General features: G+C 64.9%; 49 protein-coding genes and 1 pseudogene (2 of these 50 only partly in view). 27 read left to right on the forward strand and 23 right to left on the reverse strand.

Annotated features, from left to right (window positions below; genetic code table 11):
* Positions 1-831, forward strand: partial view of a 3-hydroxyisobutyrate dehydrogenase gene (gene mmsB, locus QCE58_RS25825; protein WP_250521637.1) — the 3' portion only. 63 nt of this gene lie to the left of the window's left edge; the window shows 831 of its 894 coding nt (coding positions 64-894); its start codon lies off the left edge, out of view; it ends in the stop codon at positions 829-831.
* A 268-nt stretch (positions 832-1,099) separates the two neighbouring features.
* Positions 1,100-1,456 (forward strand): hypothetical protein, encoded by a 357-nt coding sequence (locus tag QCE58_RS25830; RefSeq protein ID WP_033536128.1) that lies wholly within the window; start codon positions 1,100-1,102, stop codon positions 1,454-1,456.
* Between the two features lie 59 nt (positions 1,457-1,515).
* On the opposite strand, the gene QCE58_RS25835 is transcribed toward QCE58_RS25830, so the two are convergent.
* Together QCE58_RS25835 and QCE58_RS25840 are read right to left on the reverse strand one after the other, a co-directional pair.
* Entirely contained in the window at positions 1,516-2,952 is a 1,437-nt protein-coding gene (locus QCE58_RS25835; RefSeq protein ID WP_250521638.1) for a dihydrolipoyl dehydrogenase, read from the reverse strand.
* Between the two features lie 14 nt (positions 2,953-2,966).
* Positions 2,967-3,767 carry an SDR family oxidoreductase gene (locus tag QCE58_RS25840; RefSeq protein WP_175979254.1) on the reverse strand — a complete coding sequence of 267 codons (801 nt, stop codon included), beginning with the start codon at positions 3,765-3,767 and terminating at the stop codon, positions 2,967-2,969.
* Between the two features lie 148 nt (positions 3,768-3,915).
* Here QCE58_RS25840 and QCE58_RS25845 point away from each other — a divergent pair, with 148 nt between their 5' ends.
* A complete protein-coding gene (locus QCE58_RS25845) occupies positions 3,916-5,301 on the forward strand; it encodes a dienelactone hydrolase family protein (protein ID WP_250521639.1) in 1,386 nt (461 codons plus the stop codon).
* Here the strand turns inward: QCE58_RS25845 and glgA are convergent.
* Positions 5,277-6,740, reverse strand: a complete 1,464-nt coding sequence (gene glgA, locus QCE58_RS25850) for a glycogen synthase GlgA (protein ID WP_250435706.1) — start codon at positions 6,738-6,740, stop codon at positions 5,277-5,279. The two genes, QCE58_RS25845 and glgA, sit on opposite strands and share 25 nt — an antisense overlap.
* A gap of 43 nt (positions 6,741-6,783) precedes the next feature.
* Positions 6,784-8,058 (reverse strand): glucose-1-phosphate adenylyltransferase, encoded by a 1,275-nt coding sequence (gene glgC, locus QCE58_RS25855; protein WP_008353483.1) that lies wholly within the window; start codon positions 8,056-8,058, stop codon positions 6,784-6,786.
* A 447-nt stretch (positions 8,059-8,505) separates the two neighbouring features.
* Here glgC and pdxY point away from each other — a divergent pair, with 447 nt between their 5' ends.
* Entirely contained in the window at positions 8,506-9,387 is an 882-nt protein-coding gene (gene pdxY / locus QCE58_RS25860) for a pyridoxal kinase PdxY (RefSeq protein ID WP_033536161.1), read from the forward strand.
* Here the strand turns inward: pdxY and QCE58_RS25865 are convergent.
* A pseudogene (locus tag QCE58_RS25865) lies at positions 9,384-10,993 on the reverse strand (IclR family transcriptional regulator). The gene pdxY and the pseudogene QCE58_RS25865 overlap by 4 nt on opposite strands.
* A gap of 122 nt (positions 10,994-11,115) precedes the next feature.
* Between QCE58_RS25865 and QCE58_RS25870 the strand changes: the two are divergent.
* Both QCE58_RS25870 and QCE58_RS25875 read left to right on the forward strand, forming a co-directional pair.
* Positions 11,116-12,075: an MBL fold metallo-hydrolase gene (locus QCE58_RS25870; protein WP_250521640.1), complete on the forward strand. Its 960-nt coding sequence runs from the start codon at positions 11,116-11,118 to the stop codon at positions 12,073-12,075.
* Positions 12,076-12,177: 102 nt separating this feature from the next.
* A complete protein-coding gene (locus QCE58_RS25875; RefSeq protein WP_250502934.1) occupies positions 12,178-13,500 on the forward strand; it encodes an MFS transporter in 1,323 nt (440 codons plus the stop codon).
* A gap of 3 nt (positions 13,501-13,503) precedes the next feature.
* Here QCE58_RS25875 and QCE58_RS25880 read toward each other — a convergent pair whose 3' ends face one another.
* Both QCE58_RS25880 and QCE58_RS25885 read right to left on the reverse strand, forming a co-directional pair.
* A complete protein-coding gene (locus QCE58_RS25880) occupies positions 13,504-13,980 on the reverse strand; it encodes a hypothetical protein (RefSeq protein WP_175979286.1) in 477 nt (158 codons plus the stop codon).
* A 200-nt stretch (positions 13,981-14,180) separates the two neighbouring features.
* Positions 14,181-15,026 (reverse strand): alpha/beta fold hydrolase, encoded by an 846-nt coding sequence (locus QCE58_RS25885; protein WP_250521641.1) that lies wholly within the window; start codon positions 15,024-15,026, stop codon positions 14,181-14,183.
* Positions 15,027-15,408: 382 nt separating this feature from the next.
* Between QCE58_RS25885 and QCE58_RS25890 the strand changes: the two genes are divergently transcribed.
* Entirely contained in the window at positions 15,409-16,758 is a 1,350-nt protein-coding gene (locus QCE58_RS25890; protein WP_250521642.1) for a hypothetical protein, read from the forward strand.
* On the opposite strand, the gene QCE58_RS25895 is transcribed toward QCE58_RS25890, so the two are convergent.
* The 4 genes from QCE58_RS25895 to QCE58_RS25910 form a co-directional block, all read right to left on the reverse strand.
* Positions 16,725-17,189, reverse strand: a complete 465-nt coding sequence (locus tag QCE58_RS25895) for a hypothetical protein (protein WP_250440563.1) — start codon at positions 17,187-17,189, stop codon at positions 16,725-16,727. The genes QCE58_RS25890 and QCE58_RS25895 overlap by 34 nt on opposite strands.
* A gap of 257 nt (positions 17,190-17,446) precedes the next feature.
* The gene (locus tag QCE58_RS25900) at positions 17,447-18,274 is read right to left on the reverse strand and encodes a shikimate dehydrogenase (protein ID WP_008353472.1); all 828 of its coding nucleotides are present in this window, start codon (positions 18,272-18,274) and stop codon (positions 17,447-17,449) included.
* A 173-nt stretch (positions 18,275-18,447) separates the two neighbouring features.
* The gene (locus QCE58_RS25905; RefSeq protein ID WP_250521643.1) at positions 18,448-20,142 is read right to left on the reverse strand and encodes a SulP family inorganic anion transporter; all 1,695 of its coding nucleotides are present in this window, start codon (positions 20,140-20,142) and stop codon (positions 18,448-18,450) included.
* A 67-nt stretch (positions 20,143-20,209) separates the two neighbouring features.
* Entirely contained in the window at positions 20,210-21,097 is an 888-nt protein-coding gene (locus QCE58_RS25910) for an NAD(P)-dependent oxidoreductase (protein ID WP_250521644.1), read from the reverse strand.
* Positions 21,098-21,191: 94 nt separating this feature from the next.
* Here QCE58_RS25910 and QCE58_RS25915 point away from each other — a divergent pair, with 94 nt between their 5' ends.
* The 6 genes from QCE58_RS25915 to QCE58_RS25940 all read left to right on the forward strand — a co-directional run bounded on the left by QCE58_RS25915 (position 21,192) and on the right by QCE58_RS25940 (position 27,303).
* Positions 21,192-22,970, forward strand: a complete 1,779-nt coding sequence (locus tag QCE58_RS25915; protein ID WP_250521645.1) for an FAD-dependent oxidoreductase — start codon at positions 21,192-21,194, stop codon at positions 22,968-22,970.
* Complete coding sequence (locus tag QCE58_RS25920) at positions 22,967-24,706, forward strand: FAD-dependent oxidoreductase (RefSeq protein ID WP_309780488.1); 1,740 nt, start codon at positions 22,967-22,969, stop codon at positions 24,704-24,706. Before QCE58_RS25915 ends, QCE58_RS25920 begins: the two co-directional genes overlap by 4 nt.
* Positions 24,703-25,314 (forward strand): NIPSNAP family protein, encoded by a 612-nt coding sequence (locus tag QCE58_RS25925; RefSeq protein ID WP_250521647.1) that lies wholly within the window; start codon positions 24,703-24,705, stop codon positions 25,312-25,314. Before QCE58_RS25920 ends, QCE58_RS25925 begins: the two co-directional genes overlap by 4 nt.
* 13 nt (positions 25,315-25,327) lie before the next feature.
* Positions 25,328-26,149, forward strand: coding sequence for a sugar phosphate isomerase/epimerase (locus QCE58_RS25930; protein ID WP_250456726.1), 822 nt, complete (start codon positions 25,328-25,330; stop codon positions 26,147-26,149).
* A 58-nt stretch (positions 26,150-26,207) separates the two neighbouring features.
* Positions 26,208-27,029 (forward strand): IclR family transcriptional regulator, encoded by an 822-nt coding sequence (locus QCE58_RS25935; RefSeq protein ID WP_175979296.1) that lies wholly within the window; start codon positions 26,208-26,210, stop codon positions 27,027-27,029.
* A gap of 142 nt (positions 27,030-27,171) precedes the next feature.
* Positions 27,172-27,303: a hypothetical protein gene (locus QCE58_RS25940; RefSeq protein WP_284502551.1), complete on the forward strand. Its 132-nt coding sequence runs from the start codon at positions 27,172-27,174 to the stop codon at positions 27,301-27,303.
* 5 nt (positions 27,304-27,308) lie between these two features.
* Here the strand turns inward: QCE58_RS25940 and QCE58_RS25945 are convergent, their stop codons facing one another.
* Positions 27,309-27,944 (reverse strand): helix-turn-helix domain-containing protein, encoded by a 636-nt coding sequence (locus QCE58_RS25945; protein WP_008353462.1) that lies wholly within the window; start codon positions 27,942-27,944, stop codon positions 27,309-27,311.
* A 198-nt stretch (positions 27,945-28,142) separates the two neighbouring features.
* On the opposite strand from QCE58_RS25945, the gene QCE58_RS25950 reads away from it, so the two are divergent.
* The 8 genes from QCE58_RS25950 to QCE58_RS25985 all read left to right on the forward strand — a co-directional run bounded on the left by QCE58_RS25950 (position 28,143) and on the right by QCE58_RS25985 (position 36,502).
* Complete coding sequence (locus QCE58_RS25950; RefSeq protein ID WP_250440569.1) at positions 28,143-29,642, forward strand: aldehyde dehydrogenase family protein; 1,500 nt, start codon at positions 28,143-28,145, stop codon at positions 29,640-29,642.
* Positions 29,643-29,649: 7 nt separating this feature from the next.
* The gene (locus tag QCE58_RS25955; protein ID WP_250521648.1) at positions 29,650-30,822 is read left to right on the forward strand and encodes an FAD-binding oxidoreductase; all 1,173 of its coding nucleotides are present in this window, start codon (positions 29,650-29,652) and stop codon (positions 30,820-30,822) included.
* 263 nt (positions 30,823-31,085) lie between these two features.
* Positions 31,086-31,277, forward strand: a complete 192-nt coding sequence (locus QCE58_RS25960) for a hypothetical protein (protein WP_175979298.1) — start codon at positions 31,086-31,088, stop codon at positions 31,275-31,277.
* Between the two features lie 296 nt (positions 31,278-31,573).
* Complete coding sequence (locus tag QCE58_RS25965) at positions 31,574-31,960, forward strand: PaaI family thioesterase (protein ID WP_008353455.1); 387 nt, start codon at positions 31,574-31,576, stop codon at positions 31,958-31,960.
* On the forward strand, positions 31,960-32,877 hold the full coding sequence (locus QCE58_RS25970) for a LysR family transcriptional regulator (protein ID WP_008353454.1): 918 nt from the start codon (positions 31,960-31,962) through the stop codon (positions 32,875-32,877). Before QCE58_RS25965 ends, QCE58_RS25970 begins: the two co-directional genes overlap by 1 nt.
* A 125-nt stretch (positions 32,878-33,002) precedes the next feature.
* Positions 33,003-34,196, forward strand: coding sequence for a CaiB/BaiF CoA-transferase family protein (locus tag QCE58_RS25975; RefSeq protein WP_250440571.1), 1,194 nt, complete (start codon positions 33,003-33,005; stop codon positions 34,194-34,196).
* Entirely contained in the window at positions 34,193-35,131 is a 939-nt protein-coding gene (locus tag QCE58_RS25980) for a hydroxymethylglutaryl-CoA lyase (RefSeq protein ID WP_250440572.1), read from the forward strand. The genes QCE58_RS25975 and QCE58_RS25980 overlap by 4 nt, the downstream gene beginning before the upstream one ends.
* A 33-nt stretch (positions 35,132-35,164) precedes the next feature.
* A complete protein-coding gene (locus tag QCE58_RS25985) occupies positions 35,165-36,502 on the forward strand; it encodes an MFS transporter (RefSeq protein WP_250502947.1) in 1,338 nt (445 codons plus the stop codon).
* A 129-nt stretch (positions 36,503-36,631) separates the two neighbouring features.
* On the opposite strand, the gene QCE58_RS25990 is transcribed toward QCE58_RS25985, so the two are convergent.
* Positions 36,632-39,031, reverse strand: coding sequence for a phosphoketolase (locus tag QCE58_RS25990; RefSeq protein WP_250521649.1), 2,400 nt, complete (start codon positions 39,029-39,031; stop codon positions 36,632-36,634).
* 175 nt (positions 39,032-39,206) lie between these two features.
* The gene (locus tag QCE58_RS25995; protein WP_250521650.1) at positions 39,207-40,505 is read right to left on the reverse strand and encodes a hypothetical protein; all 1,299 of its coding nucleotides are present in this window, start codon (positions 40,503-40,505) and stop codon (positions 39,207-39,209) included.
* Positions 40,506-40,639: 134 nt separating this feature from the next.
* Between QCE58_RS25995 and QCE58_RS26000 the strand changes: the two genes are divergently transcribed.
* Positions 40,640-45,007: a DEAD/DEAH box helicase gene (locus tag QCE58_RS26000; protein ID WP_250521651.1), complete on the forward strand. Its 4,368-nt coding sequence runs from the start codon at positions 40,640-40,642 to the stop codon at positions 45,005-45,007.
* A 36-nt stretch (positions 45,008-45,043) separates the two neighbouring features.
* Here the strand turns inward: QCE58_RS26000 and QCE58_RS26005 are convergent, their stop codons facing one another.
* Entirely contained in the window at positions 45,044-45,265 is a 222-nt protein-coding gene (locus QCE58_RS26005; protein WP_250521652.1) for a hypothetical protein, read from the reverse strand.
* A gap of 441 nt (positions 45,266-45,706) precedes the next feature.
* Between QCE58_RS26005 and QCE58_RS26010 the strand changes: the two genes are divergently transcribed.
* The gene (locus QCE58_RS26010) at positions 45,707-47,851 is read left to right on the forward strand and encodes a serine/threonine-protein kinase (protein ID WP_033536133.1); all 2,145 of its coding nucleotides are present in this window, start codon (positions 45,707-45,709) and stop codon (positions 47,849-47,851) included.
* 7 nt (positions 47,852-47,858) lie between these two features.
* Here QCE58_RS26010 and QCE58_RS26015 read toward each other — a convergent pair whose 3' ends face one another.
* Both QCE58_RS26015 and phaP read right to left on the reverse strand, forming a co-directional pair.
* Positions 47,859-48,671, reverse strand: coding sequence for a methyltransferase domain-containing protein (locus QCE58_RS26015; protein ID WP_309780489.1), 813 nt, complete (start codon positions 48,669-48,671; stop codon positions 47,859-47,861).
* Positions 48,672-48,742: 71 nt separating this feature from the next.
* Positions 48,743-49,165, reverse strand: a complete 423-nt coding sequence (gene phaP / locus QCE58_RS26020; protein WP_008353443.1) for a phasin family protein — start codon at positions 49,163-49,165, stop codon at positions 48,743-48,745.
* A gap of 297 nt (positions 49,166-49,462) precedes the next feature.
* On the opposite strand from phaP, the gene QCE58_RS26025 reads away from it, so the two are divergent.
* Positions 49,463-49,654 carry a DUF2964 family protein gene (locus QCE58_RS26025; protein WP_033536164.1) on the forward strand — a complete coding sequence of 64 codons (192 nt, stop codon included), beginning with the start codon at positions 49,463-49,465 and terminating at the stop codon, positions 49,652-49,654.
* An 18-nt stretch (positions 49,655-49,672) separates the two neighbouring features.
* On the opposite strand, the gene QCE58_RS26030 is transcribed toward QCE58_RS26025, so the two are convergent.
* A complete protein-coding gene (locus tag QCE58_RS26030) occupies positions 49,673-50,047 on the reverse strand; it encodes a DUF3564 family protein (protein WP_033536165.1) in 375 nt (124 codons plus the stop codon).
* Positions 50,048-50,623: 576 nt separating this feature from the next.
* Here QCE58_RS26030 and QCE58_RS26035 point away from each other — a divergent pair.
* Positions 50,624-51,613, forward strand: a complete 990-nt coding sequence (locus tag QCE58_RS26035; RefSeq protein WP_250521653.1) for a zinc-dependent alcohol dehydrogenase family protein — start codon at positions 50,624-50,626, stop codon at positions 51,611-51,613.
* 1 nt (position 51,614) lies between these two features.
* On the opposite strand, the gene QCE58_RS26040 is transcribed toward QCE58_RS26035, so the two are convergent.
* Together QCE58_RS26040 and QCE58_RS26045 are read right to left on the reverse strand one after the other, a co-directional pair.
* Complete coding sequence (locus QCE58_RS26040) at positions 51,615-52,319, reverse strand: Crp/Fnr family transcriptional regulator (RefSeq protein ID WP_008353439.1); 705 nt, start codon at positions 52,317-52,319, stop codon at positions 51,615-51,617.
* Positions 52,320-52,394: 75 nt separating this feature from the next.
* Complete coding sequence (locus QCE58_RS26045) at positions 52,395-53,048, reverse strand: glutathione S-transferase family protein (protein ID WP_008353437.1); 654 nt, start codon at positions 53,046-53,048, stop codon at positions 52,395-52,397.
* Positions 53,049-53,222: 174 nt separating this feature from the next.
* Between QCE58_RS26045 and QCE58_RS26050 the strand changes: the two genes are divergently transcribed.
* On the forward strand, positions 53,223-54,596 hold the full coding sequence (locus QCE58_RS26050) for a polyhydroxyalkanoate depolymerase (RefSeq protein WP_175979308.1): 1,374 nt from the start codon (positions 53,223-53,225) through the stop codon (positions 54,594-54,596).
* Positions 54,597-54,598: 2 nt separating this feature from the next.
* Here QCE58_RS26050 and QCE58_RS26055 read toward each other — a convergent pair whose 3' ends face one another.
* Genes QCE58_RS26055 through QCE58_RS26065 form a run of 3 tightly spaced genes read right to left on the reverse strand, consistent with a single transcriptional unit; the run spans position 54,599 to position 56,958 of the window.
* Positions 54,599-55,933, reverse strand: coding sequence for an ATP-binding protein (locus QCE58_RS26055; RefSeq protein ID WP_008353433.1), 1,335 nt, complete (start codon positions 55,931-55,933; stop codon positions 54,599-54,601).
* Positions 55,930-56,643 carry a response regulator gene (locus QCE58_RS26060; protein ID WP_008353432.1) on the reverse strand — a complete coding sequence of 238 codons (714 nt, stop codon included), beginning with the start codon at positions 56,641-56,643 and terminating at the stop codon, positions 55,930-55,932. Before QCE58_RS26060 ends, QCE58_RS26055 begins: the two co-directional genes overlap by 4 nt.
* Positions 56,644-56,655: 12 nt before the next feature.
* Positions 56,656-56,958: an EF-hand domain-containing protein gene (locus QCE58_RS26065; RefSeq protein ID WP_250521654.1), complete on the reverse strand. Its 303-nt coding sequence runs from the start codon at positions 56,956-56,958 to the stop codon at positions 56,656-56,658.
* Between the two features lie 259 nt (positions 56,959-57,217).
* Between QCE58_RS26065 and QCE58_RS26070 the strand changes: the two genes are divergently transcribed.
* On the forward strand, positions 57,218-57,466 hold the 5' portion of the coding sequence (locus QCE58_RS26070) for a hypothetical protein (protein WP_250440580.1). The gene runs 102 nt beyond the window's last position; the window shows 249 of its 351 coding nt (coding positions 1-249); it begins with the start codon at positions 57,218-57,220; its stop codon lies off the right edge, out of view.

The raw sequence follows: 57,466 nt of genomic DNA on the forward strand, positions 1-57,466 counted from the left end.
GCCGGCCACGCGGTGACGGCGTTCGATCTCGTCTCCGCCGCGCTCGATGCGGCGAAGGCGGCGGGCGCGACGCTCGCCGCATCGCCGCGCGCGGCGGCGGAAGGCGCGGAAGTCGTCATCACGATGCTGCCCGCGGCGCAGCATGTGAAGACGGTCTATCTGGGCGATGACGGCGTGCTCGCGGGCGTTGGGAAAGGCGTGCCGCTCGTCGACAGCAGCACGATCGATCCGGCGACCGCGAAGCTCATCGGCGAGGCGGCGGCGAAGCAGGGCAACCCGTTCGCCGATGCCCCCGTTTCCGGCGGCGTCGTCGGCGCGCAGGCGGGCACGCTGACGTTCATGGTCGGCGCGGATGAAACGCTCTTCGAAACATTGCGTCCCGTCTTATCCGGCATGGGCAAGAACATGGTGCGATGCGGCGAAACCGGCACGGGCCAGGTCGCGAAGATCTGCAATAACTTGCTGCTAGGGATTTCCATGATCGGCGTCGCCGAAGCGATGAAACTCGGCGAAACGCTCGGCATCGATCCGACGAAACTCGCGAGTATCGTCAATACATCGACTGGGCGTTGCTGGAGCTCGGATACGTGTAATCCCTATCCGGGCATCATCGAAACCGCGCCGGCGTCGCGTGGTTATTCGGGCGGATTTGGCGCTGATTTAATGCTCAAGGATCTCGGACTTGCCGTCGATGCAGCGCGCGCCGCGAAGCAGCCCGTATTCATGGGTGCGCTGGCACAACAGTTGTATCAGTCGATGAGCCAGCAAGGATTCGGCGGGCTCGACTTTTCGGGCATTATCAAGTTGTACGCGAAGAACTCTGGCGCTTAATACGGCTCGAACACTTTAGGAAATCGGCACGTATGCGCGTGCCGACTTTAGGGCCGGGAAATAACTGCTTTATTCAGTTGCACTGCACAACGAAGCGCGTAAAGCCTTATTGGATACGATCATCGGGAATACGATGATTCGCTTTCCAAAAAATTGTCCTATTCTGAAAGCACGACGCCCGTCTGCCGTTCGATCAGAACGCTCCGGTTTGCGCCACGGTGCAGGTAGAACGCCCGTCGTTTTCGGGCAATCAGATGAGGAGTACGCGATGCAAGTAACACGTCACTTAAATATGGAACTGCGGCACGCCACGGTGCCGACTTATGTAGCCAGCTATTTCTTCCCGTTGCTGCTATTGGCATACGAAGCTTGGCGAGTGGGGTCTTGGGTGGCGGTGAACGGCTTTAACTTCCTGAACTTCAACTCGATGGGTTACGAGTTCGCGTTGATGATTGCCGTGTTTTGCATGCAGGTCATCGTCGAAATCGCGTTCCTCGCGGGCGCCGTGCTGACGAAGCACAAGGACGTCGGACATAGACTGGCGAATTTGTCCTTGGGGCTTTTCTGTTCGCTCGTCGTGCTCGGGTTCGATCTCGCACTGCAATATGGTTTGAGCGGAAGCTGATCCTTTCTTTCCGACGATAAACGCCGGTTGCTTGCAACCGGCGTTTTGTTTTTTGTGGATCAGCAACCCGCGGCGCTTGGTAATGCCGGCGGTGTTTCCGATCTTTCCTCGTAGCATTTTCTATCTGCATCTTTTAGCGCGGTGCGCAAGCCTTCTTCCACGACCGGATGATAGAAAGGCAGTTTGAGCGCTTCATCGAGCGTCAATTCCAGTTGCAGCGCCCACGCCAGCAGATGCCCGAGATGCTCCATCGCCGGGCCGCAGCCTTGCGCGCCGCGCAGCTTGCCGGTTTTCGCGTCGGCATAGACGTGCAGCAGGCCGCGATTCTGACGCATGACGCGGCTTCGTCCCTGATTCTCGAACGATGCCTCTCCTGTGACCGTCATCGGCTTGTCGAGATCGTCATACGATGCGCCGACGATCGCCACCTGCGGCTCGCAGAACACGATCGAGAACGGCACCTTGCGCTCGATCCGCTGCACGTCCGGAAAGCGCGCGGCGTTGTCGCCGGCGAGCTTGCCTTCGTCGGCGGCGTCGTGGAGCCACGGGCGTGCGCCGTCGCAATCGCCCGCGATGAAAATCGCGCTGTCGCCGCATTGCATCGTTGTTTCGTCGAAAAGCGGCGCGCCTTTTTCGTTCAGTTCGATGCCCGCGTTTTCCAGCGCGAGCGGCTTCAGATTCGGCGCGCGTCCGGTCGCGGCGAGCACGAGATCGAAGCGTTCGACGCGCGCCACGCCGTCCGGCGACGTGAAGCGCAGCGTCGGCTGGCCGCCCTCTAGCGACATGCCGTCGATTTTCGCGTCGGGATCGAAATAGAACTCGTCGGCGAGCGCGGCGATAAGCGCATCGCGCACCGGTTTGTCCGTAATCGCTCCCGCGCTGCCGCCTTTGCCGAACATGAAAATTTCGATGCCGAGCCGCGCGAGCGCTTGCCCCAACTCGAGCGCGATCGGTCCCGCGCCGAACACGGCGATGCGCTTCGGCAACGTGCGCAGTTCGAAGAGATCGTCGCTCGTGATGAGTTTGTCGCCGAACACCTTCAGCTCGTCGGGCACGCTCGGCGCGGCGCCCGTCGCGATGACGACGCTTTTGGCCTCGACGCACGTGTCGTCGCCGATCCGCAATCGCGCCGGCGCTTCGAAGCGCGCCTTGCCGCGCAGCAGCATGCCATCCGGCAGCGCTTTGATTTCGTCGAGTACGCCCTTGACGAAGTGATCGCGTTCGCGCCGCACGTAATCGAGCACACGCGCGCGATCGGCTTCGAGCGCGTGCGTGCCTTCGATGCCGCGCGCGGCGAGCGAATGCGCGTCGTGCAAGCCGTTGGCCGCCGCGAGCAGCAGCTTCGACGGCATGCAGCCGACGCGCGCGCAGGTCGTGCCCGGTTCGCCGCCCTCGATCAGCACCGCGTTCGCGCCCGCGAGCCGCGCCGCGCGAAACGCGGCCATGCCGGCCGTGCCCGCGCCGATCACGGCGACGTCCACCTTGATTGGGTTCATTCCGTTGTCCGCCATCAGCCGTTATCCGCGAATCCCGGATAGAGCGTCATGCCGCCATCGACGAAAAGCGTCGTGCCGACGACGTAATCGCTATCGTCAGACGCAAGCCACACCGCCGCGCGCCCGATATCCTCGACCTCGCCGACGCGCCCGTACGGAATCAGCGTCAGCAACTTGTCGAGCTTGTCCTGCGTATCCCAAGCGTCCTTGTTGATCGGGGTGCGGATTGCGCCGGGCGCGATGCCGTTCACGCGAATGCGCTGCGGCGCGACTTCCTGCGCGATCGTTTTCATCATCATCTGAATGCCGCCCTTGGACGCAGCGTAGTTCACGTGTCCCGCCCACGGAATGACCTCGTGCACGGAACTCATGCAGATGATCTTCCCGAGCGCCTTCGACACGTCGCGCATGCCGCGCCGCTCGAATTCGCGCACGGCGCGCTGCGCGGTGAGGAACTGGCCGGTGAGATTCGTTTCGATGACCGTCTTCCAGTCGTCGAGCGTGAGCGCGGTGAACTTCGCGTCCTTCTGCAAGCCCGAATTCGCGACGACGATATCGACCGTGCCGTAGCGCTTCACGACGGCATCGAACATCGCGTCGATCTGGGTTTCGTCGGAGACGTCCGCGCCGACCGCGAACGCTTCGCCGCCTTTCGCCGTGATCGCGGCGGCGAGCTTTTCGGCGGGTTCCGCGTGCGAGTGATAGTTGATGGCGACGTGCGCGCCCGCATCGGCGAGCGCGGTCGCGACGCCCGTGCCGATGCCCGAACTCGCGCCCGTCACGAGCGCAATCTGGCCTGCGAGGGGTTTATGCATATGCGCTCCTGCATTTGTATTAATTTGTGCCTTACGCAAATTGCGCGCCCGCCGGCGCAAGGTCGCGAACAGGAAACGCCGATAATGCGGCCTTTAGGCTACGCGCGCGGGAACCATGTTTCGACTGCAGCTATTTTTCGTCTTTCTGATGGCATTCCATCTATCGGACAGTCATGCAACCAGCGCCTACGACGCGTTGCGTGCGCCGGTTCCCGCATTGCCCGGCGAACGCGTCGTGCAAGTGCCGGTCGGCGAGCGCGGCGATACCGCGCAATTGCAGGTGACGATCGCGATGCCGGAGGGCGCGGGACCGTTTCCGCTCGCCGTCATCAATCATGGCGGTTACGGCAAGAAAACGAAGGCGACGATGCCACGCTTTCATCTCACCTATCTGGCGAACTACTTCATGTCGCGCGGCTATGCGGTTGCGCTGCCGATGATGCGCGGCTACGCGGGATCGACGGGCGAACTGCGCGCGCACGGGTGCGATCTGGCGGGGCTCGCGAACAAGGCGGCGGACGATATCGGCAAGGTCATCGCGTACATGCGTCAGCAGCCTTACGTCGACGGTTCGCGCGTCGTTGTCGCAGGAGAGAGCGCGGGCGGTTGGTACAGCCTCGCGTTCGGGGCGCGAAACGCGCCGGAAGTGAAGGGCGTCGTGAACTTCTACGGCGGCGTGCGCGTCGACGTATGCGCGTCGGACGACGCTGCGCTCATCCGCGACAGCGCGGCGCTCGGCGCGCGTGCGCACGTTCCGTCGCTGTGGCTGTACGGCGAGAACGATTCGTTTTTTCCGGCCGGCACCTGGCGGGAAATGTTCGCGCGCTACACGTCGGCGGGCGCGAACGCCGAACTGGCGAACTACGGCGCCTTCATGACCGATTCCCACAAGCTGCTGGGTTCATGGGAAGGCTTGCGCGTGTGGACGCCGAAACTCGATGCGTTCCTGAAGAAAATCGGCATGCCGTTCGCGTCGATTTACCCGGAGAACATGCCGATGGCGACGCCGCCCTCGAGCGGATACGCCGCCGTCGACGACATCGCCGCCGTGCCGTATCTCGGCAGCGAGGGCATGCGCGCGCTGTATCGGAAGTTCCTCTCGAAGCCGTTTCCGCGCGCGTTTGCAATCGGACCGAACGGCGGCGCGGCGGCGCACGGCGGCTTCGATCCGTTGACGCAGGCCCTGCGCGACTGTGCGGCGCTCACGGCCGATTGCCGTCTCTATGCGTACGACGACCAGGTGGTCTGGACGCGCTCGGGCCCGCCCGCGACCGGTTTCGCCGCGCTTGCCGATGCGAGCGCCGTGCCGTTCATCGACGCCGCCGGTCGCAAGGGCTACGACGCGTTTCTGAAGTTGCCGCGTCCGCGCGCTTTCGTGATCGCGCCGGATGGCGCGTGGTCGATCGCGGCACTCGGGCCGGACCCGATCGCATCGGCGATCGCGCATTGCAGTCGCAAGCATCGCGGCTGCGCGCCCTACGCGGTGGATGGCGACGTCGTCTGGACGGCTCAGCCGCCCGTCAAATCCCGATAAACCTCCGCGTACTTGAGCGCGGCGTCTTCCCAGCCGAAGCTCTGGCCCATCGCGCGCTTGACGACGGCCTTCCACTCCGTGCGACGCGCCTTGAGCGCGAACGCGCGCCGGATCGCGCCGACGATGCCCGCGCGATCGAAAGTATCGAAGACGAAGCCGGTCGCGAGATCCTCGGCGAGATTTTCGAGCGATGAATCGACGACGGTATCCGCGAGCCCGCCCACGCGATGCACGAGCGGCAGCGAGCCGTACGCGAGCGCGTAGAGCTGCGTGAGCCCGCACGGCTCGAAGCGCGACGGCACCATCACGACGTCGCTGCCCGCGATGATCGAATGCGAAAGCGTCTCGTCGAAGCCGAGTTCGACCGCGACCGCGCCCGGATGCGCCGCCGCCGCGTTCTTCATGCCGGTTTCGAGCGCCGGGTCGCCGGTGCCGAGCACGACGAGCTGGCCGCCGCGCTGGACGATATCGGGCACGGCCGAAAGCAGCAGGTCGAGTCCTTTCTGCTCCGTCAGACGGCTGACGACGCCGAAGAGCAGGGCGTCGTCGTCCTTCGCGAGACCCATGCGCTCCTGCAGCGCCGTCTTGCATTTCGACTTGCCGCCGATCTTCGCCTGCGTGTATTTCGACGCGATGGATTCATCGGCGGTCGGGCTCCAGATCGAATAATCGACGCCGTTCAGAATCCCGGTGATGTCGTGCGTGCGCGTCTGCAGGAGACCGTGCAGTCCGGCGCCTTGCGCCTGCGTCTGGATTTCGCGCGCGTAGGTCGGGCTGACGGTAGTGATGCGATCGGCGAAATAAAGCCCCGCCTTGAGAAACGAGACGTGGCCGTAGAATTCGACGCCTTCCACCGCGTAGAAATCGCCGGGCAATTGCAGCGCGCCGAATTCCGAAGCCGGAAACGTGCCTTGATACGCCAGGTTGTGCACCGTCATCACAGTGCCGACCCGCGCCGCGCCGCCGCGCTCGAACGCGCGTAGATACGCCGGCGCAAGTCCCGCATGCCAGTCGTGAGCGTGGACGATATGCGGCTTCCATGCCGGGTCCACGCCCGTCGCGATGCGCGCCGCCGCCCAGCCGAGCAGCGCGAAGCGGCGATCGTTATCGGCATAGGGGCGATTCGTCGCATCCATATACGGATTGCCCGGACGATCGTAGAACTGATCCGCGCGCACCACATACACGACGATGCCGTGCGGCTGCAACACGCCGCGCTCGAGGCGGATATTGCCCGCGCCGAACGCGCTGCCGAGATCGGCCACGGGCTGAAGATCGTCGAGACCCGCGAGCACGGCGGGAAAGCCCGGCAGCACGACGCGCGCGTTCGTGCCCAGTTGCGATTGCGCGGGCGGCAACGCGCCGACCACATCGGCGAGGCCGCCGGTTTTCAACAGCGGAAACATTTCTGCTGCGGCATGCAGCACGCATACGGTCATCGGCACTCCCGTCGATTGGTTTTTATTGGCCGGCGCGCGGCGTCTAACGCTGTCCGAGCCGCGCCAGCGCGTCGCGTGTAATGAGCGTGACGCCGGACTCCGTGCGGAAGAAACGCGCGGCATCGTCGTCCGGATCCTCGCCGACCACGAGACCTTCGGGCACCGTGCAGCCGCGGTCGATCACGACCTTCTGCAAACGGCAACTCGGCCCGATGGTCACTTGCGGCAACAAGACTGCCTCATTGATGTTACAGAACGAGTGGACCCGCACCGCCGACGAAAACACCGACTTCGACACCTGCGATCCCGAGATCACGCAGCCGCCGCACACGAGCAGATTGGTGATCGCGCCTTGCTGCCCGTTCAGGTCGCGTACGAACTTGCCGGGCGGCAACTGCTCCTGATTCGTCCAGATCGGCCATTTGCGGTCGTACAAATCGAGCTCCGGAATCGTCGATGCGAGATCGAGATTCGCGGACCAGTACGCGTCGACGGTGCCGACATCGCGCCAGTACGCGGGCGCTTCCGGATCGCTGCTCGACGTCACGCACGACATGCTGAACGGATGCGCGATCGCCTTGCCGGTCGTCACGACGCGCGGAATGATGTCCTTGCCGAAATCGTGATCCGTGTTCGACGTCTCGATGTTTTCCTGCAGCAGGTCATACAAATACTTCGCGCTGAACACGTAGATGCCCATGCTCGCGAGCGCGATGTCGGGCTTGCCGGGCATCGCGGGCGGATCGGCGGGCTTTTCCAGGAAATCGGTGACGCGGCGGTTTTCATCGACGTGCATCACGCCGAACGCGACCGCATCCATGCGCGGCACCTCGATGCAGCCGACCGTGCAGTCCGCGCCGCTTTCCACATGGTCGAGCACCATGCGCGTGTAATCCATCTTGTAGATGTGATCGCCCGCCAGCACGATGACGAACTCCGGCCCGATCGAGCGGACGATATCGAGGTTCTGATAGACCGCGTCGGCGGTGCCGCGATACCAGCTCGAATCCACGCGCTGCTGCGCCGGCCAGATATCGATGAACTCGTTGAACTCGCCGCGCAGGAAACCCCAGCCGCGCTGCAGATGGCGGATGAGCGAATGCGCCTTGTATTGCGTGACGACCGCGATGCGGCGGATGCCGGAATTGAGGCAGTTGGACAGCGCGAAGTCGATGATGCGGTACTTGCCGCCGAAGTGGACGGCCGGCTTCACGCGCTTGTCGGTGAGCGGACCGAGCCGGGTGCCGCGCCCGCCGGCGAGGACGATTGCGAGGGTCGACTTCTGCAAATCGGTGCGATTCTTAGCCAGCATCTCCATGTCAGCCTCCTGATTTGACCTGCGACTATTGATGTTCGATGTCTTGCCGTGTGTGCGTCCTCGTATGCTTTTGTTGGTATCTGTCGATGGAGCATTATCCGGCGCGCATTCGAATTCGTGTGCTGAAGTCGCCCGTTTTTTTCGCCGTCCGCATCGAGCAATGCGTGTGCCGAACACGCACGAGCGTGCTGCGGTGTTGCAGACGCGCGACCTTTGGACTTCCTGTCGATCGCATCGCTCGACAAAACGCGTCCGCGCAATTTATAACGGGCACGCCATGCCGCAGTGCGTCGAGGCACGGCACAATATGAAGGTTGCACTGCCCGCGCACGGCGTCCGCGGGCGTGCTTTCCGAAACCATCGTCGCGTTGCGCTGCACGGCGCTGGCGCGCGACGAGCGTTTCGACGTTTCATCCGACCGGACACGATCAATCGGGAAAGCAGAACATGAACAACGTCCTGAGCATTCAATCGCATGTGGTGTTCGGCCATGCGGGCAACAGCGCGGCGGTTTTTCCCATGCGGCGACTCGGCGTGAACGTCTGGCCGCTCAACACCGTGCAGTTTTCCAATCACACGCAGTACGGCCGCTGGACAGGCAGCGCCTTCGATGCGGACGAATTGCAGAACGTCATCGAAGGCATCGGCGCGATCGGTGTGCTCGGGCGCTGCAACGCGGTGCTCTCCGGTTATCTCGGCGCGCCGGAGCAGGGCCGCGCGGTCGTCGAAATCGTGAAGATGGTGAAGGCGGTGAATCCGCGCGCGCTTTATTTTTGCGATCCGGTCATGGGTCAGACGGGCGGCTGCACGGTCGCGGCCGGCATCGAGGATTTCCTCGTCACGACGATGCCCGGAATCGCCGATGCGATCATGCCCAATCACGTCGAGCTGGAAAAGCTCGTCGGGCGTCCGATCGAGACGGTCGAGGAAGCCGTCGACGCATGCCGCGAAGTGATCGCGCGCGGGCCGCGCATCGTGCTGGTGAAGCATCTGCTCGATCGCAACAGCCGCGCCGACACCTTCAATATGCTCGCCGTCACGCCCGGCGAAGCGTGGTTCGCGCAGCGCCCGCTGTATCCGTTCGCGCGCCAGCCGGTGGGCGTCGGCGATCTGACGAGCGCGGTCTTCGTCGCGCGCACCTTGCAGGGCGACTCGCTGCGCACCGCGCTCGAGCACACGCTCGCGGCGGTCAATGCCGTCGTCAAGGCAACGTACGATGCCGGGCGTTACGAACTGGAGATCGTCGCATCGCAGGACGAGATCGCGAAGCCGACCGACCGTTTCCCCGCGATCCGCGTGACCGGCACGGAGATGGTCAAGGGCGGCTAGCTCGCGTCCATCAGACCGAAACGCCACGAAAGGCGCCGCGTCGCGGAAAGCAGCGCGCGGGCGAGCGGGCCGTCCGCGGCGCTGTCGAAGCCCCCCGACGAACCGATCAACGCGATCACGAGGCACACGCTGCCGGTGTGATCGAACACGGGCGCGGCCAGCGTATGGATGCCGGGCACCGGCGCGCCGAGCGCCGTATCGAGGCCGCGTTCGCGGATGTCGTCGAGCCGTGCGCGGTACGCGGCGTCGCTTCCCGCAGCCGCTTGCGCGCCCGCGAGGCGGATGGCGTCCTGCGTCATCAGGCTCGCGAGCATGTCGGCGGGAAGGTGCGCGGCGTACACCCGCCCGATCGCGGTGTTGACGAGCGACATCACCGTGCCGACGCGCAAGCTCACATGCTGCGGCCGCGCCGATTCCTCCAGCCGGATCACGGTGGGGCCGAGCGGTCCGAGCGCGGCGGCGGCGACCGTCATCGACGTGCTCGCGGCGAGCGCGACGATCTCGGCTTCGGCATCGCGGATCGGCGAAAGGCGCTGCAGCGCGATCAGCCCGAGCTCGCGGCTCAGCGGGCCGGCGTGGAATAACCCGGCGTCGTCGCGCGCGAGCAGGCCGACCTTCACCAGACTCACCAGATGCGCGAACGCCTTCGCGGGCGGCATGCCGGCCGCGGCCGCGAGGTCGCGCAGCGTGAGCGGCTCGCCGGCGGCGACCAGCGCGCGCAGCAGATCGCCGGTCGCGTCGAGCGCGTTGATGCCGCGCTGCGGCTTCGTGTCCTCGTCGAAGATCGTCATGAAAGCAGTCCGGAAATGTCGCGCGCGGCATCCTTCAGCGCGTGCGCGAGCGGGCCGTCCCACGCGACGTCGGCGAGGCCGGTCGGTCCGATCGCCGTCAGTGCGAGCTGCATCCGATGCGCGCCGTCGAACACCGGCACGCTCATGCTGCTCACGCCGGGACTCGGCGCATCGACGCTGCGTTCGATGCCGCGCGCGCGAATCGCTTCGATGCACGCGGCCATCTCCGGCGCATCGGCTTCGGCCTGATGCGCGAGCATCGCGGCGACGCGGGTGTCGTCGTCGAACGCGCGGAACACGCGGCCCGTGGACGTCGCCGAGAGCGACATCACCGTGCCCACGTGCAGATTCACATGCAGCGGATAGCCGCCGCGCTCGTAGCGCACGATCGTCGGCCCTTGCGGCCCGGCGACGCTCACCGCGACGCTCATGCCGGTCGCGAGCGCCAGCGCCGACACGCGCGGCGCGGCGGCCCGATACGCCGGCTGATGCTCGAGATTCAACAGGCCGAGCCTGAGCGAGAGCGGCCCCGGCTCGTAATTCCCGGTGAGCGCGTCGCGCTTGACGAGACCGAGCCGCGTCAAGCTCACGAGGTACGTGTGGGCCTGCGCGGTCGACAGTTCGGCCGCTTCGGCCAGCGCGCTCAACGCAAGCGGCTCGCGACGCGCGGCGAGCGCATCGAGCAGACGCGCGCCGACTTCGACGCTCTGGATGCCGCGCTGTTTCTTTTCTTCGCCGATTTCGGAACGAGCCAAAAGCACTCCGCGATCTATAAAGGATGAACGAACCGCAGATGTTAGCCGAGCAGGAATCATCCGATGAAGCGATTCGGTACTTACCCGTAATTTGCAAATAGCAAGTATGCTTGCTGTTGACAAACAACGGCATCACGCCGATCATCCACCCATCCCCACGAGAATGGAAGCGAGACACGACCATGGCAAAAGCATTCGCATCGCAGGCCGATCTGGAAGAGAAGAAGATCACGTTCACGCAACTCTCCGAGAACGCGTACGCGTACACGGCGGAAGGCGATCCCAACTCGGGCGTGATCATCGGCGACGACGGCGTGCTCATCGTCGATACGACCGCCACGCCCGCGATGGCGCAGGATCTCATCGCGAAAATCCGCAGCGTCACCGACAAGCCGATCAAGTACGTCGTGCTGTCGCACTATCACGCGGTGCGCGTGCTCGGCGCGTCGGCGTACTTCGCGGAAGGCGCGCAGCAGGTCATCGCGAGCCGCGGCACGTATGAAATGATCGTCGAGCGCGGCGAGCAGGACATGAAATCGGAGATCGAGCGCTTTCCGCGCCTTTTCGCCGGTGTCGAGACGGTGCCGGGCCTGACGTGGCCGACGCTCGTCTTCGAGAAGGAAATCACGCTGTATCTCGGCAAGCTCGAAGTGAAGATCGCGCATCTCGGCGCGGGTCACACGAAGGGCGATACGGTCGTCTGGCTGCCGTCGCAGAAAGTGCTGTTTTCGGGCGATCTCGTCGAGTACGACGCCGCCTGCTATTGCGGCGATGCCCAACTCGAAGAATGGCCCGCGACGCTCGAAGCGCTGCGCGCGCTGAAGGCCGACAAACTCGTGCCGGGACGCGGTCCGGCGCTGCTCTCGCCGGCGGAAGTCGACAAGGGCCTCGATTACACGAAGGACTTCGTCACGACGCTCTTGCAGGCGGGCCGCGAGGCCGTCGCCGAGAAGCTCGACCTGAAGGGATCGATGGCGCTGACGCGCAAGGCGATGGATCCGAAATTCGGTCACGTCTTCATCTACGAGCACTGCCTGCCGTTCGACGTCTCGCGCGCTTACGACGAAGCGAGCGGCATCAAGCATCCGCGTATCTGGACGGCCCAGCGCGACCAGGAAATGTGGGCCGCATTGCAGGACTGACCGCCGTTTCTTGCGGCGCGCACTGACGCGCCGCTTCTCCCTCTCTCAAGGCAAAAGGCGCGCGCAAGACGCCGGCCTCATTACGCCCATCTGGAGCGAGACATGTCGAAGTCGATCAGCACGGCGGCGCTTGAGCCCAGCGCCGTCGCGGATGCGCACGCCCAATCGGACGACGCGCTGTTCCGCAAAATCGCGTGGCGCATCATTCCGTTTCTGTTCCTGTGCTACGTCGTGTCGTTTCTGGACCGCATCAACATCGGCTTCGCGCAATTGCAGATGAAGCACGATCTCGGCTTCTCCGATGCAATGTACGGCCTCGGCGCCGCCGTGTTTTATGTCGGCTACGTGCTTTTCGAAGTGCCGAGCAATCTGCTGCTCGCGAAGTTCGGCGCGCGCCGCACGTTCACGCGGATCATGCTGCTGTGGGGCGCGGCGTCGGTCGGAATGATGTTCGTATCGACGCCCGGCCATTTCTATCTGCTGCGCTTTCTGCTCGGCGTGTTCGAAGCGGGTTTCTTTCCGGGCATCGTGCTTTATCTGACGTACTGGTTTCCGGCGAAACGGCGGGCGGGCGTGATGTCGGTGTTCTTCGCGGGCGTGGCCGTCGCGGGCGTGTTCGGCGGACTCGTGTCCGGCTGGATCATGCGCGACATGGCCGGCGTGATGGGCCTGCACGGCTGGCAGTGGATGTTCGCGATCGAGGGCGCGCCCGCGGTGCTGCTCGGTCTTATCGCGTTGCGCCTGCTGGTGGACACGCCGCGCGATGCGCAATGGCTCACGCAAACGGAGCAGGATCGGCTCACGGCACTGTGCGCGACCGGTCATCACGAGAAGCACGATAACAGCGGCATGCTCGATGCGCTGCGCAATCCGCGCGTCTATCTCTTCGCGTTCATCTATTTCTCGCTGACGTGCGCGTCGCTGACGCTGAGCTTCTGGATGCCGCTGATGATCCGCGACTTCGGCATCACCGATGTCATGTCGGTCAGCCTCTACACCGTCGTGCCGAACGCGATCGGCGCGGTGGGTCTGATTCTGATCGCGCGCCATTCGGATCGCGTCGCCGAGCGGCGCAAGCACTTCGCGTGCTGCACGATCGGCGGCGGCATCGCGCTCGCGGCCCTCACGCTGCATTTTCCGAGCTTCCCGCTGATGCTCGCGATTCTCTCGCTCGCCGCGACGCTGATTTTCGCCGCGCTGCCGATCTTCTGGGCCGTGCCCGCCAGCCATCTGCCGGGCAAGAGCGCGGCGGCGGGCATCGCTTTCATCAGCAGTATCGGCATCACGAGCGGGATCGTGAGTCCGTGGGTGATCGGCCAGATCCGCACCTCGACGGGCAGCATGGATCTCGCCGTGCATCTGCTTTCGTTGCTGCTCTTCGCGAGCGGCGCCGCGCTGTTTTTCGGGCTGCGGCGCGGCAAGTGAGCGTCAGGCCGCAGCCGCGGCCATCGCCTTGAAGTTTTCCGGCGTCGCGAAGGCGAGATATTCGGCCTGCATGTCGGGTGTGAGGAATTCGAGCATCGTCGAGTTCTCGATCCAGAATTCGATGACGTGGAAGAAGTTGTCGCCGCGCGTGCAGCGCACCGCACGCCAGCCTTCGCGTTCGCCGATCGCGATGACTTCCTCTGCGTTCAGCTTCGTCGCGATGGCCATGTGGAACGCGCTGTACTGCGGGCGCTTCACCGTGTCCGCGCCATAGCTGACGCTTTCCTCGTGACCGCCGCCCGGCGTGATGACCTGATCGCTCGGATAGACCTCGATGATGCTGCCGCGATCGTCGCCGGCGACCGCCATCCACGCGCCGGGAAAGGGCGAGAAGGGCGCGGCGAAGCCATCCCACAGTTCGGCGAGCACTTGCGCGACGTGTTTCGGATCGTGGGCGGGAATGGAGGCGTGGAAGATCATTGCGATGGACTCCGGTGGACGTGGGGCGGATTGCGCGGCGATTGCAGAGCCGCGCGGTGGAATGTCGGTTCGCAGTGCTATGGTGTGCCGGGATTCTTCCAGAGTCTATTGTGATGAGTGTTTTCAAACGCGTCAGGACTCAGCGCTTATCCGACAAACGCCGAGCCTGTTATTAAGCCGCCGCAACAGAGCGGCAATCGCTACGCCGACGCAAACGCGCCGATATCCGCCGTCAGCCGCGCCGCGTCGCTCAGAAAGATGCCGTGCGGCGCGCCTTCATAGACGACGAGCCGCGCGTTCGGAATCAGGCGCGCCGTGCGCTGCGAAGTCAGTTCGAGCGGATTCGATTCGTCGCGATCGCCTTGCACGATGAGCGTCGGGACGTCGATGTCGCGCAACTCGTTGCGGAAATCGCCGCGATTGACGGTTTCGTTGCACGCGAAAAGCGCCTGATGCGACGTGCGCAATGCCATTTCCCGAATCCAGTCGATCATGGCGTGCGACGCGCCCGGCCCGGCGAAGGGGCGCGCGTTGTCGGCCAGCCATTGCGGATAGTCCGTCGTCAAGTCGTGCAGGAAGGCATCGTTGTAGGCGCGGTCGATGCCGTCGGGATTGTCCGGTGTCTTCGCGAGCATCGGCAAGGTCGAAGCGATCAACGCGAGGCGCGCAACGCGCGTGCTGCCGTGACGCGTCAGATAGCGCACGGCTTCGGCGCCGCCCATCGAATACCCGACGAGCGTCACGTCCGACAGATCGAGCGCATCGATGAGTGCGGCGAGATCGTCCGCAAGCGTGTCGTAGTCGTAGCCGCCGCCCGGATCGCTCGATCGTCCGTGGCCGCGCCGGTCGTAGGTGACGCAGCGAAAGCCCTGTCGCGCGAGCGACAGCATTTGATAGGCCCACATGTCGCCTGGCAGCGAATAGCTCGGAACGAAGACGATGGTCCTGCCGTTGCCCGGCGTGCCTTGCGGATGCCAGTCGCGATAGAACAATTCGACGCCGTCTGCGGTCGCGATAAAACCTGGGCGTGAGTGCTTTGCAGGCATTTCCGTCTCCTCGTCGATGAACAGTGTGAGTGCATCGTCGCAGGAGAAAGTGAGCCGGACAATTACGCCAGAGGTAATAGGCCGCGTGCAAAAAAACGCCGCCCGGGGAGGCGGCGAGAGCGTCCGCTTGTGGGCTCGTTAGTCGAGTGCGGACGCTTGAGGAGACAGGGCGAATGAACTCAGTATGGCAAAGCGCCGCGCCGCACACAATCGCCGATTCGAATCACTGCATTTCAGCATGACCTGAAGATAGTTCGATATGCAGATTAAACGATCCGGCATTGCTATTTTCGGATTTATCTCGTGCTTTTCGGTATTCCTATGAACCTCGATTCATATAAACTCAGCACGCGTTTCAAACACCGTTCTATTGCAGTCATTCATGTATTCCGATTCATTCGCACCTCCGCCCTCTCTGTCCGATGCGGCCCACGCGCTGGCCGTCGCGCTCGACATTCGCCGCTCGGGCGACTGGCTCGCGCTCGAACGTTTCTGCGTCGAAGCACTGGAACGATTCCCGAGAGACTACGAGCTTCGCTGGCAACTGAGTCATTGCTATTGGCTGCGTCACGACAGCGTATCGGCGGAAGCGATCATGCGCGAGGCCGCGCGGCATCATCCGGACAATGGTCACGTGACCGGCGCAATCGCCATGTACCTCAACGAGCAGTCGCGCTACGGCGAAGCGGAAGCGATGTACCGTCTGGCGCTCTCGCAGACGCCCGATGCGGCCTGGCTCGCCGTCGATCTCGCCGACCTCGAATTGCGGCGCGGCGCGTGGCGCAGCGGCTGGATGCGCTTCGATCGCCGCACATCGGAACAGGGCGACAACGGCGTCGTCGCGCGCATGGAGCGGCTCGCGCCGGGCTGGCGCGGGCAGCCGCTCGACGGCAAGCGCGTCGTGGTTTACAGCGAACTCGGCCTGGGCGACGACATTCAATTCGTGCGGTACTTTCCGCAATTCGCGGAGGGCGTGCGAAGAAACGGCGGCGCGGCGCTATTGGCGGTGCGTTCGGCGCTGTATCCGCTGGTGCGGCGGTTCGTGCCGGACTGCGTGCAGATCGAAGCGCACGACTTCGGCACGGTCGATTACACCGTCGGCATGATGAGCCTGCCTGTCTGGATCGGTCTGTTGCCGCATCACGTCGATGGCCGCGCGTATCTTCACGCCGCGCCTGAGCGCATCGACGCGTGGCGGCGCGAACTCGCATCGGACGGCACCCATGCGTTGCGCGTCGGTCTCGTGTGGGCGGGCAGCCCGACGCATCGTCGCGACGCCCAGCGCAGCATTCCCGTCGAAGCGCTCGCGCCGCTCTGGAGCCTGCCGAACGTCACGTTCCATCCCGTTGCGCCGGGCCGCGAAGACGATATTGCCGCAATGCGTTCGGCGGGCGCGCGTATCGCCGGCGTGCCCGAGTATCGCGAGCAGTTTCACGATTCCGCCGCGTTCGTCAGCGCGCTGGATGTGCTCGTGACCATCGACAGTTCGCCGCTGCATCTCGCCGGCGCGCTCGGCAAGCCGGTGCTGGCGATGATCGATCGCGCGTCGCATTGGTGTTGGGGTGAAGACGAGACGCAGCCGTGGTACGACTCGGTGCGGCTCATTCGTCAGCGCGAACCGGGCGATTGGGCCCCGGTTATCAGGCGCGTCGCCGCGGCGGTGTCGGGGCGGCTCATCGGACGAGCGGCGCCGGAAGATCAGCAGGCGTCCGCGCCCGTCAGTCTCGGGTAGCCGGGCTGGCTCGAGTCGATCGTCGTCACGCAGGCACCCTCGTTGAGATCGAGCGGGCTGTCGATGTCGCGCTTCGAGCCGTCCTTCATCTGCACGCTGTAGCGGTAGATTTTCGCGGTCTGTTCCGGGGCCTTCTGGAACAGGTTCGTCAGGTCGAAGCTCAGGCCTGCGCCGCCGCCCACGCCGTTCCATCCATTGCCGCCGATGCCGCCGCCGCCCACGCCGACGGTCGGTCCGGAAGAAGAAGCCGTGTTCGTCGACACAGTCGTCAAATACTGTTTGCCGACAATGCGTCCGGTCGCGAGCGTGCCGTCAGCCGGCAGCGGCGCCGATGCGCCCGGTCCCGATGCGCACGCCGCGAGCACGGCACATGCGATGGCCGCGAAGCCAGCTCGCGCAACGCGTTGAATTGTTTTTTGATCCGAGTTCATTCCAGCCTCTTGCTTCCATTGCCCTCGATGCGAGCGCACGAGTCTTGTGGAATCGGCCGCTAGCGCCGGCGTGGCGGGAACGTGGCGCAGAAATACGCCGCCTTCGAAAGGGCGGCGTTCGTCGACGATTCGTTCCGGAGCTTGCAAGCCGGCGCGCTTCGCGAGGGACGCGAATGCGCGGCGGGAATGTTGACTGATCGTGTTTCGCGATTGAACCAGATTGCTCCGATTCCTCGCACGGCAAACGGTCCCGCGATTCACCCCTTCAATAGATACGCGACGATCGCATCGCACACGCGCCCGAACATCTGCGTGCCGGTGACGGTCGTGCAGCCTCGCGCGCGGGCGGCCTCGATGAAAGGCGTGACCGGCGGCTTGGTCACGACATCGCCGACGAAGGTCGTCGGTGGCAGGCGGGAGACGTCGATCGGCAGCGGGTCGCCCGGACGCATGCCCGCCGGCGACGCATTCACGATGAGATCGTAGGTTTCGGCAGCCGAATCGTCGGCGACGCTCACCGCGCCGCGCCCCAGCGCAGCGAGGCGCGAGGCGAGGGCGCCGGTGCGCGCGGCGTCGAAATCGCGGATCGCGAGCGAGGCCACGCCCGCATCGACGAGCGCGTGGCCGATCGCCGAACCCGCGCCGCCCGCACCGATCAGCAGCGCGCGTTTGCCCTTCGGGTCGCAGCCCGCATCTCTCAACGCCGCCACCATGCCGATGCCGTCCGACGCGCCGCCGTGCCAGGTGCCGTCGGCATTGCGCTTCAGCATGTTGACCGCGCCGAGGAACGCGCCTTCATCGGTCAGCGAACGGCAGTATTCGGTCGCGCTGAACTTGTGCGGGACGGTGACGATCACGCCGTCGCAATTGCGCAGCGGCGCGATGCCCGCGAAAAACGCGCCGAGATCTTCGGGCGCGACGTGCGCCGGAATCACGATTGCATCGCGTCCCGCCGCACGCAGCGCCGCTGTTACGCCGGAAGGCGAGCGTACCTGCGCGATCGGATCGCCGACGATGAAATAGACGCGCGTCGCGCCGCTCAAGCCCGCATCGAGCGATGCGGAAAAAGAAGTGTCCTGCGCCATGCCTCGATTGCCTCCTGATCCGTGATCCGAAAATAGTGTGACCGCACTCGCTGAATGCTAGTTGAAAATGGAATGCTATTCAACAAAATTGCTACTTGAAGGAGGCAACTAACGGTCTTCCCGAGTGGCGACCACCAAAAACCGCCGGCAGACAGACGGCTGCCAACGCGCATTCAGAGAACGTTCGGCTCGTGCGCGCCCGGACTTGCGCCAGCCGCTGCCAGCGCTTCGTGAAGTGTGTCGTACACGTTCGATGCGCCGAGCGCGGGCGTCAGTCCGTGCCGGTCCATGTCGCTGCGCAGGAAGCGGTTCACGCGTCCGAATATCACGACGACGCCGCGTGCGCGCAGCGTTTCGACCAGTTCGCAGATGGTGCGGGCCGCCGAATAATCGAGGTCCGTGATCGCGCCGGCATCGACGACAAAATGGCGCAACTCGTCCGGCGCCGTATCGACGAGATTCGTCACTTCCGACGCGAAGAAGTGATCGTTCGCATAGAACAGATCTGCGCCGAAGCGATAGACGATCAGGTGCGGCGCGGTCATCGCGGCGGGCTTCGTCGGCTCGTACTGCCACGGTTTGCCGGGCGCGACGGGCGTGAGCACCATCGTGTGCGGATGATAGCTGTGGCGCACGTGCCGCAGCAGCGATAACGCCACCGCGAGCAGAATGCCGTGCTCGACGCCCACCATGACCACCGCAGCCGCCGTGATGAGCGCGAGCGCGAACTCGCCGGGGCTTTCCGCGCGAATGTCCTTCAGGCTTTGCACGTTGATGAGCCCCATCGCGATCGTGAACACGATGCCCGCCAGCACGCAATGCGGCAGATAGCGCAGATAGCCGCTCAAGAAGAGCAGCACGACGGCGACGACTGCCGCGAACACGAGCTGTCCGAACTGGCTGCGCGTGCCGGCGCGGTCGGCCATCGCGGTCTGTGTCGGACTGCCGTTGACGACGAACGTGCCGCTCACGGCCGCCGCCGCGTTCGCCGCGGCCAGACCGAGGATGTCGCTGTTGGTATCGACGTCCTCGCGATACTGCTGCGCGAAGACCCGCGCCGCGGCGGCGCTCTGCGCGATGATCATCACGAAGCACGACAGCGCGACCGGCACGAGGTCGAGCGATTGCTGCCAGGTGATGTCGGGAAAACGGATCGCGGGCAGGCCGCCATCGACCGGACCGAGCACCGAGATGCCGTGCGCGGCGAAATCGAACGCCTTGCTCGCGGCGATGCTGCCGATTACCGCGATGAGCGGCATCGGCAGGCGCGGCGCGAAACGCTTGCAGCCGAGAATCGCGACGACCACGGCCAGCGCGAGCACGAGCGTCGGTCCGTGCGCGTGCACGAGATGACCGAGCACGTAAGCAAGCTGGGCGAGACTGCGCGAGGACGGATACGGCACCGTCATGCCGAAGAGATCGCCGAGCATCGCGATCGACACCTGTACGCCGACGCCCGCGAGAAAACCGGTGAGCACCGTGCGCGACAGGAAATCGGCGAGAAAGCCGAGTTTGAAAAGCCGCGCGACGAGGAGCAGCGCGGCCGTCTGCAACGCGACCATGCCCGCCAGCGCGACGTATTGCGGGCTGCTCATCGCGGCCATCGACGAAACCTTGCTCGCGAAGATCGTCGCGGTCGCCGAATCGGCCGCGACGACCAGATGCCGCGACGCCCCGAACAGCGCAAACGCGATGAGCGGCAGGAACGCGGTGTAGAGGCCCGTCACCGCGGGCATGCCGGCGATGCGCGCATAGCCGAGCACTTGCGGAATGTCCATCGATGCGAGCGAGATGCCCGCGAGCGCGTCGCGCCACGCGGCGGCGCGGCTGATCGGCAGGATGCCTTTGAGCAGTGTCGTTTTTTGCATGCTGGCACCGTGTTCCTGAAGAGGCGATCGTGCCCCAAGGAACAGGCGGTGCCAAGACCCGCTTCGTCTATCGATAGAACGCCACGGTTTGCCGCAATCCGTCGATCAGTGGCGTTTTCGGAAGGCCGGGCAGCAATCGGGCGAGCGCGGGATCGTCGGGAAAGGATGTCGCGATGGGCAACGGCGCGCCTTCTGCGTCGATGCGCGCGCCGGGCGCGATGCGCTCGAGCGTCGAGATCACGCTTTGCATCGGCGTGATGTCGCCTGCGAGCGTGAACGCGTGCGCGCCGTCGAACGCGGTCACGAGCGCGAGTTCGTAGGCGGCGGCGACGTCATCGGCGTAGACGAGGCCGGTCGCGCCCGTGAAGGGAATCGTGTACGGCTCGCCGCGCGCGGCCGCACGGCACGCGAGACTCGGACCCGCGCTCGAACCGGTCTCGCGTCCGGCGCCGTACACGACGAGCGGCCGGAATCCGATGCTCGCGATTCCATGATCGTCCCAGTACGCCCGCGCCGAGCCTTCGCACGCGAGTTTGAACGCGCCGTAGTGCGTCAGCGGAAAGGGCGTCGCGCCATCGTCGGGGCCGAAGACGCCCGCGCTGCTCGCGTAAAGCACCGAGCGCAAATTGCACGCGATGGCCGCATCGAACACGTTCAGCGTGCCGATCAGATCGATGCGCGCGCCGCGCACAGGATCGGCGGCGCACGCGGGCGTAAGCACGCCCGCGAGATGTACGACGGCATCGCAGCCGTCGAGCGCGTTCGCCACATCGCGCGCCTCGCCGATATCCCCGATCCGCCATTGCACGTCACCGGCGCGTTCGGGCGCGAGCGCGTGCAGAAGGCGCGCGTCCTCGCGGACATCGAATGCGCGCACATCCATGCCGCGCGCGAGCAGCCGCCGCATGACCCACGCTGCCAGAAAGCCGCTTCCGCCTGTAACCAGCACTCGCATACCGTTTCTCCATCGTCTCAAAAAGAACTTGGCTTACGTCGCGTTTCTGGAATAGTATTCCAATATCAAAGAGAGTTCTACAGGAAGCGCGCACATGGCGGAGACACTGGACAAACTGGAACAGAACGAGACCTTCGATGTAATCGTGGTCGGCGCGGGCGGCGCGGGCATGTCGGCGGCGCTGGTCGCGGCGATCGACGGCGCGCGGGTGCTGCTCGTCGAGAGCACCGAATACGTCGGCGGAACGACCGCGTACTCGGCGGGCACGACGTGGATTCCCGCGTCGAAGCACGCGGCGAGCGTCAATCGCGACGATTCGTCCGCGAATGCCGAAGGCTTTCTGAATCGCGCGGTCGGCGAGCGCAGCAGCGCCGCGATGCGCCGCGCGTTCCTCGACGCCGGCCCGAAGGCCGTCGCGCACATCGAAGCGAACTCCGATGTCAAATATCGCGCGCGGCCGTTCCATCCGGACTATCTGTCGGAAATCGAAGGCTCGACGTTGCGAGGCCGCGCGCTGGAGCCGCTGCCGTTCGACGGCCGCAAGCTCGGCCGCGCGTTCTCGCTGATCCGTCCGCCGATTCCCGAATTCACCGTGCTCGGCGGCATGATGGTCGACCGCGACGACGTCGGGCATCTTTTGAACATGACGAAGTCGTTGGCATCGTTCAGGCACGCGGCGAAACTGCTCGCGCGTCATGCACGCGACCGCATGAGCTCGCCGCGCGGCACGCGTCTCGTGATGGGCAACGCGCTGATCGGGCGTCTGCTTTACTCGCTGCTTCAGCGCGGCGTGACCGTGCTGACGAGCACGAAGGTGGAGGCTTTGCACGCGGGCGCGAATGGCATCGAAGCCGTGACGCTGAGCCAGATCAACGAGCGTCGGCGCGTCAACGTGAAGGGCGGCGTGATTCTCGCGAGCGGCGGATTCAATCGTCATCCGATGCGGCGCGCCGAGATGCTGCCGGGCGCCGATGCGGCGTGGTGTCCCGGCGCGCCCGGCCACAGCGGCAACGCGCAGGATCTCGCGCTCGCGGCGGGCGCGCGCTTCGGCGTTGGCGGGCTGTCGAACGCGTTCTGGGCGCCGGTCTCCGTGCGCAAGCGCGCCGACGGTACGACCGCCGTGTTTCCGCACTTCATCATGGATCGCGGCAAGCCCGGCATGATGACCGTCGACAAGTCCGGCAGGCGGTATCTCAACGAAAACACGTCGTATCACCTGTTCGGGATTGCGATGCAGACGGCGAACAAGACGACGCCCGCCGTGCCCGCCTATCTCGTCACGGACTCCGAAGGATTGCGCAAGTACGGCCTTGGCATGGTGCGTCCGGGCGGCAAGGGACTCGCGCCGCTTCTCGCCGATGGCTATCTCGTCGAAGGCAAGACGCTCGACGAACTGGCGGACAAGCTCGATATCGACAAGGCCGGTCTCGCCGATAGCGTCGCGCGCATGAATCGCTACGCGCAAACCGGCGTCGACGCGGATTTCCAGCGCGGCACGACCGATTATCAGAACGCCAACGGCGACGCCAACTGGACCGGCCCGAACAAGTGCCTCGGTCCGATCGGCCAGGCGCCGTTCTATGCGGTGCGGCTCTATCCGGGCGATATCGGCGCGGCGACCGGCCTCGTTATCGATACCGACGCGCGCGTGCTCGACCGCGACGACCAGCCGATCGTCGGCCTCTATGCCTGCGGCAACGATGCGCAATCGGTGATGGGCGGCGTGTATCCCGGCCCCGGCATCACGCTCGGACCCGGTCTCGCGTTCGGCTATCTCGCGGCGCGCCACGCGACGTCGCGCGCGAAGCAACCGAAGCAGGACGAAGCGCTCGATCTTCCGGTCGATCTTTCAATGCACGCGCACGCCAAATGAAGCTCGAACCGATTCTCGAATGCGACGTCCTCGTGCTCGGCTCCGGCGCGGGCGGCTTGTCGACCGCGGTCACGGCGGCCACGCGCGGCCAGTCCGTGCTCGTCTGCGAGAAGGAAGACGTGTTCGGCGGCACGACCGCGTGGTCGGGCGGCTGGATGTGGATTCCGCGCAATCCGCTCGCGATGCGCGCGGGCATCGTCGAGGATGAAAGCGCGCCGCGCACGTATCTGAAGAGCGAACTCGGCGCGCATTTCGATGCCGCGAAAGCCGATGCGCTCATCGAGCACGGTCCGCGCATGATCGAATTCTTCGAGCGCAATACGTCGATGCGTTTCATCGACGGCAACCGCATCCCCGATTTCCACACGACGCAAGGCGCGGCGACGGGCGGCCGCTCGGTCTGCGCGATGCCGTTCGACGGACGCGAGCTCGGCCCGCTCATCGACAAGCTGCGTCCGCCGCTCGCCGAAGTAACGATCAAGGGCATGGCGATCGCGTCGGGACAAGACCTCGCGCACTTCCTGAACGCGACGCGCAGCGCGAAGTCGGCGTGGCACGTCGCGAAGCGTTTCGCCACGTTTGCGTGGCACATGCTGCGTTATCGGCGCTCGATGCATCTGGTGAACGGCAATGCGCTCGTCGCGCGGCTGCTCAAGTCGGCGGCGGATCGCGGCGTCGATCTGCGCACGCGGGCGAAGGCGGTATCGCTGACGCGCGAGGCGAATCGCGTGACGGGCGCGCGCGTCGAGATCGATGGCGTCATGCACGACGTGCGCGCGCGGCGCGGCGTCGTGCTCGCGTGCGGCGGTTATCCGCACGACGCGAAGCGGCAGACCGAAACGTTTCCCGTGATGCCGCACTGGTCCGCCGCGCCCAAGAGCAATACCGGCGATGGCATTCGCCTGGGCGAAGCGGCGGGCGCGCATTTCGACGCGTCGCTCGAAGCGCCCGCCGCGTGGGCGCCGGTGTCGCTCGTGCCGAAATCCACGGGACGCGAAGTCGCGTTTCCGCATCTGATCGAGCGCGCGAAGCCGGGTCTGATCGCCGTCACGCGCGCGGGCAGGCGCTTCACGAACGAGGCGTCGTCGTATTACGACTTCATCTCCGCGCTCATCGGCACGACGTCGCCGGGCGAAGAGACGTGCGCGTGGCTCGTCTGCGATCACCGGTTTCAGCGCCGATACGGCCTCGGTTTCGCGAAGCCGTTTCCGTTTCCGCTGCGGCCTTACGAACGCTCGGGATATCTCAAGTCCGCGCCGACGCTCGAAGCGCTGGCGCAGCAATGCGGCATCGATGTGCGCGGCCTCGCCGATACGGTCGCCACGTACAACGGCTACGCGAAAGACGGCTTCGATCCGCAGTTCCACAAAGGCTCGACGCCGTATAACCGCGTTCAGGGCGATGCATCGCACAAGCCGAATCCGTGTCTCGCGCCGATCGTCGATGGGCCTTTTCACGCGGTGAAGATCGTGCCGGGCAGCCTCGGCACGTTCGCGGGTTTATCGACGGATGCGCGCTCGCGTGTTCTCGACGACATGCGCGCGCCGATTCCCGGCCTCTACGCGGTCGGCAACGACGCCGCGAGCATGATGGGCGGCCACTATCCCGCAGGCGGCATCACGCTCGGCCCAGCGATGACCTTCGGCTATCTCGCGGGCCTCGAACTGGCCGAACCGGCGCGCGAGGACAGCATCACGAATCTCTCCAACTTCAATCAGGCAAGGACTCTGCAATGACTCTGTACGACACGGTCACGTTGACGGTGAAGATCGGCGCGAACGCGCAGGTCTTCGAAAACATCAAGGCAAGCGGCGATGCGCCCGGCTCGAAGCTGCTCGGCTGCTGGTATTCGGATATCGGCGCGCTCGGCAAGGTCATGGTGCTGCGCGGATTCGAATCCGAAGCGGCGCTGATCGGGGAACGCCGGCGCTTGCTGCTCGAAGGCAATCCGTTCGGCTGCGGCGAGTTCATCACCGATGTCGAAATGAACAGCTACGCGCTTTTTCCCTTCCTGCCGCCGATCGAGCCGGCCGTGCACGGCGGCATCTACGAGATGCGCGTCTACGGCACGAAGCTCGCCAGCCTGCAACACACGATCGACGCATGGCAGAACGCCGTGCCCGAGCGCACGAAACGCTCGCCGCTCATCGGCGCGATGTACGCGCTCGACGGCACCGTGCCGCGCTTTCTCAACATCTGGCCGTACAAGAGCGTGGACGAGCGCTCGCGGATTCGCGCGGAAGCCGTGAAGGACGGCATCTGGCCGCCGAAGGGCGGACCGGCGCATCTGACGACGATGGAATCGACCATCTACGTGCCCGCGCCGTTCTCGCCGCTGCGCTAACCGGAGATTGTCGATGTCACGACGCAAGCTATCTCTGTCCGCGCTGACGATCCTCGAACTGACGCCGCCGCAGATGGTCGAGTGCGCCGCGCAGGCGGGCTACGACTTCGTCGGCCTGCGCCTCGTGCCCGCGACCGATACGGAAGTGCGCCACGAGATCGTCGGCGCGACGCCGCTGAAACGCGAGACGCTCGCGGCTTTGCGCGATACCGGCATCGGCGTGCTGGATGCCGAAATCCTGCGCCTCAAGCCCGACACGAACGTCGCCGATTACGAACCGATGCTCGCAACCGCCGCCGAGCTGGGCGCGCGCTACGTGCTCGTCGCGGGCAACGATCCCGACGAGGTCCGCACGGCCGAGCGGCTCGCCGCGCTGTGCGATCTCGCGAAGCCGTATGGCCTGTCGCCGTCGCTCGAACCGATGCCCTGGACCGACGCGAAAGACATCGTGCAGGGCGCGCGCATTGTGAAAGCGGCGCAGCGCGCGAATACGGGCCTCATCGTCGATCCGATCCATTTCGACCGCACGGGATCGTCGACGCGAACGCTGCGCGAATTGCCGCGCGAATGGTTCGGTTACGTGCAGTTCTGCGACGCGCCCGCCGAGCGCCCGAGCGATCTCGAAACGTTGCTGTATCAGGCGCGCGCCGAGCGGATGATTCCGGGCGAGGGCGGCCTCGATCTCGCGGGCATTTTGCGCGCGTTGCCCGACGATCTTCCGCTCTCGCTCGAAGTGCCGATGAACGAATGGGCGAAATCGGCGAGCGCGCTCACGCGTGCGAAACGTCTGCGCGAGGCGACGATTGCATGGCTGGAGGAAACATACGCCGGTTGAATTCCGAGGTGGAATCGTGTTCTCATTCCGAATCATCGGAACTTCGAGAGACTGAAAGATGGCGGGAAATCTGGAGCGGGCGTTGTCGATCATCGAATTGTTGGCGAAAAACGGCGGGCGGATGCAACTCGCCGCCATCGCCGACACGCTCAATATTCCTCGCAGCGGCACGCATCGCCTGCTCGCGATGCTGATCGACGAAGGGTACGTGCGCCAGGACGAGGATCATGGCGAATACATGCTCGCGCTCAAGCTCGTGTCGCTCGCACTCATCTATCTGTCGACGGGCGGCGTACTCGACGTGTCGCAGCCCGTGCTCGACCGGCTCGCGGCGCAATCCGGCGAACTGGCGCGGCTGGGCGTCGTCGAGGACGATCACATTACGTTCGTCGGCAAGGCACAGGGCGCGAAGTCGGGGCTGCGCTACGACCCGGACATGGGCAGCCAGCCGCCCTTGCATTGCACGGCGAGCGGACAGGCGTGGCTGTCGTCGCTTTCCGATGAGGAGGCGCTCGAACTCGTGTCGAAGCAGGGCGGGCTCGGCAAGCCCGGCTCGGGCGGACCGAAGGCGCCGAAGACGATCCAGCAGTTTCTCGCCGATCTGCAGGCGGCGCGCAAACGCGGCTACGGCATCGCGAGCGAGACGTACGAGGCCGGCATGACGTCGATGGCCGCGCCGATTCATCATCCGGTGACGGGCGTCGTCGTGGGCGTCGTGAGTCTCGCCGGGCCGACGAGCCGTTTGCCGGAGGCGCGTCTGAAGGAGCTCGCGCCCGCGCTGCTGGAAGCGGCGTCGGACATGGGCGCGGCGACGTTGAGTTCGCCCTACTTCAAGCGGTCGGCGGCGAAGGTGGAGGGGAAGGCTGTCAGTGCAGGCTGATGCTGGATTAGCCCGAATGGACGAGGTGACGCGGGGAAAACGCCTGCATTATCATCGTTTTCATCATGAAACGAGAATTTGAAATGCCTACTCCACTCGATCCGATCGTGTCCGAATTTGCCACTGTCTGGCGGCGGTGGAAATGCGTCTCGTCGTGTCGATGCTGACGGCGAACTTCACCGCGCAACTCGCGACGAATCCCGCCGATATCCACGAGGTCTGCACCTTCACCGTCGGCCCGAACGAAATGCCGATGCGTCTTTTCCTGCGATGAACGCGTCAGCCAGCGTCCACGGCATCGCGCGCGGATGAGGGCGCCGGCACGCCGCCTGTGGCCATCCACAGCACTTCGGCGTCTTCGTCGCTCGTCGAAATCGCCGCGTGGCCGGTGCGGCTGTCGAAGTAGATGCTGTCGCCGGCATGCAGATGCGTCGGCGCGTAGAGTTCGGAATAGAGGCACACGCTGCCGCTGATCACGTAAAGAAACTCCTCGCCTTCGTGACGGCCCCAGTCGTCGAACGCATCGAGCGTGTGCGCCGAAATGCGGATGCGAAACGGCAACATCGCCTTGTGCGCGAGTTCGGTGGCGAGCAATTCCATCTGATAGCCGCGATACGCGTGGCGCTGTCCTTCGTTGCGGCGCGTGAGCGCGCGCCGGCCGCTCGCATTCGGCGCGGGCGCGGTGCCGAAGAGTTCGGCGAGATCGATCTGCAGGCCGCGCACGATTTTCTGAAGCACGTCGAAGGTCGGCGACATCAGCCCGTTCTCGATTTTCGACAGCGCCGAGCGCGACACGCCGCACATGCGGCTTGCGGTTTCGAGCGTCAGGTCGTGCGCGAGCCGCGCGCGTTTCACGCGGGCACCGAGATCGGACGCGGATTGTTCGGGCGAATTCTTGGTGCCGGGGCTGGACATGGGAACGTGTGGGAGCGCTTTGTTTCCGATAATAACATCGCGCAAAACGGCGGCGAACGGCCCGCATCTGGTGACAACCCTAATATTGACGGCTGTTGTGAGCGCCATCGGCAGCGCGTATAGTCTCCTGACTTCCGAAAGTTTCTTATCAGAAACTTTTGCCCCGACGAACGAACCCGCTTCGCAAGGACTTTCATCGTGAATGCACAATCGATTCTTTCCGACCTCGGCATCGCGAGCCTCGTCACCGATGGCGATATCGCCGTCACTTCCCCGATCACGGGCGAAGTCATCGGCCGCGTGAAGCAGAACACCACCGCCGACGTCGACGCCGCGCTCGCCGCCGCCCGCACCGCGTTCGCCTCGTGGCGCAACGTGCCCGCGCCGCGCCGCGGCGAACTCGTGCGCCTGCTCGGCAATCGGCTGCGCGAGAAGAAGGAGGCGCTCGGCCGGCTCGTGTCGCTCGAAGCGGGCAAGATTCTCCAGGAAGGCTTGGGCGAAGTTCAGGAAATGATCGACATCTGCGATTTCGCCGTCGGTCTCTCGCGCCAGTTGTACGGCCTGACGATCGCGTCGGAGCGGCCGGGTCATCGCATGGCGGAGACGTGGCATCCGTTCGGCGTGTGCACGATCATCTCGGCGTTCAATTTCCCGGTCGCGGTGTGGTCGTGGAACGCGGCGCTCGCCCTCGTGTGCGGCAACGCGGTCGTGTGGAAGCCATCGGAGAAAACGCCGCTCACCGCGCTCGCCGTCGACCGCATCCTGCGCGATGCCATCGATGAATTCGGCGCGGCGCCTGCGGGCCTCGCGTCGGTCATCATCGGCGGGCGTGAGGTCGGCGCGGCGCTCGTCGCGGACAAGCGCTCGGACATCGTCAGCGCGACGGGCAGCACGGAAATGGGCCGCAAGGTCGGCGTCGCGGTCGCGGAACGCTTCGGCCGCTCGATCCTCGAACTCGGCGGCAACAACGCGGGCATCGTGTCGCAGACGGCCAATCGCGATCTCGCGCTGCGCGGCATCCTGTTCTCGGCGGTCGGCACGGCAGGGCAGCGCTGTACGTCGCTGCGGCGTCTTTTCGTGCACGAAAGCATCTACGACGAAACCGTCGCGCGTCTGAAAGATCTCTACGCCAAAGTGCCCGTCGGCAATCCGTTGGAGCAGGGCGTGCTGATGGGCCCGCTCATCGACGTGCAGGCGTTCGCGCGCATGCAGGACGCGCTCGAACAGGCGAAGGGCGAAGGCGGCAAGGTGACGGGCGGCGAGCGCGTGACCGTGAAGGGCCACGAAAACGGCTACTACGTGCGCCCGGCGCTGGTCGAAATGCCGTCGCAGACGGAGGTCGTGCTGAAGGAGACCTTCGCGCCGATTCTCTACGTGATGCGCTACACGGATTTCGACGAAGCCATCGCCGCGAACAACGCCGCCGCGCACGGATTGTCGTCGTGCGCGTTCACCACCGATCTGCGCGAGGCCGAGCGCTTTCTGTCCGCATCGGGCAGCGACTGCGGCATCGCGAACGTGAACATCGGGCCGAGCGGCGCGGAGATCGGCGGTGCATTCGGCGGCGAGAAGGAAACCGGCGGCGGCCGCGAATCGGGCTCGGATGCTTGGAAAGCCTACATGCGCCGCGCGACCAACACGATCAACTACTCGTCGGAATTGCCGCTCGCGCAGGGCATCGACTTCAATCTGAGCTGAGGCCAACGTGAGTTCGAGCGTTGTCATCGTAGGTGGCGGCGTGATCGGCAGCTCGGTCGCGTACTTTCTGCGCGCATCGGACCCGACCGTGCAAGTCACCGTGATCGAGCGCGACCCGACTTACGCGCGTTCGTCGTCGGCGCTGTCGGCGGCCTCGGTCCGGCAGCAGTTCTCGACGCCGCTTTCGGTACGCATGTCGCTCTTCGGCATCGACTTCCTGCGTTCGATCGGCGAGCGGCTCGAAGTGAACGGCGAGCGTCCGTCGATCGATCTGCACGAAGGCGGTTATCTCTTTCTGGCGACGGCGGCGGGTGCGTCGACGCTGCGCGAAAACCACGCGTTGCAGCGAGCGCTCGGCGCGGACATCAGCCTGCTCGACGCCGCGCAACTGCGCGCGCGTTTTCCGTGGCTCAACACGGACGATCTCGCGGCGGGCGCGTTCGGCGAGAGCGGCGAAGGCTGGTTCGACGGCTACGGTCTCGTGCAGGCGCTGCGTCGCAAGGCGCAGGCGCTCGGCGCGCGTTACGTGACCACGGAAGTCGTCGGCATCGAACGCGAAGGACGGCGTGCGAACGCCGTGCGCGCGGCCAACGGCGAAACGTATCCATGCGATGTCGTCGTGAACGCGGCGGGTGCGTGGTCGCGTCCGGTCGCGGCGATGCTCGGCATCGACATTCCAGTGTTCGCGCGTCGGCGCAGCATCTTCAATGTGTCGTCGCCGGCGACGCTCGAGCGCGCGCCGTTGCTGATCGATCCCACGGGCGTCTACTTCCGTCCTGAAGGGCGCACGTATATTTGCGGCACGTCGCCCTCGGCGGACAACGATCCCGACGACCTGCCGCTCGACGAAGTCGATCACGCGCTCTTCGACGACGTGATCTGGCCGACGCTCGCGCATCGCGTGCCGGCGTTCGAGGCGCTGCGCGTCGAGCGTTGCTGGTCCGGCTATTACGAATACAACGTGCTCGATCAGAACGCGATCATCGGCCATCATCCGGATGTCGATAATTGCATCTTCGCGAACGGGTTCAGCGGACACGGCCTGCAACAAGGCCCGGCAACAGGGCGCGGCGTCAGCGAACTGATTTTGCGCGGGCGTTACGAAACGCTCGATTTATCGCCGCTCGACTGGACTCGCGTGCTGGAAGGCCGGCCGATCGTCGAAAAGAATGTCGTATAACTGATAGAAGACTGCCAACGCCGCTTTCCATAATCGATGATTCAAGTCTGCCCGGTCATGCACCGGGCATTTTTTTCGCTACGAAACAGACAGGCGGATTGGAACCGGTTCGGATTTGCGTTGCGAACGGGCATTCTTATCATCATCGTCAGGCTGGCGGGCTTCGTCCATTAATGAAATCCACTAGGGCCAGCCGCTTTCGATGAGTGCATTCTGAATCTGTCAAAACGCTTTTTTCGCGCTTCATAGATAGGAGACAAAACATGGAAGCCAATACGAGCGCGCATTTCTACGCCTGGATCGACGACGGCGAGCTGCCGCACGACACGAGCGTTCCGGTGTCGCATCGTTCGAGTCAGGTATCGGCGGAACCCGAATATATCGCAGAGATTTGCGGACGTTTCGGCAAGACCGATGAGGAAAAAAACTCCTGCGTCATTCGCGGATATAACTGACGCCCTTTAATGCAGTGTGTTGCGTTCGCGAGACGCTTTGTCACGACGCATATTTACGCGGACAAATATGCGCCATGCGATTCATGACGCACCTTCATGAAACGCATATAGCGAATTTTTGTGTGCGTTGCCAAACAGAACGCGGTCCGGTGAGTTTGTAAATCGGAACTGCGTAAATCGAACCCGCCGCGTGCGGGTTTTTCCATTCTGGATGTCCGGAAAACAGGTTCGTGCCGCCCGGCAGCGCCTGGCCGCCGATGGCACAATCGCCGCAACGCAGGCAATCAGGAGCAAAGGTGGCGAACCTGGATCTGGACAATCCGTTTCTCGAAGCGCTCGGCGCGACGCTCACGGAATGGCGCGCGGGCTACGCCGAATTCACGATGCCGATACACGCCGGGCATCTGAACCGGCAGCGCATCCTGCAAGGCGGCGCGATCGCCACGCTGCTCGACGCCGCTTGCGGCTACGCCGGTCTCTTTCCGACCGGCGCCGCGCCTGTGCACGGCTTCACTCTTTCGCTGACCGTGAACTATCTCGATCGCGGCATCGGCGACAAGGTCGTCGCAAAAGGCTTTCTCGAACGTCAGGGACGCTCCGTCTATTTTGCACGCGGCGAAGCGTGGGTCGACGATCGCGTGATGATCGCGAGCGCGCAAGGCACCTTCAAATACGCGCGCTGATGGCTACCCGCAATCTCCTTCGGCGTCTCGATCTCACGACGCTGCAACTCTTTCTCGCGGTGTTCGAGGAAGGCACGCTCACGCGCGCGGCGGAACGCGAGGCGATCGCGGTGTCGGCGGCGAGCAAGCGTCTGCTCGAACTGGAGCAGGCCGTCGGCGCCGCGCTGTTCGAACGCAAGGCGCGCGGCATGGCGCTGACGCCGGCGGGCGAAACGCTGCTTCATCACGCGCGGCGCGTGCTGCGCGATGTCGAGAACATCGGCATCGAACTCGCCGAACATGCGAGCGGCGTCCGCGGCTACGTGCGGATGATGGCGAATCTCTCGGCGATCGTCGAATTCCTGCCGGAAGACTTGCGCGCGTTTTCGTCCGTGCACGAGCAGATCAAGATCGATCTCGAGGAGCGCCCGAGCGGCGGCATCGTGGAAGGCGTCGCGGACAGTCTCGTCGACCTGGGCATCTGTTCCGGCGACGCCGACACGCGCGGCCTCGAAACCGCGCATTACCGGCACGACCGGCTCGCGCTCGTCATGCCCGGCGATCATCCGCTGGCGAAGCGCGCGAGCATCGCATTCGCGCAGACGCTCGACTTCGATCACATCGGGCTGCATTCGGCGAGTTCCATCAACCAGCGCACGCATCTCGCGGCGCGTCAGGCGGGGCGCGCACTGCGGTTGCGCATCCACGTTCCCGGTTTCGACGCCGTGTGCCGCATGGTGCAGGCGGGCATGGGCGTCGGCGTGCTGCCGATGCAGGTCTTCGAAGCGATGGGTCGTCAGCTCGGACTCGCGGCCGTCGCGCTCGACGACGACTGGGCAGCGCGCAGCCTCGTGATCGTCGTGCGCGATTCGGATGCGCTATCGCCCGTGAGCCGGCTGCTGTTCGATCATCTGCGGACCGTCGAAGCAGGCATTTAGCATTCAAAAAACCGGCGAGCGTTCGCGTTTGACGAACGATGCTTGCCGAAATGCGGTTGGACGCCCCCGAGCGTTCGCCAATAAGCTTGTCTCCATCGAAAAGCACATCATCAGGAGACAGCAGCATGAGCGGACCTCTCCAGGGCATTCGCGTCATCGAAATCGGCACGCTGATCGCCGCGCCGTTCGCGGCGCGCATGCTGGCCGAATTCGGCGCGGAAGTCATCAAGATCGAAGCGCCGAATACCGGCGATCCCCTGCGCAAATGGCGCAAGCTGCACGAGGGCACTTCGCTCTGGTGGTATCTGCAATCGCGCAACAAGAAGTCGGTGTGCGTGAATCTCAAGTCGCCCGAAGGCGCGGACGTGATCAAGCGTCTCGCCGCCGATGCCGACATCGTCATCGAAAACATGCGGCCCGGCGCGCTCGAAAAACTCGGTCTCGGCTGGGACGTTTTGCATGCAATAAACCCGAAGCTCACGATGGTCCGCATCTCCGGCTACGGCCAGACGGGTCCGTACCGCGACCGGCCGGGCTTCGGCGCGATCGGCGAGGCGATGGGCGGCATCCGTTACACGACGGGCGACGCAGAAGGGCTGCCGGCGCGCGTCGGCGTGAGTCTCGGCGATTCGCTCGCTTCGCTGCACGGCGTGATCGGCGCGCTGATGTCGGTGCTGCGCGTGAAGACCGGCAAGGGCGACGGCCAGGTGGTCGATGTCTCGCTCGTCGAAAGCGTGTTCAATCTGATGGAAAGCCTCGTACCCGAATACGATCTGCTCGGCCATGTGCGCGAGCGCAGCGGCGGGGCGCTGCCGGGCATTGCGCCGTCGAACACGTATCGCACGGAGGATGGCGGCTTCGTGGTGATCGCGGGCAACAGCGACCCGATCTACAGGCGGCTCATGAACGTGATCGGCCGTCCCGATCTCGCGGACGATCCCGCGCTTGCCCGCAACGACGGCCGCGTGCGTCACAGCGCAATGCTCGACGAAGCGATCACCGCGTGGACCTCGCATCATTCGATGGACGATGTCCTGGCGACGCTCGAACGCGAGGAAGTGCCGTCGGGTCGCATCTACTCCGTCGCGGACATCGTCAACGACGCGCATTACCAAGCGCGCGAGATGCTGCTGAAGGCAGAACTGCCGGGCGGCGCATCAGTGAAGATGCCGGGCATCGTGCCGAAGCTCTCCGATACGCCGGGCGAAGTGCACTGGCAAGGCCCGGCGCTCGGCGAGCATACGCAATCGGTGCTCGAATCGCTCGGCTTCGCCGCGGATGAAGTGGAACGGCTGCGTGCCGAAGGAGCGGTGCAATGAATTACGAATACAAAGAACCGTTGGTCGTGCAGGAGGTCGCGCCGCGCGACGGTCTGCAGATCGAAAAGCAGTGGGTCGAGACCGAAGACAAGATCGCGCTGATCGACGCATTGTCGGCGTGCGGCTTCTCCCGCATCGAGGCGGGCTCGTTCGTGTCGCCGAAAGCGATTCCCGCGCTGCGCGATGGCGACGCGGTCTTCAACGGCATCCGGCGCGGGCGAGGCGTGATCTACGTCGCGCTCGTGCCGAACGTGAAGGGCGCCGAGCGCGCGCTCGCCGCGGGCGCCGATGAACTGAACCTCGTGATGTCCGCGAGCGAGACGCACAATCGCGCGAACATGCGTATGAGTTGCGAGTCGTCGCTGGCCGGTTTCGGCGATGTCGTTCGGCTCGCCTCTGGCAAGGCTTCGCTGAACGCGACCGTCGCGACCGCGTTCGGCTGCCCGTTCGAGGGGCGCATCGACGAAGAGCGCGTCGTGTCGATCGCGCGGACGTATCGCGAAATGGGCATCGACGGCATCACGCTCGCGGATACCACCGGCATGGCGAATCCGCGTCAGGTCGCGCGGCTGGTCGCACGCGTGCTCGAACACGTCCCCGCCGCTGATCTGACGCTGCACTTTCACAATACGCGCGGCCTCGGCCTCGCCAACGTCCTCGCTGCCTACGACACCGGCGCGCGCCGTTTCGACGCCGCGCTCGGCGGTCTCGGCGGCTGTCCGTTCGCGCCGGGCGCTTCGGGAAACATCTGCACCGAAGACCTCGTGAACATGTGCGATGAGATGAGCATTCCGACGGGCATCGATCTGCCAAGGCTGATTGCGCTGTCGCGCACGTTGCCCGCGCTCGTCGGACACGAAGTGTCGGGACAAGTCGCGAAGGCGGGACGCAATTGCGATCTGCATCCGGCGCCCGATTACGTGCAAGCGATCTGATTCAAAAGACCAAAACAACACTGGAGACAAAACATGAGCGATCTAAGCGTCCACGCGGCCGATGAGCCGCACATTGTCGGCAACACCTCGCACATCATCCGCAAGGTGGCATTGCGGCTCATGCCGCTCATCATGCTGTGCTATTTCTTCGCGTTTTTCGACCGCATCAATATCAGCTTCGCGAAGTTTCAGATGCAGAGTTCGCTCGGCCTGTCGGACACCGCATACGGTCTCGGCGCGAGTCTTTTCGTGATCGGCTATGTGCTCTTCGAAGTGCCGAGCAACATGCTGCTCTACAAGGTCGGCGCGCGCCGCTGGATCGCGCGCATCATGATTTCGTGGGGCATCGCGACCGCGCTCATGGTCTTCGTGCAGACGGAATGGCAGTTCTACGGACTGCGCTTCATCATCGGCGCGATGGAAGCGGGCTTCGCGCCGGGCGTGCTGTATTACCTGACGCTGTGGTTTCCGGCGAGCTATCGCGGGCGCATCACGTCGATGCTGTTTCTCGCGTCAGCCTTCTCGGGGCTTTTCGGTGCGCCGCTGTCGGGGCTCGTGCTCGGGCATCTGAATGGCGTCGCGGGCATCGCGGGATGGCACTGGCTGTTCCTGCTCGGCGGCCTGCCGTGCGTGCTGCTTGGCATTCTCGTGCTGAAGGTGCTGAAAGATCGCGTCGATGACGCCGCGTGGCTCACGAGCGACGAGAAGACGTATCTGAAGAGCCAGATCTCGACGCAAAGTCAGCACACCGACACCGGCCATTCGCTGTTCGGCGCGATCAGGACGCCCGGCTTCCTGATGCTCGGCCTGATCTACTTCCTGATTCAGATCGCGTCGTACGGTCTCAACTTCTGGGCGCCGCATCTGATCCGGGCGGCGGGCACGCAGAATCCGACGATCATCGGCTTGCTCACGGCCGTCCCATATATCTGCGGCGCGATCTGCATGGTCGTGGTCGGCCGCATGTCGGACCGGTCGGGCGAGCGCCGCAAGTTCGTCGCGAGGCTGCTCGTGATGGCGGCTGCCGGCTTCTTCGCGGCGGGCATCTTCGACAAGCAGACGACGCTGCTCATCGCCGCGCTCGGCGTGATGGGCGCGGGTGTGATCGCCTCGATTCCGGCGTTCTGGGCGCTGCCGCCGAAGCTCTTGACCGGCGCGGGCGCGGCGGGCGGGATTGCGCTGATCAACACGCTGGGGCAACTGGGCGGCATCGTGAGCCCGGTGATGGTCGGCCGCATCCGCGACACGATGGGCAGCACGACGCCCGCGCTGTATGCGATCGGCGCGATGAGCGTGCTGTGCGCGCTGTTGCTGCTCTTCGGCTTGCCGCAGACGCTCAGGCAGAAGGATCATTCGGAGCGCAAAGCCTGACGCCAAGGCTTCTCCGAACGGGAAAGCGCCCGGCGGACTGCATGTCCCCGGGCGCTCTTTGCATTTTGCATCCGGCGTTTTGCATTCATCAGGCCAGATGGCATCTTGCATGCCGCATTCAGTCTCGCATCAATCCTTCCACGTCCACTCGCGGATCTCGTCGCGATCGATGCCTTCCTCATGCGCGTACCGCACGCTCTCGATGATCTGGTTCTTGAGCCATTCCTTCGTATGCGCGCTGCTGCCCGCGATGCGCGGCACGCGGTCGATCACGTCGATCGCGAGCGTATAGCGATCCACGCCGTTGATGATCGCGAGTTCGAACGGCGTGTTGATGTTGCCGCGCTCGCGATAGCCGTGAACGTGCATGTTCGCGTGATTCGTGCGGTTGTACGTGAGCTTGTGCACGAGCGACGCGTACGAGTGGAAGTTGAAGATCACGGGTTTGTCGCGCGTGAAGATCGAATCGAAATCGCGATGCGACAAGCCGTGCGGATGCTCGGTGTCCGGCAGCAGCCTGAAGAGATCGACGACGTTGACGAAGCGAATCTTCAGATCGGTGCAATGCGCCTTCAGGATTTCGACGGCGGCGAGCGCTTCCATCGTCGCGATATCGCCCGCGCACGCGATCACGACATCCGGCTCCGCGCCCTGATCCGTCGACGCCCAGTCCCAGATGCCGATGCCCTTCGCGCAATGCACGATGGCGTCCTGCATGTTCAGATATTGCAGATGCGGCTGCTTGTCCGCGACGATCACATTCACGTAGTCGTGCGTGCGCAGACAGTGATCCGCGACGCTCAACAGGCAGTTCGCATCGGGCGGCAGATAGATACGCACGACGTTCGGGCTCTTGTTCGTGACGACATCGAGAAAGCCGGGATCCTGATGCGTGAAGCCGTTGTGATCCTGCCGCCACACGAGCGACGTGATGAGCAGGTTGATCGACGGCACCGGCGCGCGCCAGCCGACTTCGGTTTTTGCTTTTTCGAGCCACTTCGCGTGTTGGTTGAACATCGAATCGATGACGTGCACGAACGCTTCGTAGGTCGCGAAAAGACCGTGACGCCCGGTGAGCACGTAACCTTCGAACCAGCCTTCGAGCGTGTGCTCCGACAGCATCTCCATGACGCGTCCGTCGACGGACAGCGCGCCGCCGTCTTCGTCTTCGGGCAGCGTCTGTGCGATCCAGCGCTTGCCCGATACTTCGTACACGCCGTCGAGCTTGTTGCTCGCGGTCTCGTCCGGGCCAAAGAGACGGAAGCTCGTCATGTTGCGGCGGATCACTTCGCGCAGGAACGTGGCGAGCACGGCCGTCGGCGACGTGTAGACGCTTGCGGCGCGTTTGAACTCGAACGCGTAGTCGCGGATATCGGGCATGTCGAGCGATTGCCGCAGCGCGCCGCCATTCGCGTGCGGATTCGCGCTGATGCGGCGCGTGCCTTCGGGTGCGAGCACGCGCAGCGGTTCGATCAGACGGCCGTCTTCATCGAACAGTTCCTCGGGCTTGTAGCTGCGCAGCCACGCTTCCAGTTGCGCGAGACTGCGGGGATTGCTTACGGCATCCGCGATCGGCACCTGATGCGAGCGCCAGTAATCCTCGACCTTCCGGCCGTCGACTTCCTTCGGTCCGGTCCAGCCTTTGGGCGTGCGCAACACGATCATCGGCCAGCGCGGGCGCGTCACGTTCTCAGGATTGGCGCGCGCGTTCGCCTGAATCGCGCGGATATCGGCGATGCAGCGTTCCAAGGTCGCGGCCATGCGCTGATGCATCGTTTCCGGATCGTCGCCTTCGACGAAATGCGGCGCGTAGCCGTAGCCCCTGAACAGGTCTTCGAGCTCGTCGTGCGGAATGCGCGCGAGGATCGTCGGATTGGCGATCTTGTAGCCGTTCAGGTGGAGAATCGGCAGCACGGCGCCGTCGGTCGCGGGATTGAAAAACTTGTTCGAATGCCACGATGTGGCGAGCGGGCCGGTTTCCGCTTCGCCGTCGCCCACGACCGCCGCGACGATCAGATCGGGATTGTCGAACGCCGCGCCGAACGAATGCGACAGGCTGTAACCGAGCTCGCCGCCTTCGTGAATCGATCCCGGCGTTTCCGGCGTGCAATGCGAGCCGATGCCGCCCGGCGACGAAAACGCGCGAAAGAGCTTGAGCATGCCGCGCTCGTCGAAACTGCGATCGGGGTAAATCTCCGAGTAATGGCCTTCGAGCCACGAGTTCGCGAGCGTCGCGGGCGCGCCATGGCCGGGACCGGAGACGAACAGGACGTTCAGATCATCGCGCTTGATGAGCCGGTTCAGATGCACCCAGACGAACGACTGGCCGGGATCGGAGCCCCAGTGTCCGAGCAGACGCCGCTTGATGTGTTCGCGCTCGAGCGGCTCGCGCAGCAGCGGATTCGCGCGCAGGTAAATCATGCCGACCGAAAGATAATTGCAGGCCCGCCAGTAGGCGTCGATCTTCGCGAGAAGATCGGGATCGAGAGGCGTCTCGAGGGCGGTCGTGCCAGTGACGTCGTCGTTCAATTGGTTCTCCTGATGAGTGAGAGGATTGGTCGAGCGTCGTGCGTGCGGCTTGCGCAGATCGAATCCTGCGCGCTGGTTAATGATCGGCTGTGATTGTGGCGGTTTGGTTGCAGGGCACGCGCGGCGCCGTCCGGTACATCTTACCGGCGGCGCGGCAACGATGGTGGCGAGCGCGTCATTCCATCGCGGCGTGGCGGAGGTCGTAGTCCATGATAAGCGCGCGGTTATCTTCCCACATGCCGATGTAATGAACCATGAAGCTGTCCGGGCGGCGATAGACCCAGGGCGTGTTCAGTTCGATGAAATCGTAAATGCGGGTCGCATCGAAGTCCGGCAGCGAGCGGAAGACATCGATGAAGTAATACTGATCGCCCTGGTTCGCATAGATGTGGGATCTGTCGTCCAGGTTCCGGCACCTTTCGATCACGCGCGCGAGAGCGTCGTAGTTCTGCTGATTGCGCTGAAAGCCCATGATGCCGGAGTTGAACGCCCACGTTCCGATATCGCGTGCCAACACGGTGTCGCGTTCGCGCGTGAGCGGTTCGAGACGGCGGTTCATGTCGTTGATGAGCACATCGGCATCGAGCCAGAACACCCATTGATGATGCGGCAAGTACGCGTGCAGCAACGCGGCCTTGTGCCAGTTCGCCGACGTCTTTCCGTCGTTCAATCGCGGCGGAACATCGCGATGCACGTAAAGCGTGTAACCGTGGCGTTTGCAATATTGCCTGATGTTGGCCTCGGCGATGCGCCCGTACTGCGCGATATTCGGCGTATAGAGCATGACGATCGCGATCGCGTGGTTCGGTTGATAGACGCTTTGCGTTTCGGTTTCATGCACGCCCGGATTGGCGAGCGAGAGAAACGGCGTTGCGCGCGTCCTGCATTCGTTGATGTGTTCAAACGCTGCCGCACGAAGCCGCCGATGATGTTTCTCGTCGCGAAAGCAGGTGGAGAAGCTGTTCCACGTCGCCCAGACGCATTCGAGATTGACCGCGGCCGGAAGCACAACGTACACGTCGCCGACGCGGAACTGTTGCGGGCAAATCGTGAAGTCATGCAGCATTTCGCCTTCGTTTTCCGGCAACGCGACGCCGAGCCGGCAGCGGCCGACGAGATCCGCGAGCTTGCGGCGCACCGGTTCTGTATTGCGGAAGATGAGGATATCCGTCTGCGGGATATGGCCTTCGGCGCAAGTCAGGAGCCAGTCGCGCCCGGCCATGAGATCGGGCAATGCGACGGGCCGCAGTATCGCGGCGTTCTCGCTCAGCAGCATGAGGATTTCGTTCGGCGCGGCGCGGCTCAAATGACGCAGCAACGCTTCGTACTTGTAGACCCATTGCAGGTGCTTGTTGCTTCCCGACAAATCGGACAAGTCCATCTCGATGTGGCGATAGCCGAATTCCCGTGCGTAGTGGCGATGGTTGGCGAGCGCGCCGGGCGCGTGGTCGGACAGAAGGCTTAGGACGATCATGAGAGGCGGAAAGCGTTTGAACGGATTGCTTGGGCGAACCGCCTAGCATCGCTGTAAAGCGTTCCGGGTCGCATGGGAACTGTCCGAAAAGCGCCAGTAATACGCCGTTTCTCAAGCGCCCATAGAATGTCCGAATGATCCGAAAATCCGCTTCCATCGCCGACGCGCTGCACGGCTTTCATCCCGCCGTCGCCGCGTGGTTCGGCGCCCGCTTTCCCGCGCCGACCGCGGCGCAGGCGCGCGCGTGGCCGCTCGTCCACGCGCGCCGCTCGACGCTCGTCGCCGCGCCGACCGGCTCCGGCAAGACGCTTACCGCGTTTCTCGCCGCCATCGACGAACTGGTGCGTGACGGCGTCGCGCACGGCGGGACGCTGCCGGACGAGACGCGCGTCGTATACGTGTCGCCGCTGAAGGCGCTGTCGAACGACATCCACGTCAATCTGGAGGAGCCGCTCGCGGGCATCGCGCAGACCTTGCGCGAATCCGGCGTGGCCGCGCCCGAGATTCGCGCGGCCGTCCGTACCGGCGACACGACGCAGCAAGAGCGCAACGCCGTCAGGAAGCGCCCGCCGCATATCCTCGTTACGACGCCGGAATCGCTCTACGTGCTGCTGTCGTCCGATTCCGGCCGCGCGATGCTTTCGACCACGCGCACGGTGATCGTCGATGAGATTCATGCGGTCGCGGGCAGCAAGCGCGGTTCGCACCTGAGCCTGTCGCTCGCGCGCCTCGACGCGCTGTGCGAGGAAGCGGGCGGGCAGCGGCCCGTGCGCGTCGGCTTGTCGGCGACGCAAAAGCCGATCGAACTCGTCGCGAAGTTTCTCGTCGGTGATAACCAGCCCTGCGAGATCGTCGATGTCGGACATGTTCGAGCGCGCGATCTCGCGCTCGACCTCCCGCCGATGCCGCTCGAAGCGATCATGTCCAACGACATGTGGGAGCGCGTCTACGACCGACTCGCGGAGCTTGCCGGGCTGCATCGGACGACGCTCGTCTTCGTCAACACGCGGCGCATGGCCGAGCGCGCGGCGCGGCATCTGACCGAGCGCCTCGGCAAGGAAGCCGTCGCCGCACATCACGGCAGTCTTGCGCGCGAGCATCGGCTGGACGCGGAGCAGCGTCTGAAGCGCGGCGAACTGCGCGTGCTGATCGCGACGGCGTCGTTGGAACTGGGCATCGATATCGGCGATGTCGATCTCGTCTGCCAGATCGGCTCGCCCGGCTCGATCGGCGCATTCTTGCAGCGTGTCGGGCGCTCCGGGCATCACGTCGGCGGCGTGCCGAAAGGACGGCTTTTCCCGATCTCGCGCGACGATCTGATCGAATGCGCGGCGCTCCTCGATTGCGTGCGGCGCGGCGAACTCGATGCCCTGACGATCCCGCACGCGCCGCTCGACGTGCTCGCGCAGCAGATCACCGCCGAAGTCGCGTGCCGCGAGTGGGGCGAGGACGCACTGTTCGAGCGCATCACGCGCGCGTATCCGTACGCGACGCTCGATCGCGCGCATTACGAGGCCGTGCTGCGCACGCTCGCGGAAGGCTATACCGGACGGCAGGGCGTGCGGGCGGCGTACGTGCATCGCGATGCGGTCTCGCGCACGCTGCGCGGCCGTCGCGGCGGCAAGCTGACGGCCGTGACCTCGGGCGGCGCGATACCGGACAACGCCGATTTCGCCGTGATCCTCGAACCGCAAGGCTTGCAGATCGGCACGGTGAACGAGGATTTCGCCGTCGAGAGTCTCGCGGGCGACATCTTTCAGCTCGGCAATACGTCGTACCGGATCGTGCGCGTGGAAGGCGGGCGCGTGCGCGTCGAAAACGCGAACGGCCAGCCGCCGAACATCCCGTTTTGGCTCGGCGAAGCGCCGGGCCGCAGCGACGAGCTTTCTCATGCGATTTCGCGTCTGCGCGCCGATGTCGACGCGTGGCTCGATGGCGGCGTCGAAGCGACGGTCGCGCGGCTTGCACAAGAAAGTGGCATCGACACCGAAGCCGCGCGGCAGATCGTCGATTATCTGGCGCGTTCGCGCGCCGCGCTGACCGTGCTGCCGACGCAGGACACGCTCGTCATGGAGCGCTTCTTCGACGAATCCGGCGGCACGCAGCTCGTCATCCACGCGCCGTTCGGCAGCCGCGTGAATCGTGCGTGGGGACTCGCGCTGAGAAAGCGCTTCTGCCGCACGTTCAACTTCGAGCTGCAGGCGGCCGCGACCGAGGACGCGATCGTGCTGTCGCTGACGGGCAGCCACAGCTTTGCGCTCGATGACGTCTGGCGCTATCTGAAATCGGCGACTGCGGAGCACGTGCTGATCCAGGCGCTGCTCGACGCGCCGCTCTTTGGCGTGCGCTGGCGCTGGAACGCGACCAACTCGCTTGCGCTGCCGCGCTATACCGGCGGGCGCAAGGTCGCGCCGCAGTTGCAGCGCATGAAAAGCGAGGATCTGCTCGCGGCGGTGTTCCCGGATCAGGTCGCGTGCGCGGAAAACATCTCGGGCGAGCGCGACGTGCCGACGCATCCGCTCGTCGAGCAGACGATCGACGATTGCCTCCACGACGCGATGGATGCCGACGCGTGGCTCGCGCTCCTGCGGCGCATCGAAGCAGGCGATGTGCGCCTCGTCACGCGCGAATTGCCCGCGCCGTCGCCGCTCGCGGCCGAGATTCTGTCGGCGCGGCCGTATGCGTTTCTCGACGATGCGCCGCTCGAGGAACGCCGCACGCAGGCCGTGCTCGCGCGCCGATGGAGCGATCCGCATTCGGCGGACGATCTCGGCGCGCTCGATCCCGACGCCATCGCGAGCGTGCGCGACGAAGCCTGGCCCGAAGTCACGAGCGCCGATGAAATGCACGAGGCGCTTTCGACGCTCGCCTGCATCGCCGAATCCGAAGCGCAACGCGACCCGCAATGGATCGCGTGGCTGGATGCGCTCGCGCGCTCCGGCCGAGCGACGCGTCTGCAGATCGCGGAGCACGACGCGCTGTGGACGCCCGTCGAACGTCTCGCGTGTGTGCGCGCCGTCTACGAGCATGCGCCGATGCATCCGTCGCTGCAGCCGCCGCCCGGTTTCGACGATGCGTGGACAACCGACGACGCGCTCGTCGAAATCGTGCGCGCGCGTCTGTCTGGATTCGGGCCGCTGACGGTGCCGGAGATCGCGCGTCCGCTCGCGCTGCCCGCGTCGGCGATCGCGCTCGCCTTGACGCGGCTCGAAGCGCAGGGCTACGTGATGCGCGGACGGTTCGCGCCGGGCGCGCAGGTCGAAGAGTGGTGCGAGCGGCATTTGCTCGCGCGGATTCATCGCTATACGGTGCGGCGGCTGCGTCGCGAAATTGAGCCGGTCGAGCGGCAGGATTTCATGCGCTTTCTGCTCGAATGGCAGCGCGTCGCGCCCGATTCGCGCGGCGAGGGCCGCGACGCGCTCGGCGCCGTGCTCGAACAGCTCGAAGGTTTCGAGGCGCCCGCCGTCGCGTGGGAGGAAGAAATACTGCCGGCGCGCATCGCCGATTATTCGGGCATGTGGCTCGACGATCTGTGCCGCGCGGGCAAGCTCGTGTGGACGCGTCCGGCAGGACGCTCGCGCGCATCGGGCGGTCCGGTGCGCGGCACGCCGATCGTGCTGCTGCCGCGCCGTCACCTCGATGCATGGAACGCGCTCATGCGTCCCGACGAAGCGCCGCAACTGTCGTCGCGTGCCGAACGCGTGTTCGACGCGCTGAAAGCGCACGGCGCGATGTTCTTCGACGAACTGCTCTCCGACGTGCGCCTTCTGCGCACCGAACTCGAAGACGCGCTCGGCGAACTGGTCGCGCTCGGACTCGTCAATGCCGACAGTTTCGCGGGCCTGCGCGCGCTGCTCGCTCCGGCGGCGAAGCGCAACGCGTTCGCGCGGCGTCCGAGGCGCGGTGGCCTCTTCATCGGCGGAATGGACGACGCGGGCCGCTGGGCGCTCCTGCGCCGCGCGAAACCGGACGACGCGCGCGAAGACGGCGATCTCGAACACATCGCGCTGACGCTTTTGCGGCGCTACGGTGTCGTGTTCTGGCGTCTTCTGGAGCGCGAGGCGCAATGGCTGCCGCCGTGGCGCGATCTGCTGCGCGTCTATCACCGGCTGGAAGCGCGCGGCGAGATTCGCGGCGGGCGCTTCGTCGCCGGGCTCGCGGGCGAGCAATTCGCGCTGCCCGAAGCCGTGCCGCTGCTGCGCGACATGCGCAAGCGGCCGAAGGACGGCGTGTTCGTGGCGCTGTCGGCGGTCGATCCGCTCAATCTCGTCGGCACCTTGCTGCCGGGAGAAAAGGTGCCGGCGCTCGCAGCCAATCGCGTGCTGTATCTCGACGGCGTGCCGGTCGGCGCGGTGGTCGCGGGCAAGACGCGCTATTTCGGCGATTTCGATGGAGAAGGGCGCGAGCGCATGCGTCTCGCGCTCGTCAAGCGCACGGCGCGTTCGCTCGGCAGTTCCATCGGCAGCGGAGTGACGGGCGCGAGCATGCCGACGCGCCATTGAAGCGGCGAAGGACGCGATCCCTCGCCGCTATCGACGTTATTTCTTCGAGACGAATCTCGTGGTGAACGGACCGGCCTGCGTAGCGGGCACGTCCTTCACCGGCACGCCCGGATATTCGACGACGCGATTCGTCGCCGATGCCGGCCGGATGCGAAACAATGGACGCACGCCATCGCGCGCGCCGCCGACGATCGTATGCATCGCCTGCCTGTCGAGTTCGACGCTGTCGGCGAGATCCCTGATTTTGATGACGGCCATGGATGCTTCCTCCGGAGTGGGGAGTCGCAATCGAGTATAGACAATCGTCTTCGATGTGCCGGAGCGACTCCGTGATCCGCAACACCGATCGCGCGTGAACGCCAATGGCGGCACAAGGCGCGTGCCTTCTGCCGCAAAGACGTTCGTGAAGACCGATGCGAATCGCGTGCCAACGCCGCGTGCGAGCGGCACGAACTGTCCAGTGCGTTGATTTTTCGGTCCTTTTTGCCACGCGGCGAGTTCGTGCCAAGCGTATTTCGATGGCGTGACGCCAACACTCGTCATCGATGTGTCGGTCTCCGAACGACATGTGCGCGATGCCGCTCATGATCGAAAACGCCATTTGCGAAAGCTCCATGTGAAGGCTAGTATCGAACGATCACCGGGGTTTTGTTACGACAAGTAGTTGTCGATCGATTGGAGCCGCGTCGCGTCGCACAGATGACAAGTTTTGCGCAAGCGATTCGTACTTATCGGGGCGACGGCGGGTCGCGCGACGAGTTCTTTGCGGGAGTGGACGGCGCACTGGCGACCGAACAGACTCCGGCAAGGCGGCTCATGGAGATCCTCGACGAGGAGCACGCGGCGCGGCCGTTGCCCCCCGACATCTATGCGGCCATCCGCCGCCGCATCGAGCATGCGGCGCGCATGCGTCCCGAAGCCGATTCCCCTACCGGGCCCGCGAGCCGCGACGAGACGCGTCTGCAAACGTCGCCGGGTTTCGCGCCGCCGCCTTCGCGCGATCCGAGCGGCGGCACCGGAAGTCAGGCGACGCAAGTGATGGTCGATCACGATCAGCAGATGAAAGGCGTCGGCGACACGCTCAACAGCCGCTTCGTGCTGGAAGAATGTCTCGGCATCGGCGGAATGGGGACCGTGTACAAGGCGCTCGATCTGCGCAAGCTCGAAGCGTCGGACCGGCGGCCGTATGTCGCGATCAAGGTGCTCAATCTCCAGTTCCGCGGCAATCCGAAATCGCTGATCGCGTTGCAGCGCGAGGCGCGCAAGGCGCAGCAGCTCGCGCATCGGAATATCGTCACCGTGTACGACTTCGACCGCGACGGTCAGGTCGTCTATCTGACGATGGAATATCTGTCTGGCCAGCCCCTCTCGCGTCTGCTTCGGAACCCGAACTTCAAGGGCATGCCGTTCTCCGAGGTCTTTCCGATCTTCAAGGGCATGGCCAACGCGCTCGCCTACGCGCACGAACGCGGCTTCGTGCACTGCGATTTCAAACCGGCCAACGTGTTTCTCACGGACACGTCGGAAGTGAAGGTGATCGACTTCGGCATTTCGCGCGTGATCCAGCGGCCCGAGGAGGAAACCGAGGCGACCGTGTTCGATCCCGGCAGCCTCGGCGCGCTCACGCCCGCGTACGCGAGCCCGGAGATGCTGGAGCATCGCGAGCCCGATCCGCGCGACGACATTTACGCGCTCGGCTGCATCACCTACGAATTGCTGACGGGCAAGCATCCGTTCGATCGCGTGCCCGCGTTGCAGGCGAGAAGCGCGGGCATGAAGCCGCAGCGTCCCGAGCATCTCGGCAACAAGCAGTGGAAAGCGCTGAAGGCCGCGCTCGCATTCGAACGCGAAGCGAGGACGCCGAGCGTCACGCAATTTCTCGAAGATATCGCCGACGAAAATGCCGCGTCGCCCGCGGGCCGCAAGGGAAAAAAAGGCGGCGTGCCGAAGTTTGCGATCGGCGCGGCGGCGCTCGTGGCCCTGCTGGCGGCGGGCGCGGGATATTACTTCTACGATCAGTCGAGGGGCGGCGAGGAAGTTGCGCACGAAGCGCCGCCCGCGCCGGCAGAAGGCAGCGCCGCGGGCACGGTGACACCGCATTCGCCCGGCGCGCCCCCCGCTTCGGCGGCGGTGGCGGTCACGCCCGCCGTGCCCGCGACGCCCGTTCCCGAACTCACTATGGCCGCCGTCACGCCCGTGCTCGGGAGCGTGCCGTGCTCGGCGCTGGTGGCGTCGGTGCACGATCAGACCGTCGACGTGCAGGGCTTCGTATCGCAGAAATACGGTCTCGCGCGACTGAAGGAAGCGCTCGGCCGCGTGCCAGGCGTGAAGACGACGAACTTCGGCGTGCAGCCGGTCGCCGACGACAAATGCGATCTGCTCAAGGTGTACGGCCCGTTCTGGACGGCCAACCGCCAGTCGGGGCGACCGGCATCGGTGCACACGCGCTCGCGCGCGACGAGCCTTACCGAAGGCGACCCGCTCATCGTCGATCTGATGACGCCCGCGTTCGAGTCCTACGTCAACGTCGACTATTTCATGCTCGATGGCAGCGTCGTGCATCTGTTGCCGAACGCGCGCTCGCGCGACAACCAGGCGCCCGCAAACTACACGGCGACCATCGGCACAATGGGCGACTGGGTCGTCGGCAAGCCGTTCGGTTCGGAGATGATCGTGCTGACAGTCACGCCCGCGCCGCTCTTCGACTCGCCGCGCCCCGACAGCGAAGCGAAGTCCGAATATCTGCGCGCCGTCGACAAGCGGCTCTCGGCGCTCGCGGGCAAATACGGCCGCGAGCGCGTCGCCGTCGATATCTTCCAGATCACGACGCAAGCCAAAAAGTAGCGCCGGCTCAGGGTTTCGTGGCGGACGCCAGCACACAGGGCATCGGCACGAGCAGCTCGCCGTGCCGCGCGTACGCCGTCACGCGGGCGTGCACTTCCTGCGCGATTGCGGCAAGCGCGCTTTTCGATTGCGCGCGCAGCAGCGCCGCCACTCGCACGCCGCCGTGCATCAAGGCGTCGAGCGGCGTTTCGGGCAGCACGAGATGCCACGTTTGCTCGACTTCGACGGCGCGCGCGTCGGCAAAGCCGGCTTCGGTGAGCACGCGCACACATTCGTCGGGATCGCTGAAGCGAAAGAAGGGCGGCGAGGGCGGCAGTCCGACATCGAGCGTCCCATGCAGCCGCACCGCGTCGAGCACCATGCCGAAGCCGACCGCGCGTTCGGGTGCAGCCCACGCGGTGAACGCAATGCGTCCGCCCTGGCGGAGCACGCGCGCCGCTTCGTCGAGCGCGCGCTCGGGCTCGGGAAAATGCAGCATGCCGAAGTTGATGCCGACGGCGTCGAAGCTTTCGTCGCCGAACGGCAACTGCTCCGCGCCCGCGAGATGAAACTCGATCTCGGGATGAAACTGCCGCGCGTGCGCGATCATCGACGCGGAAAAATCGACGGCCGCCGCAGTCGCGCCACGCTCGATCGCCGCCGCGGCGAGATTGCCCGGCCCGGCGGCGACATCGAGCATGCGGATGCCCGGCGCGACCGAAAGCGCATCGAGCAGCGCGGGATGCGCCTGAACGGTCAGCCTTCCAAAATAGTCCTCGTACGACGGGACCACATGCTCCCAGCCGTCCTTCTCGAACGCTGCGAATTCGTCGAATTGCATGACGCACCTCCGCTCGCCGCACGCGCGGCTCGTCGTTGCCGGAGGCCGGGCCTCGTCAGGACCGCGCGAGGCTAGGTCTTGGGCTTCTCGATAGAAGCTTTGAGTTCGTTCAGGGCGTCTTCCATGCGTTTGCTGACGAGCGCATAGGCTTCGGCCTGAGTCTGCTGGGTCGTGCGCGCGATGTCCTGCATGTCCGCGAGCGCGTTGTGCAGCGCGCGTTGCACGACTTCGTTGGCGTTGAACGGCGGTTGCGTCGAGGTCGTGGCGAATTGTTTTGCGATGCCTTCGAGATCGCTCAAGGTCCGGCGCAGGATTTCGAGTTGTTTGTCGCGCAGCGCCTCCATGCCGCCGAACGCGACGCGATTGGTCGCCGCGAGCGCTTCGACGTCCTTGCGGCGCGATTCCATGATCGCGGTGACGTCGAACCCAGGAAGCTGGTACTGCTGGAACATGGCTGCAAACTGGCTGAACGGATCGCTGAAATTTTGGTTCATCGTGCCTCCCCAGGGTTTTGTCGGTCGAATGCGAGCCATTCTTGCGGGCAAAAGCGAGGATGGCCCGGGCAGCATGCGCCGTGTGCGCGAAGCCATGTCAACGCGCAGCCAGCACCTGATACTACCAATATAAGCCGTGGAAATGGGGCAAGGGAAAACACCAGAACGAGCGGTCGCCTCCCCGGCGCGCGCGACGTTCGATTGAGGTTGATGCAGGTCAATTCGTGCCGCGCCGAGCAAGCGACCATTGAATTATCGCGGCGCGGTATCGGTGCGCCCGACGGTCGGGAGAACATCATGATCAGGGGTGAAGGGCGCATCGTCGCGGCTTTGGGCGCGGTGTTCGTGACGCTGGGCGGCATCAATGCGGCGCTGCGCGGCCTGCTCTTCGACGAGACGTCGGTGATGTACTACGGCGTGCTCGCGATACTCATCGGGGCTGCGTCGTTCGTCGTGATGCTGACACCGTTCCCGAGCGACGAGCCCTGACGATTGAGCGCGTACCGATCAGATTCTCTCCTCGTCGGCGAATACGCCGTGCTCCGCCTTGATCTGCTCGCGATCGATGCACTGGACGTGCCAGCGTCCGGTGCTCTTCATGCCGGCGCCGTCGGCATACCAGAGGACGCGTCCCGCGAGACCCTCGCATGGGCCATCCGGCGCGTCGACATCGAGGCGCTCCAGAACGCAGATGGGATCGCCCACTTGCTGGCCGCAAATCATCGTGCCGTTCGAACCTGTGCGCAAGCCGCCCCAGTCCGGCACATCGACGGACTGATGACCCTCGCGCGACCATCGGCGGGTTTCCTTGTCGAGCCACAGGATGGCGTAGGCCGCCGATTGAGCGCCTTCGAAGCCATCCAGCTTGACCGTGATACGCATGTCATCCTCCATGAAGCAAATTCGATGGACGAAGACGCTCGGCGCTTTCGCCGGCCATGAGCGTCCTCGGTTGAATGGCGGCTTGCGCCGCGCGTATTGTTGAGGCGTTGCGACGCGATCTTCTCAGACCGCGATGAGAGGTTCGAACTGGACGCCGCAGATAAGTTTAATCGCGCCGCATGTAATGGGTTCCATCGCCGATGCGTTCGTAAGGCACGCTTCGGATCGCGAACTTGCCGCGCCGCAACACCGATGATGTCCGAACCAAACAAGCAAGTCCGATGCCGAAATGTGTCGCCGACACATGTTCGCTTCGTGACTGCATGAGTCAAGTTTAGTACGACAATCTGACCGTTCAGCGACAGTCATCGGAGGCAAATCGCCGCACGCGCGAGCAACCGATGCGCGATGCGTGCGCCGCATCATCGCGTGATGTGGCGTAACCAGAATGCCCGGCGAGCGTGCATCGGTGCACCAAGGCGGCTTCGCGCGCCCCAGCGCATCGCGCGTGCGTGCCGTTCGTTTGCTGCTGCGACGGACAACACGCTGCGCTGCAATATCGATGGAGATGAATTCATGCGCGCAATGGTCTTCGACGGCAACGGTCCTTTCCTGCAGTTGCGCGATCTGCCCGATCCGGTGCCGCGCGCAGGTGAACTGCTCATCGACGTCCATGCGTGCGGCGTGTGCCGCACCGATCTCCATGTAGTCGACGGCGAGCTCGCGCATCCGAAGCGGCCCGTGATACCGGGCCACGAGATCGTGGGAACGGTCGCGCGGCTCGGCGCGGGCGTGACGAACTTCGCGCCCGGCGATCGCGTGGGCGTGCCGTGGCTGGGCCATACCTGCGGCCGTTGCCGCTACTGCATCGCCGGCCGCGAGAATCTCTGCGATGCGCCGGGTTTCACCGGCTATACGATCGACGGCGGTTACGCGCAACGCGTCGTCGCCGATGCGCGCTACTGCCTGCATCTGCCGCAACGGTATTCGGACGTGGAAGCCGCGCCGCTGCTGTGCGCGGGACTGATCGGCTATCGCACGCTCGCGATGGCCGGCGACGCGCAGCGCATCGGCATCTATGGCTTCGGCGCGGCCGCGCATATCGTCGCGCAGGTGGCGAAGCATCAGGGGCGCGCGGTCTATGCGTTCACGCGTCCGGGCGATATCGCGGCGCAACGTCTCGCGCTCGCCCTGAAGCCGCATTGGGCGGGCGGCAGCGACGAGACGCCGCCCGATGAACTCGACGCCGCGCTGATCTTCGCGCCCGCCGGCGCGCTCGTGCCCGCGGCGCTCAAGGCGGTCGCGAAGGGCGGCGCCGTGGTGTGCGGCGGCATCCACATGAGCGACATTCCTTCGTTTCCGTATGCGCTGCTCTGGGGCGAGCGGCGCGTCATATCGGTGGCGAATCTCACGCGCGAGGACGGCCGCGCGTTCATGGGGATCGCCGCGCAGTTTCATTTGGATCTGCACACGACGCCTTATCCGCTCGACGAAGCGAACCGCGCGCTCGCCGATCTGCGCGACGGCAAGCTGACGGGCGCGGCGGTGCTGACGGTCCGCGCGTGAATCAGTGATGTTCGAGCATCGCGCGATCGACGATGCGGACCTGACGCCCGTTGAGCCCGATCGCGCCTTCGCGCTGCAGCTTCGAGAGCGTGCGGCTCACGGTTTCGAGTTCGAGCCCGAGATAGCTGCCGATATCCGCGCGCGTCATCGGCAAGAGAAGATCGACCGGATGTCCGCCGGATGACGTTGCGCCCGCGTCGAGGCGTTCGGCGAAATCGAGCAGGAACGCCGCGACGCGTTCGCGCGCGGGCATGGTGCCGAGCATCAGCGCGAGACGCGATGCGCGCACGATTTCCGCGCTCATGATCGCGAGCAGTTCGTGCTGCATCCCCGCGTATTCGCGACACAGCGGTTCGAGAATGCCGACCGGCATGATCCGCACGACGCTCGCTTCGAGCGCGACGGCGTCGCTTTCGTGCCGGTTCGTGCATATGCCGTCGAGACCGAGCGTTTCGTTTTCGAAGTGAAAGCCCGTGACCTGCGTGTGCGGCGCGCTGTCATCGTCGCTGCTGGGGAATGTCGCAACGGTCTTGAAGCAACCGCTTTGCACCGTATACAGGCTGCGCAACGGCTCCCCCGCGCAATACAACGCATCGCCACGCTCGACGGTGCGCGTCGGAAACGGGATCGCGTCGGTGTCCGAAAAGCGGACGTGCAACGTCGGCGCGCGCCGGGTCGAAGCGCCTGCATCGATTGAAGGTTCCATTGCGACTTCCTCCTTCAAGACCAGTATGGTTCACGAATGGAGGAAAAGAAAATCGGCCTGACTCGCGCGACCGTTTCAGAACTCGATATCGAGTTCGTCGATTTCCTCGGCTTCCTGTTGCGCATCGGCGATCCAGCGGCGCATCTCCGGCATCGCGAGAATGCGCTCGCCGTACGCGACGATATCGGCGTCGAGCTTGACATCGTAGGTGACGAAGCGCGTGACGACCGGCGCGAACATCGCGTCCGCGCACGTCCGTTCGCCGAACAGATACGGACCACCATACTGCGCGAGACATTCATGCCAGATCGTCACGATCCGCTCGATGTCGGTCTGCGCGCGCGCCCATACCTTGAAGCCCGGAAAGTGCGCCTTCAGGTTCATCGGCAGGGCGGAGCGCAGTGCGGCAAAACCCGAGTGCATCTCGCCGCAAATCGCGCGGCAATGCGCGCGTTCGGCGCGCTCCTTCGGCAACAGGCCGGCATCGGGGCACACTTCATTCAGATATTCCGCGATGGCGAGCGTGTCCCAGACCTTGATGCCATCGTGAAAGAGACACGGCACGAGTATCGATGGCGACAGCAAAAGCAGTTCGGCGCGCGCGCCGGGATCGTCGGCGGGCATCACGACTTCCTCGAACGGCAGTCCGCTGAACTTCGTGAGCAGCCAGCCGCGCAGCGACCAGGACGAATAGTTCTTGCTGCTAATGGTGAGCGTGGCGTTCGCCATGAGTCGTTCCTCGCGCGTCGTGCACCAAGACGGATCGAGCGCGGTGCGCCCAAGCACCGAAGCGCGGCAAAACGCGCTCGTGAATGGCATCTGTGCAAAGCCTATGCCAATCGCGTGACATATGAAGGCCCATGTAGCCATCGATTGGCATGGCTATTGCCTCCTTTCGTCGCCATGAATCCGTTCACCTATGCGGGCTATCAGGCCTGGTCCGATTCGATGCTGCCGATCCGCCACGCCGCCACGCTCGTCGAAGGCGCGCTGCGTGTCTGGAAGGATATCGGCGAGACGCCGCAGGCCCGCGGTATGGCGGCGCTCTGCGAACAGGTCGCGCTCGCGGGCCTGACGCACGCGCGGCCGCCATTCGATATCGCGCCGGTGCAAGCCGAAGGCAAAACGATGCGCGTCCTGGAAGAAGTCGCGGCATCGACGCCGTTCTGCGATCTGCTGCATTTTCGCAAGGACGATGCGTCCATCGTGCAGCCGCGCGTGCTCGTCATCGCGCCGATGTCCGGCCACTTCGCGACCCTCTTGCGCGGCACCGTGCAGACGATGCTCGCCGATCACGACGTCTATATCACCGACTGGCGCAATCCGCGCGACGTCTCGCTGATGCACGGCCGCTTCGGTTTCGACGAATACGTGCAGCACATCATCGATTTCATCGAGACGATCGGGCCGGGCGCGCATCTGCTCGCCGTCTGCCAGCCGACCGTCGCGGCGCTCTCGGCGGTTGCGCTGATGGCCGAGGACCGGCATCCCGCCGAGCCGGCGAGCATGACGCTGATGGCCGGTCCCATCGATACGCGCGTGAACCCGACGCGCGTGAACGAACTCGCGAAAAGCAAGCCGATCGACTGGTTCGAGCGCAATCTCATCAGCATGGTGCCGTTCGGTTTCGCGGGCGCGATGCGGCGCGTTTATCCGGGCTTCGTACAGCTGGGCGCGTTCATGTCGATGAATCTCGCGCGTCACATCGAATCGTTCGAGGAGATGCATCATCAACGCGCGAAGGGCGACGTCGCGAAGGCCGATGCGATCCGCGTTTTCTACGAGGAATACTTCGCGACGATGGACCTCACCGCGGAGTTCTATCTGGAAACCGTCGACACCGTGTTTCAGCGGCACGCACTGCCGCTGAAGCAGCTCGAAGTGCGCGGCCGCAAGGTCGATCCGTCGGCGATCCGGCGCACCGCGCTTTTCACCGTCGAGGGCGAGCGCGACGATATCTGCGCCGTCGGCCAGACGCTCGCGGCGCAGGATCTGTGCGACAAGCTGCGGCCGTATCTGAAGGCGCATCATGTTCAGACGGGCGTCGGCCACTACGGCGTGTTCAACGGCAAGCGCTGGGAGCAGCAGATTTATCCGCGCATCCGCGCATTGATCCACGACAACGAGCCCAGTCCCGCCGGTGTGAATGCGCGCACGCAGCCGATGGTGCCCTTGCACGCAATCGCGCCGCTCGCACGCGAATCCACGGTCGCCGAGGATCAGGCGCAGACGGCGAACGAGGGCGATGACAAACAGGCGATCGCCGATCCCGAATAACGCTAGCTCGAGAGCGGCAGAACGATGCGCGACTCCGCGCCGCCGCCGTCGCGCGCGCGCAGTTCGAGCGTTCCGCCGTGCAGCCGCGCGATGCGCTCGACGATTGCAAGTCCGAGGCCCGTGCCCTTCGGCTGGCCTTCGCCGCCGCCGCGCTTGAACGGCTGCTTCAGCGCTTCCGGATCCTGACCGCCGAGGCCTTTTCCGCGATCCGCGATCACGACGCAGGCCGTGTTCGCCTCGCGATCTGTCCACGTCCGCACTTCCAGGCCGACTACGCCGTAGAGCACTGCGTTCTGCATCAGGTTCATGAGCATCCGCATCATGCTGATCGGCCTGAACGGGAACGGTTCGATCTCGCCGAGATCGAGCGCGAACTCGTGCCCCAGTCCGGCGAAATCGGCGGCCAGATTGGCGATCAGCGCGTTGAGATCGCCGACGACGGGCGTTTCCTTCGCGCCGCTGCCCGCGTAGTCCATGAACTGCTGAAGAATCGTATCGATGGTGTCGAGATAGCCTTCCGCCGATGCCGCGAAAGCCGCGTCCGTCGATGGCACGGCGGACATCGCCATGGCGAGGCGCAGCTTGGTCATCGGCGTGCGAATGTCGTGCGAAATGCCCGCGAGCATCAGCGCGCGCGTGGCGTCGGCTTCCTTCAGCGCGGCCGTCATGCGATTGAAGGCGCCGCTGACCTGGGCGATTTCCGTCGGACCGTCGGTCGGCAGGACGCCCGGCTCGCCGCCCGCGGACACGAGCCGAGCGGCATCGGCGAGATGCGCGAGCGGACGGTTCAGATGGCGCTGGATCAAGTACGCCGTCGCGAACGCGAGCGCGCCGAGTCCGAGCGAAAGGAAAAGGGCGGTCGCGAGGCCGTCGTCGTGCGCGGCTTCGGGCACCGGCAGCGCCAGCCAGCGCGGCTCGCCCGCCAGATGCGCGCGGATCCACAAGCGCTGCTGACCGTCGTCGGACGCTTCTGCGCCTTGCCAGCGCACGAGCATGTCGGCGGGCAGATGCGCGCGCAGGCTCTCGATGAACGTCCGGCGCTGATACGTTTGATAGAAGCGCAAGCGCGATCCCGGCGCCATGTCGCGCGCGCCGGCGGGCAGTTCGGCGCGAAGGTCGAGGTTCACGGCAACGCCTTGCGCGGCTTCGGGCGGCGAAGTTTTCAGGAGCGTATCGAGCGTGACGATATAGCTCGCGAAGGTCGCCGCCGCGCGCTCGATGCGCGGCGTCTGGATGAAATGGAGCAGCACGGCGATCGCGCACACCTGGCTCACCGCGACGAGCGCGACCAGCAGCAGGATGTTGCGCGCGAAGAGCGAGCGCGGCGCCCACTTCACGATTCGATTTCCGCGAGCAGCATGTAGCCGACGCCCCACACGGTCTTAATGAACCGAGGCTTGCCCGGATCTTCCTCGACGATCTGACGCAGCCGCAACACCTGCACGTCGATGCTGCGATCAAGCGCGTCGTGATCGCGGCCGCGCGTGCGGGCGATGAGGTTGTCGCGGCTGACCGCGCGGTTCGGCGACGAGCCGAGCGCCGTGAGCAACTGCATCTGCGCGGAATGAATCTCGAACGGCTCGCCGCCGCGATACAGCTTTTGCTTCGCGAGATCGAGGCGGAAATCGCCGAAACGGATGCGCTGCTGCGTATGCGTCGGGTCGCCCGCCGCAATCTTCTGGCGGCGCAGCAACGCACGCACGCGAGCGACGAGTTCCTGCGGCAGAAAGGGCTTGGCAAGGTAATCGTCGGCGCCGGTTTCGAGGCCGACGACCTTGTCGACCGGATCGCCTTTCGCGGTGAGCATCAGGATCGGCAGCGTCTGGCCTTCGGCACGCAGGCGCTTGCAGACCGAAAGGCCGTCTTCGGGCTCCATCATCCAGTCGAGCACCAGCAGGTCGTAAGGCTCGCGCTGCAAATAGCGGTCGAGGCGCTTGCCATTTTCGACGACGCGTACCTCGAAACCCTGCGAACTCAGAAATCGCTGCAGCATGTTGCGCAACTCGGCTTCGTCGTCAAGCACGATGATCTTCGGCAGGGTTTCCATGGAGGCTCCGGGTCAGCGTTGCGCGGCGTGCTCGTGCATGAAGGCTTCGATTTGCGGCAGCGTGACGTAGCCGTTCTTCTGCGTGTCGATTTCGTCGAAGTGCTTGGCGACCATCGGCATGCCCGTGGATGCCTGCTCGCGCGTGAGCTTGCCGTCGTGCGTGGTGTTGGCGCTCGAAAAGCGCGTCTGCAACTGGCCGAGCACGTGTTCGAGGCGCGGGCTCGCGCCCATCGGCTGCGTAGCGGTCTGCGCGAACGCCGCGCCCGACGTGGCGCACGTCGCGCATGCCGCAAGGATGACAAGAATCTTTCGCATGGCTCTCTCCCCTGATTCGCTACGGATGAACGTCGACGGTGATGCCATTCTATTGAGCCGCGCCGCGAACGCAATCTTGGGGATGCTACGAATCATGTCGCCGTATTTCGCGTTCGATGCCGCGCATTCGCGCCGACATCCCGCGACATAAGTTACGGCTCACGCATCGGGCAGGGCTTCGCTATCGTTCTCATCGCCGGCAGTTGCATTTCTTTGTTGCTGCCGTATTCAACGTCTCACGATGCATGAGGACTTCAACATGAATTGCCGTTTGCTCAGCGTTTCCGCCGTTGCCGCCATCAGCCTGACCTGCGCGAAGACCGCATCGGCTGGAACGAGCGTGCAGGTTTCCTACGTCGCGCCCGCCGTCGTTTACGCGCCGCCGCCGCGTCCCGTGTACTACTACGCGCCGCTGCCGAGGCCGCCGTATTACTACGTGCCCGCGCGCACGATCGTCGTCGAGCCGGCGTTCGCGCCGGTGGTGGTCGCCGCGCCGCCGCCTCCGCCG

Origin of the sequence: Caballeronia sp. LZ028 (genome assembly GCF_031451415.1) — a bacterium.
Lineage (GTDB): Bacteria > Pseudomonadota > Gammaproteobacteria > Burkholderiales > Burkholderiaceae > Caballeronia > Caballeronia zhejiangensis.

What these genes read in the sequence shown, in the direction of transcription:
- QCE58_RS25830 (WP_033536128.1), top strand. Translation starts at nt 1,100, where the DNA reads ATGCAAGTAACACGTCACTTAAATATGGAACTGCGGCACGCCACGGTG.
- QCE58_RS25835 (WP_250521638.1), bottom strand. Translation starts at nt 2,952, where the DNA reads ATGAACCCAATCAAGGTGGACGTCGCCGTGATCGGCGCGGGCACGGCC.
- QCE58_RS25840 (WP_175979254.1), bottom strand. Translation starts at nt 3,767, where the DNA reads ATGCATAAACCCCTCGCAGGCCAGATTGCGCTCGTGACGGGCGCGAGT.
- QCE58_RS25845 (WP_250521639.1), top strand. Translation starts at nt 3,916, where the DNA reads ATGGCATTCCATCTATCGGACAGTCATGCAACCAGCGCCTACGACGCG.
- glgA (WP_250435706.1), bottom strand. Translation starts at nt 6,740, where the DNA reads ATGACCGTATGCGTGCTGCATGCCGCAGCAGAAATGTTTCCGCTGTTG.
- glgC (WP_008353483.1), bottom strand. Translation starts at nt 8,058, where the DNA reads ATGGAGATGCTGGCTAAGAATCGCACCGATTTGCAGAAGTCGACCCTC.
- pdxY (WP_033536161.1), top strand. Translation starts at nt 8,506, where the DNA reads ATGAACAACGTCCTGAGCATTCAATCGCATGTGGTGTTCGGCCATGCG.
- QCE58_RS25870 (WP_250521640.1), top strand. Translation starts at nt 11,116, where the DNA reads ATGGCAAAAGCATTCGCATCGCAGGCCGATCTGGAAGAGAAGAAGATC.
- QCE58_RS25875 (WP_250502934.1), top strand. Translation starts at nt 12,178, where the DNA reads ATGTCGAAGTCGATCAGCACGGCGGCGCTTGAGCCCAGCGCCGTCGCG.
- QCE58_RS25880 (WP_175979286.1), bottom strand. Translation starts at nt 13,980, where the DNA reads ATGATCTTCCACGCCTCCATTCCCGCCCACGATCCGAAACACGTCGCG.
- QCE58_RS25885 (WP_250521641.1), bottom strand. Translation starts at nt 15,026, where the DNA reads ATGCCTGCAAAGCACTCACGCCCAGGTTTTATCGCGACCGCAGACGGC.
- QCE58_RS25890 (WP_250521642.1), top strand. Translation starts at nt 15,409, where the DNA reads ATGTATTCCGATTCATTCGCACCTCCGCCCTCTCTGTCCGATGCGGCC.
- QCE58_RS25895 (WP_250440563.1), bottom strand. Translation starts at nt 17,189, where the DNA reads ATGAACTCGGATCAAAAAACAATTCAACGCGTTGCGCGAGCTGGCTTC.
- QCE58_RS25900 (WP_008353472.1), bottom strand. Translation starts at nt 18,274, where the DNA reads ATGGCGCAGGACACTTCTTTTTCCGCATCGCTCGATGCGGGCTTGAGC.
- QCE58_RS25905 (WP_250521643.1), bottom strand. Translation starts at nt 20,142, where the DNA reads ATGCAAAAAACGACACTGCTCAAAGGCATCCTGCCGATCAGCCGCGCC.
- QCE58_RS25910 (WP_250521644.1), bottom strand. Translation starts at nt 21,097, where the DNA reads ATGCGAGTGCTGGTTACAGGCGGAAGCGGCTTTCTGGCAGCGTGGGTC.
- QCE58_RS25915 (WP_250521645.1), top strand. Translation starts at nt 21,192, where the DNA reads ATGGCGGAGACACTGGACAAACTGGAACAGAACGAGACCTTCGATGTA.
- QCE58_RS25920 (WP_309780488.1), top strand. Translation starts at nt 22,967, where the DNA reads ATGAAGCTCGAACCGATTCTCGAATGCGACGTCCTCGTGCTCGGCTCC.
- QCE58_RS25925 (WP_250521647.1), top strand. Translation starts at nt 24,703, where the DNA reads ATGACTCTGTACGACACGGTCACGTTGACGGTGAAGATCGGCGCGAAC.
- QCE58_RS25930 (WP_250456726.1), top strand. Translation starts at nt 25,328, where the DNA reads ATGTCACGACGCAAGCTATCTCTGTCCGCGCTGACGATCCTCGAACTG.
- QCE58_RS25935 (WP_175979296.1), top strand. Translation starts at nt 26,208, where the DNA reads ATGGCGGGAAATCTGGAGCGGGCGTTGTCGATCATCGAATTGTTGGCG.
- QCE58_RS25940 (WP_284502551.1), top strand. Translation starts at nt 27,172, where the DNA reads ATGCGTCTCGTCGTGTCGATGCTGACGGCGAACTTCACCGCGCAACTC.
- QCE58_RS25945 (WP_008353462.1), bottom strand. Translation starts at nt 27,944, where the DNA reads ATGTCCAGCCCCGGCACCAAGAATTCGCCCGAACAATCCGCGTCCGAT.
- QCE58_RS25960 (WP_175979298.1), top strand. Translation starts at nt 31,086, where the DNA reads ATGGAAGCCAATACGAGCGCGCATTTCTACGCCTGGATCGACGACGGC.
- QCE58_RS25970 (WP_008353454.1), top strand. Translation starts at nt 31,960, where the DNA reads ATGGCTACCCGCAATCTCCTTCGGCGTCTCGATCTCACGACGCTGCAA.
- QCE58_RS25975 (WP_250440571.1), top strand. Translation starts at nt 33,003, where the DNA reads ATGAGCGGACCTCTCCAGGGCATTCGCGTCATCGAAATCGGCACGCTG.
- QCE58_RS25980 (WP_250440572.1), top strand. Translation starts at nt 34,193, where the DNA reads ATGAATTACGAATACAAAGAACCGTTGGTCGTGCAGGAGGTCGCGCCG.
- QCE58_RS25985 (WP_250502947.1), top strand. Translation starts at nt 35,165, where the DNA reads ATGAGCGATCTAAGCGTCCACGCGGCCGATGAGCCGCACATTGTCGGC.
- QCE58_RS25995 (WP_250521650.1), bottom strand. Translation starts at nt 40,505, where the DNA reads ATGATCGTCCTAAGCCTTCTGTCCGACCACGCGCCCGGCGCGCTCGCC.
- QCE58_RS26000 (WP_250521651.1), top strand. Translation starts at nt 40,640, where the DNA reads ATGATCCGAAAATCCGCTTCCATCGCCGACGCGCTGCACGGCTTTCAT.
- QCE58_RS26005 (WP_250521652.1), bottom strand. Translation starts at nt 45,265, where the DNA reads ATGGCCGTCATCAAAATCAGGGATCTCGCCGACAGCGTCGAACTCGAC.
- QCE58_RS26010 (WP_033536133.1), top strand. Translation starts at nt 45,707, where the DNA reads ATGACAAGTTTTGCGCAAGCGATTCGTACTTATCGGGGCGACGGCGGG.
- QCE58_RS26015 (WP_309780489.1), bottom strand. Translation starts at nt 48,671, where the DNA reads ATGCAATTCGACGAATTCGCAGCGTTCGAGAAGGACGGCTGGGAGCAT.
- phaP (WP_008353443.1), bottom strand. Translation starts at nt 49,165, where the DNA reads ATGAACCAAAATTTCAGCGATCCGTTCAGCCAGTTTGCAGCCATGTTC.
- QCE58_RS26025 (WP_033536164.1), top strand. Translation starts at nt 49,463, where the DNA reads ATGATCAGGGGTGAAGGGCGCATCGTCGCGGCTTTGGGCGCGGTGTTC.
- QCE58_RS26030 (WP_033536165.1), bottom strand. Translation starts at nt 50,047, where the DNA reads ATGCGTATCACGGTCAAGCTGGATGGCTTCGAAGGCGCTCAATCGGCG.
- QCE58_RS26035 (WP_250521653.1), top strand. Translation starts at nt 50,624, where the DNA reads ATGCGCGCAATGGTCTTCGACGGCAACGGTCCTTTCCTGCAGTTGCGC.
- QCE58_RS26040 (WP_008353439.1), bottom strand. Translation starts at nt 52,319, where the DNA reads ATGGAACCTTCAATCGATGCAGGCGCTTCGACCCGGCGCGCGCCGACG.
- QCE58_RS26045 (WP_008353437.1), bottom strand. Translation starts at nt 53,048, where the DNA reads ATGGCGAACGCCACGCTCACCATTAGCAGCAAGAACTATTCGTCCTGG.
- QCE58_RS26050 (WP_175979308.1), top strand. Translation starts at nt 53,223, where the DNA reads ATGAATCCGTTCACCTATGCGGGCTATCAGGCCTGGTCCGATTCGATG.
- QCE58_RS26060 (WP_008353432.1), bottom strand. Translation starts at nt 56,643, where the DNA reads ATGGAAACCCTGCCGAAGATCATCGTGCTTGACGACGAAGCCGAGTTG.
- QCE58_RS26065 (WP_250521654.1), bottom strand. Translation starts at nt 56,958, where the DNA reads ATGCGAAAGATTCTTGTCATCCTTGCGGCATGCGCGACGTGCGCCACG.